Source organism: Roseivirga echinicomitans, from assembly GCF_001592935.1.
GTDB lineage: Bacteria > Bacteroidota > Bacteroidia > Cytophagales > Cyclobacteriaceae > Roseivirga > Roseivirga echinicomitans.
This window is the reverse complement of record NZ_LRDB01000005.1, coordinates 1-57,671: the sequence shown is the minus strand read 5'-3', so window position 1 is coordinate 57,671 and position 57,671 is coordinate 1. Positions and strand designations below refer to the sequence as shown.

Annotated in this window: 48 protein-coding genes and 1 tRNA gene (1 of these 49 running past the window's edge); 17 read left to right on the top strand and 32 right to left on the bottom strand. The window is 39.5% G+C overall.

Annotation, left to right across the window (positions count from 1 at the left end):
* A protein-coding gene (locus AWN68_RS07260; protein ID WP_245657982.1) for a DUF349 domain-containing protein crosses the window boundary here: on the bottom strand, positions 1-1,353 show its 5' portion. Its footprint begins 750 nt before the window's first position; 1,353 of the gene's 2,103 nt are visible here — the first part of the coding sequence; its start codon is at positions 1,351-1,353; its stop codon lies beyond the left edge, outside the window.
* A gap of 54 nt (positions 1,354-1,407) precedes the next feature.
* Positions 1,408-1,995, bottom strand: coding sequence for a YqgE/AlgH family protein (locus AWN68_RS07255; RefSeq protein WP_068413397.1), 588 nt, complete (start codon positions 1,993-1,995; stop codon positions 1,408-1,410).
* A 104-nt stretch (positions 1,996-2,099) separates the two neighbouring features.
* Between AWN68_RS07255 and pdxH the strand changes: the two genes are divergently transcribed.
* Entirely contained in the window at positions 2,100-2,741 is a 642-nt protein-coding gene (gene pdxH, locus AWN68_RS07250; RefSeq protein WP_068413394.1) for a pyridoxamine 5'-phosphate oxidase, read from the top strand.
* A 47-nt stretch (positions 2,742-2,788) separates the two neighbouring features.
* Here pdxH and bshB1 read toward each other — a convergent pair whose 3' ends face one another.
* From bshB1 to AWN68_RS07215, 7 genes are all read right to left on the bottom strand, one after another.
* The gene (bshB1, locus tag AWN68_RS07245) at positions 2,789-3,505 is read right to left on the bottom strand and encodes a bacillithiol biosynthesis deacetylase BshB1 (protein ID WP_068413391.1); all 717 of its coding nucleotides are present in this window, start codon (positions 3,503-3,505) and stop codon (positions 2,789-2,791) included.
* Positions 3,506-3,566: 61 nt separating this feature from the next.
* Positions 3,567-4,529, bottom strand: a complete 963-nt coding sequence (trxB, locus tag AWN68_RS07240; protein ID WP_068413388.1) for a thioredoxin-disulfide reductase — start codon at positions 4,527-4,529, stop codon at positions 3,567-3,569.
* 120 nt (positions 4,530-4,649) lie between these two features.
* Entirely contained in the window at positions 4,650-5,513 is an 864-nt protein-coding gene (locus AWN68_RS07235) for a sigma-70 family RNA polymerase sigma factor (RefSeq protein WP_053224442.1), read from the bottom strand.
* Between the two features lie 98 nt (positions 5,514-5,611).
* Positions 5,612-7,738, bottom strand: a complete 2,127-nt coding sequence (gene pnp, locus AWN68_RS07230; RefSeq protein ID WP_068413385.1) for a polyribonucleotide nucleotidyltransferase — start codon at positions 7,736-7,738, stop codon at positions 5,612-5,614.
* Positions 7,739-7,846: 108 nt separating this feature from the next.
* Complete coding sequence (rpsO, locus tag AWN68_RS07225) at positions 7,847-8,122, bottom strand: 30S ribosomal protein S15 (RefSeq protein ID WP_068413382.1); 276 nt, start codon at positions 8,120-8,122, stop codon at positions 7,847-7,849.
* 72 nt (positions 8,123-8,194) lie between these two features.
* Entirely contained in the window at positions 8,195-9,862 is a 1,668-nt protein-coding gene (locus tag AWN68_RS07220; RefSeq protein ID WP_068413380.1) for an LptF/LptG family permease, read from the bottom strand.
* A 78-nt stretch (positions 9,863-9,940) separates the two neighbouring features.
* The gene (locus AWN68_RS07215; RefSeq protein WP_068413377.1) at positions 9,941-10,336 is read right to left on the bottom strand and encodes an START-like domain-containing protein; all 396 of its coding nucleotides are present in this window, start codon (positions 10,334-10,336) and stop codon (positions 9,941-9,943) included.
* A 225-nt stretch (positions 10,337-10,561) separates the two neighbouring features.
* Between AWN68_RS07215 and AWN68_RS07210 the strand changes: the two genes are divergently transcribed.
* Positions 10,562-10,635 (top strand) — tRNA-Met (locus AWN68_RS07210).
* 150 nt (positions 10,636-10,785) lie between these two features.
* On the opposite strand, the gene rplT is transcribed toward AWN68_RS07210, so the two are convergent.
* The 10 genes from rplT to AWN68_RS07160 all read right to left on the bottom strand — a co-directional run bounded on the left by rplT (position 10,786) and on the right by AWN68_RS07160 (position 23,293).
* On the bottom strand, positions 10,786-11,130 hold the full coding sequence (rplT, locus tag AWN68_RS07205; protein ID WP_068413375.1) for a 50S ribosomal protein L20: 345 nt from the start codon (positions 11,128-11,130) through the stop codon (positions 10,786-10,788).
* Positions 11,131-11,217: 87 nt separating this feature from the next.
* On the bottom strand, positions 11,218-11,412 hold the full coding sequence (gene rpmI, locus AWN68_RS07200) for a 50S ribosomal protein L35 (RefSeq protein ID WP_053224448.1): 195 nt from the start codon (positions 11,410-11,412) through the stop codon (positions 11,218-11,220).
* Positions 11,413-11,439: 27 nt separating this feature from the next.
* A complete protein-coding gene (infC, locus tag AWN68_RS07195; RefSeq protein ID WP_068413372.1) occupies positions 11,440-11,985 on the bottom strand; it encodes a translation initiation factor IF-3 in 546 nt (181 codons plus the stop codon).
* Between the two features lie 93 nt (positions 11,986-12,078).
* Positions 12,079-14,034 carry a threonine--tRNA ligase gene (gene thrS, locus AWN68_RS07190; RefSeq protein WP_068413369.1) on the bottom strand — a complete coding sequence of 652 codons (1,956 nt, stop codon included), beginning with the start codon at positions 14,032-14,034 and terminating at the stop codon, positions 12,079-12,081.
* 146 nt (positions 14,035-14,180) lie between these two features.
* A complete protein-coding gene (locus AWN68_RS07185; RefSeq protein ID WP_245657980.1) occupies positions 14,181-16,670 on the bottom strand; it encodes a DUF5686 and carboxypeptidase-like regulatory domain-containing protein in 2,490 nt (829 codons plus the stop codon).
* A gap of 76 nt (positions 16,671-16,746) precedes the next feature.
* A complete protein-coding gene (locus tag AWN68_RS07180; RefSeq protein ID WP_068413363.1) occupies positions 16,747-17,430 on the bottom strand; it encodes a TrmH family RNA methyltransferase in 684 nt (227 codons plus the stop codon).
* Positions 17,431-17,587: 157 nt separating this feature from the next.
* Positions 17,588-20,293 carry a DNA gyrase/topoisomerase IV subunit A gene (locus tag AWN68_RS07175; protein ID WP_068413422.1) on the bottom strand — a complete coding sequence of 902 codons (2,706 nt, stop codon included), beginning with the start codon at positions 20,291-20,293 and terminating at the stop codon, positions 17,588-17,590.
* Positions 20,294-20,356: 63 nt separating this feature from the next.
* On the bottom strand, positions 20,357-20,740 hold the full coding sequence (locus AWN68_RS07170; protein WP_068413359.1) for a GxxExxY protein: 384 nt from the start codon (positions 20,738-20,740) through the stop codon (positions 20,357-20,359).
* Between the two features lie 40 nt (positions 20,741-20,780).
* On the bottom strand, positions 20,781-22,649 hold the full coding sequence (locus AWN68_RS07165) for a DNA topoisomerase IV subunit B (protein ID WP_068413356.1): 1,869 nt from the start codon (positions 22,647-22,649) through the stop codon (positions 20,781-20,783).
* A gap of 176 nt (positions 22,650-22,825) precedes the next feature.
* A complete protein-coding gene (locus AWN68_RS07160) occupies positions 22,826-23,293 on the bottom strand; it encodes a hypothetical protein (protein ID WP_157716120.1) in 468 nt (155 codons plus the stop codon).
* Between the two features lie 150 nt (positions 23,294-23,443).
* On the opposite strand from AWN68_RS07160, the gene AWN68_RS07155 reads away from it, so the two are divergent.
* Together AWN68_RS07155 and AWN68_RS07145 are read left to right on the top strand one after the other, a co-directional pair.
* On the top strand, positions 23,444-24,460 hold the full coding sequence (locus AWN68_RS07155; protein WP_221405712.1) for a pirin family protein: 1,017 nt from the start codon (positions 23,444-23,446) through the stop codon (positions 24,458-24,460).
* 240 nt (positions 24,461-24,700) lie between these two features.
* Complete coding sequence (locus AWN68_RS07145) at positions 24,701-25,618, top strand: bile acid:sodium symporter family protein (RefSeq protein ID WP_068413348.1); 918 nt, start codon at positions 24,701-24,703, stop codon at positions 25,616-25,618.
* 43 nt (positions 25,619-25,661) lie between these two features.
* On the opposite strand, the gene AWN68_RS07140 is transcribed toward AWN68_RS07145, so the two are convergent.
* The gene (locus AWN68_RS07140; protein WP_157716119.1) at positions 25,662-26,216 is read right to left on the bottom strand and encodes a DUF922 domain-containing protein; all 555 of its coding nucleotides are present in this window, start codon (positions 26,214-26,216) and stop codon (positions 25,662-25,664) included.
* Positions 26,217-26,382: 166 nt separating this feature from the next.
* On the opposite strand from AWN68_RS07140, the gene AWN68_RS07135 reads away from it, so the two are divergent.
* From AWN68_RS07135 to AWN68_RS07115, 5 genes are all read left to right on the top strand, one after another.
* Positions 26,383-26,889, top strand: a complete 507-nt coding sequence (locus AWN68_RS07135) for a GNAT family N-acetyltransferase (protein WP_068413342.1) — start codon at positions 26,383-26,385, stop codon at positions 26,887-26,889.
* A 152-nt stretch (positions 26,890-27,041) separates the two neighbouring features.
* Positions 27,042-28,040, top strand: coding sequence for a hypothetical protein (locus AWN68_RS07130; RefSeq protein ID WP_157716118.1), 999 nt, complete (start codon positions 27,042-27,044; stop codon positions 28,038-28,040).
* A 4-nt stretch (positions 28,041-28,044) separates the two neighbouring features.
* Positions 28,045-28,518 (top strand): GNAT family N-acetyltransferase, encoded by a 474-nt coding sequence (locus tag AWN68_RS07125; RefSeq protein ID WP_068413335.1) that lies wholly within the window; start codon positions 28,045-28,047, stop codon positions 28,516-28,518.
* A gap of 36 nt (positions 28,519-28,554) precedes the next feature.
* The gene (locus AWN68_RS07120) at positions 28,555-29,136 is read left to right on the top strand and encodes a YdeI/OmpD-associated family protein (protein WP_068413332.1); all 582 of its coding nucleotides are present in this window, start codon (positions 28,555-28,557) and stop codon (positions 29,134-29,136) included.
* A gap of 27 nt (positions 29,137-29,163) precedes the next feature.
* Positions 29,164-29,787: a YdeI/OmpD-associated family protein gene (locus AWN68_RS07115; RefSeq protein ID WP_172796046.1), complete on the top strand. Its 624-nt coding sequence runs from the start codon at positions 29,164-29,166 to the stop codon at positions 29,785-29,787.
* 46 nt (positions 29,788-29,833) lie between these two features.
* On the opposite strand, the gene lpxB is transcribed toward AWN68_RS07115, so the two are convergent.
* The 8 genes from lpxB to AWN68_RS07075 all read right to left on the bottom strand — a co-directional run bounded on the left by lpxB (position 29,834) and on the right by AWN68_RS07075 (position 44,251).
* Positions 29,834-30,961 carry a lipid-A-disaccharide synthase gene (gene lpxB / locus AWN68_RS07110; protein ID WP_068413328.1) on the bottom strand — a complete coding sequence of 376 codons (1,128 nt, stop codon included), beginning with the start codon at positions 30,959-30,961 and terminating at the stop codon, positions 29,834-29,836.
* Between the two features lie 150 nt (positions 30,962-31,111).
* Positions 31,112-33,961 carry a M16 family metallopeptidase gene (locus AWN68_RS07105; protein WP_068413325.1) on the bottom strand — a complete coding sequence of 950 codons (2,850 nt, stop codon included), beginning with the start codon at positions 33,959-33,961 and terminating at the stop codon, positions 31,112-31,114.
* Between the two features lie 324 nt (positions 33,962-34,285).
* Positions 34,286-37,441, bottom strand: coding sequence for a WD40/YVTN/BNR-like repeat-containing protein (locus AWN68_RS07100; protein ID WP_068413323.1), 3,156 nt, complete (start codon positions 37,439-37,441; stop codon positions 34,286-34,288).
* 173 nt (positions 37,442-37,614) lie between these two features.
* Positions 37,615-37,953 (bottom strand): hypothetical protein, encoded by a 339-nt coding sequence (locus tag AWN68_RS07095; protein ID WP_068413320.1) that lies wholly within the window; start codon positions 37,951-37,953, stop codon positions 37,615-37,617.
* Positions 37,954-38,140: 187 nt separating this feature from the next.
* Complete coding sequence (locus AWN68_RS07090) at positions 38,141-38,536, bottom strand: hypothetical protein (RefSeq protein WP_157716117.1); 396 nt, start codon at positions 38,534-38,536, stop codon at positions 38,141-38,143.
* A 273-nt stretch (positions 38,537-38,809) separates the two neighbouring features.
* On the bottom strand, positions 38,810-39,967 hold the full coding sequence (locus AWN68_RS07085; RefSeq protein WP_068413314.1) for a cystathionine gamma-synthase: 1,158 nt from the start codon (positions 39,965-39,967) through the stop codon (positions 38,810-38,812).
* Positions 39,945-41,576, bottom strand: a complete 1,632-nt coding sequence (locus AWN68_RS07080) for a mechanosensitive ion channel family protein (RefSeq protein WP_068413311.1) — start codon at positions 41,574-41,576, stop codon at positions 39,945-39,947. Before AWN68_RS07080 ends, AWN68_RS07085 begins: the two co-directional genes overlap by 23 nt.
* Positions 41,577-41,587: 11 nt before the next feature.
* Positions 41,588-44,251 (bottom strand): NHL repeat-containing protein, encoded by a 2,664-nt coding sequence (locus tag AWN68_RS07075; protein WP_157716116.1) that lies wholly within the window; start codon positions 44,249-44,251, stop codon positions 41,588-41,590.
* A 330-nt stretch (positions 44,252-44,581) separates the two neighbouring features.
* Between AWN68_RS07075 and AWN68_RS07070 the strand changes: the two genes are divergently transcribed.
* From AWN68_RS07070 to AWN68_RS07060, 3 genes are all read left to right on the top strand, one after another.
* Positions 44,582-46,033, top strand: coding sequence for a Gfo/Idh/MocA family protein (locus tag AWN68_RS07070; RefSeq protein WP_068413305.1), 1,452 nt, complete (start codon positions 44,582-44,584; stop codon positions 46,031-46,033).
* Positions 46,034-46,128: 95 nt separating this feature from the next.
* Positions 46,129-46,830, top strand: a complete 702-nt coding sequence (locus AWN68_RS07065) for an HAD family hydrolase (protein WP_068413302.1) — start codon at positions 46,129-46,131, stop codon at positions 46,828-46,830.
* Positions 46,831-46,922: 92 nt separating this feature from the next.
* Positions 46,923-47,825, top strand: a complete 903-nt coding sequence (locus AWN68_RS07060) for a DMT family transporter (protein ID WP_068413299.1) — start codon at positions 46,923-46,925, stop codon at positions 47,823-47,825.
* Positions 47,826-47,840: 15 nt separating this feature from the next.
* Here AWN68_RS07060 and AWN68_RS07055 read toward each other — a convergent pair whose 3' ends face one another.
* Together AWN68_RS07055 and AWN68_RS07050 are read right to left on the bottom strand one after the other, a co-directional pair.
* Positions 47,841-48,218 carry a RidA family protein gene (locus tag AWN68_RS07055; RefSeq protein ID WP_068413296.1) on the bottom strand — a complete coding sequence of 126 codons (378 nt, stop codon included), beginning with the start codon at positions 48,216-48,218 and terminating at the stop codon, positions 47,841-47,843.
* Positions 48,219-48,234: 16 nt separating this feature from the next.
* Complete coding sequence (locus AWN68_RS07050; RefSeq protein WP_068413293.1) at positions 48,235-48,846, bottom strand: trimeric intracellular cation channel family protein; 612 nt, start codon at positions 48,844-48,846, stop codon at positions 48,235-48,237.
* Between the two features lie 128 nt (positions 48,847-48,974).
* Here AWN68_RS07050 and AWN68_RS07045 point away from each other — a divergent pair, with 128 nt between their 5' ends.
* Together AWN68_RS07045 and AWN68_RS07040 are read left to right on the top strand one after the other, a co-directional pair.
* Complete coding sequence (locus AWN68_RS07045; RefSeq protein ID WP_068413290.1) at positions 48,975-49,556, top strand: uracil-DNA glycosylase family protein; 582 nt, start codon at positions 48,975-48,977, stop codon at positions 49,554-49,556.
* A gap of 125 nt (positions 49,557-49,681) precedes the next feature.
* Positions 49,682-50,626, top strand: coding sequence for a 3-oxoacyl-ACP synthase III family protein (locus AWN68_RS07040; RefSeq protein ID WP_068413287.1), 945 nt, complete (start codon positions 49,682-49,684; stop codon positions 50,624-50,626).
* A gap of 45 nt (positions 50,627-50,671) precedes the next feature.
* Here AWN68_RS07040 and AWN68_RS07035 read toward each other — a convergent pair whose 3' ends face one another.
* Positions 50,672-52,201: a peptide MFS transporter gene (locus AWN68_RS07035; RefSeq protein ID WP_068413285.1), complete on the bottom strand. Its 1,530-nt coding sequence runs from the start codon at positions 52,199-52,201 to the stop codon at positions 50,672-50,674.
* Positions 52,202-52,423: 222 nt separating this feature from the next.
* Here AWN68_RS07035 and pckA point away from each other — a divergent pair, with 222 nt between their 5' ends.
* Positions 52,424-54,037: a phosphoenolpyruvate carboxykinase (ATP) gene (pckA, locus tag AWN68_RS07030; protein WP_068413282.1), complete on the top strand. Its 1,614-nt coding sequence runs from the start codon at positions 52,424-52,426 to the stop codon at positions 54,035-54,037.
* A gap of 119 nt (positions 54,038-54,156) precedes the next feature.
* Here pckA and AWN68_RS07025 read toward each other — a convergent pair whose 3' ends face one another.
* Positions 54,157-54,774, bottom strand: a complete 618-nt coding sequence (locus AWN68_RS07025) for a hypothetical protein (RefSeq protein WP_068413279.1) — start codon at positions 54,772-54,774, stop codon at positions 54,157-54,159.
* A 270-nt stretch (positions 54,775-55,044) separates the two neighbouring features.
* On the opposite strand from AWN68_RS07025, the gene AWN68_RS07020 reads away from it, so the two are divergent.
* Positions 55,045-55,503, top strand: a complete 459-nt coding sequence (locus tag AWN68_RS07020) for a (2Fe-2S)-binding protein (RefSeq protein ID WP_068413276.1) — start codon at positions 55,045-55,047, stop codon at positions 55,501-55,503.
* A gap of 18 nt (positions 55,504-55,521) precedes the next feature.
* Entirely contained in the window at positions 55,522-57,642 is a 2,121-nt protein-coding gene (locus tag AWN68_RS07015) for a xanthine dehydrogenase family protein molybdopterin-binding subunit (protein WP_068413273.1), read from the top strand.
* The last annotated feature ends 29 nt before the right edge of the window (positions 57,643-57,671 follow it).

The window sequence follows — 57,671 nt, the reverse complement described above, 5'->3', positions numbered from 1 at the left end:
GAAGAATTTCTTGAAATCACCCCAGAAGATTTTATTCACTTCTTTGGCGTGCTCTCTTGGCAAGCCACCAATGGCATCCCATTTTTTCTGTAAGGCCAGAATTTCTTTGGTCTTGGCATTCCACTTATTAATCCGGTCCGAATCAAATTCAGTAAATTCTTTCAACTCAGCAGCCAGTACTTTTTTCTTCTCAAGGTTTTCGTTCAGTTCACCTTTCAAACTGTCCAAATACTCTTTGCGCTTATGATAAACTTTATCTGAAGCCGTTTTAAAACGCTGCCAAAGTTCTTCTTGCACCTCCTTTGGCACTGGGCCAATATTTTTATACTCCTCATGGAATTCATTCAGTTGAATGATCGCGTCCTTAAGGTTATCCATTTGATCAAGTGCCTCAGCCTTTACGCAAAGCTCAGTCTTGGCCTCCTGATTCTTCTTTCTATCAAGTTCTTTAAGTTCAAAAAGGATGTGGCGGTTATTGTAGAACCTGTCAATTAGTGCATTGTAATTGGCCCAAAGTGTTCGGTTGTACTGATTTGGTACCTGGCCCACTTTTTTCCATTCGTCCTGAATTTCCTTAATTGGGTTTAAGCTGGTAGTCGCCTCTTCGTCCACCAATTCTCTCAATTTATCCAGAAGCTCTGTTTTTCTTTGGTAATTTTTCTCTTTGTTTGCCTCGCGCTCTTTATAGTAAGAGTGCTTTTTGTCCTTGATCAGACGTAAAGAAGCATCAAAGCGGTTATACAATTTATCGTGACGGTACTCAAAGTCTGCTTCTTCACCACCATCGGCAATGAATTTATCTAAAGCTTCCTGACGAGCAGTATCTTCTGTTTCTTGAAATAATGGTTCAATTTGAGCAAGGATAGCATCTATCTTTTTGAAGTTGGTTTCAGAAGTTAATTCCTCAATTACTTCAGCAAGTTGTTCTCTAGTATGGTTTGAATAATCAATTACCTGATGATCTTCTTCGTCATCGTGGTCATGATCTTCTTCTGTATCAGCCTCTTCCGATTCTTCCGAAGTCGCAACTTCAGCTTCAGAATCAGCTTTAGGTCTAGAATCTTCCTCTACCTTCTCAGTAGGCGCTTCTTCAGCTGCTGGTTTTTCAACCTCTGCAGGTGCCTCTTCCTCTATTTCAACTACTGCTGGTTCTTCAACCGTAGTTTCTTGTGGAACATCCACCTCAGATTTAGCTTCTTCAACTGGTGCATCTACTACTTCCTCTACAGTTTCATTTTCAACTGTTTTGGGCACTGCTTCCGTTTGAGGAATTTCTAAATTTTCGGTACTCTTATCAGTATTCGAATTCTCGATATTCTGATCACCTGACTGCATACTCTTTTCTTCACTCATAAATTCTAATCGACCTCAGGGTCGCTCCGTAACAAACCAAAGTTAACAAAACTATTAATTCAAACGTGGGTCTGCGGGGTAATTTGAGAACACTTTATACTTTCCGCCCATTTCTTTCAGAATAGACTTCCAAAGTTCGTCTTCATTCAGGTCGAAAATTTGGCGGGCGGTAGCCCTAGGCTTCACAAACCAAGATTGGCTATCCAGCTCTTTTCTCAATTGCCCTTCAGACCAACCCGAATAGCCCAGAAAAAACTTAATTTCGTTTTCGGCTACCTGACCATTGGTGATCATGGATTTTATTTGCTCATAATCACCCGACCAATACAAGCCATCTCCTATTTCAATGGCTCCTTCCACCGGTGTTTTAATTCTGTGAATATAATGCAGTGTATTTTGTTCCACTGGCCCTCCAAGGTTCAAACGGCCATTAAAGCCATTCAAATGAAAGCTATCATTCATTACTTCATCTAAAAGTAGGTCTGTCATTTTATTGACCACCAAGCCAAAAGTACCTTCTTCCCCATTTTCGCAAACCAAAATAACCGTGCGATCAAAGTTGGGGTCATGTAAAAAAGGCTCGGAGATAAGGAGGTCTCCGTTTTGTGGGTCTGGAATATTTTTGTCGTATTCTAATCTCATGGCTGTGAGTTTTGAATTTATAGAACGTATTTTGGAATGCCTAATTTAGAAAACAAAGATTCGCCTTTAGGCTGTTATATTTGTACTGACAAGAAGCTTTCTCTATGACTAACATTGCTGATTTAAGACAAGACTACACCAAAGCCAGTTTGGATTTAGACACCATTGCCGCTTCCCCGTTTACTCAATTTAGAAAGTGGTTTGACGAGGCGATTAAAAGTGAGGTTTTAGAACCTAATGCCTTTGTATTGAGCACTGTAGCGGAAGGTGGAAAGCCATTTCAGCGCACCGTTTTAATGAAGGCTTTGGACGATAAGGGGGTTGTTTTTTACACCAATTATAAAAGCAGAAAGGCGCAGCAAATTGAAGAAAACCCAAATGTTTCCATTCTTTTCCCTTGGTATGCACTGGAAAGACAAGTAGCGATTACGGGAAGAATTGAAAAAGTAACCAAAATGGAATCTTTGGCTTATTTCACTTCACGCCCGCATGGCAGCCAGTTAGGGGCATGGGTATCCCACCAAAGTCAAGTGATTAAATCGAGGAGTATTTTAGAAATGAAGCTTCAGGAAATGAAAGCCAAGTTTATGGAAGGAAAAGTGCCTTTACCCGATTTTTGGGGTGGTTATCGTATTGTTCCAGAAACTTTCGAGTTCTGGCAAGGACGCCAAAGCAGGCTGCACGATAGAATTATGTACCAGAAATTGGAAAACGAAGACTGGTCTACTTTTAGAATGGCGCCTTGATTAAGCCTCTCTATTAATCACTTAAGCCAAAATGGATGACATAGAGATTAGATCAAATCAAAAACATCTCCTGCTCCTGTCATTCGCTCTACATTAAAGCCCTCACCGTATTGCACTCCTATTTCATGACCATAATGAATAGCCCTGGCTTCTACCATTTTCATAAATTCTGGAGAAGAAATGTATGTATTTGCTTCATCGCTATTCGGATCGAAAAACTGAGAAGCAAAGGCTCTGATTGACGCTATTTTCTGCTCCCAAACTTCGGACACATCGACTACAAAATCTGGCTGCGTTGGGATGCTTTGTATGTAATGATAGACTACTTTTGGTCGCCAAGCAGCTTGTTCAACGCCATCGATTTCTGTTTTAACATTCTTTAAGCCTGAAAGAAAACATGCTTCTTTAGATAACTGGGATGCTCTTCCATGATCTGAATGACGATCGTCATAAGCATTGGCCAAAACAATTTCCGGCTGATACTTCCTTATCATTTTAATTACTTCCAGCTGATGTGTTTCATCGTTTTTGAAGAAGCCATCTCGAAAGCCTAAATTCTCTCTTGCGCTTACGCCTAAAATCTCTGCCGACTTAGTTGCTTCTTGCTGTCTGATTTCTGGTGTTCCGCGTGTACCCAATTCGCCTCGGGTAAAGTCTACAATACCCGCTTTTTTTCCATTCAAAATGGCTTTGAGTAATGTGCCAGAACACGAAAGTTCTACATCATCGGGGTGGGCAGCAAGTGCAAGAATATCTAATTTCATAGTCTTAAAATAAGAAGAGGGCTTTTATTGATCTAAAAGCCCTCTTTATCAATTCATTTTTTTAGCCTTTAGCCTCTTCTAATTCTTCTTCCTTGGCGGTCAAGAATCGCTCAGCATCTAAAGCTCCCATACAGCCTGTACCAGCAGCAGTTACGGCCTGTCTGTACACTCTGTCGGCAGCATCGCCAGTAGCAAATACACCTTCAATATTGGTTTTAGAAGTGCCAGGAATCACTTTTAAGTAGCCAGTTTCATCCATATCGAGGAAGCCTTTAAAAATATCGGTATTTGGTTTATGACCGATGGCCACAAAGAAACCTTTGATATAAATCTCTTTCTTCTCTCCTGTTTTATTGTTCACAACTCTTACGCCTGTAACACCAGTGGCATCACCTGTCACTTCTTCAGTTTCAGTATTCCAATGCACTTCAATATTCTTAGTATTCAATACACGCTTTTGCATGATTTTAGACGCTCTCATTTCGTCTCTTCTAACGAAAAGGTGGACTTTCGGACAAATATTTGCCAAGTAAGTAGCTTCTTCAGCAGCAGTATCGCCTGCTCCAACAACAGCTACATCCATTCCTTTATAGAAGAAACCATCGCAAACTGCGCAAGCAGACACACCCTTATTGGCATAAGTCTTTTCTGATTCTAAGCCCAAGTATTTAGCGGTAGCACCTGTGGCGATGATTACAGCATCGGCAGTAATCAAATGCTTTCCATCGTCAATCCATACTTTATGTGGGTAGCCAGAAAAATCAACTTTAGTGGCCATTCCATAACGGACGTCAGTATTGAATCTTTCCGCTTGTTTTTGAAAATCAACCATCATTTGGGGGCCGTTCACTCCTTCTGGGTAACCAGGGTAGTTTTCTACATCGTTTGTAGTAGTAAGTTGGCCGCCCGGCTCACCTCCAGTATATAAAACTGGGTTTAAACCTGCTCTAGAAGCATAAATGGCTGCAGTATAACCCGCAGGACCCGAACCAATGATCAATACTTTTACTTTTTCTTCAGTCATTTTTTTATTCCTTGATTTTCAAAACTAAACGATTAACAGCACTTGAGCAATCCTTGTTCCCTTAGCGCAAATAAAAAAGGTCTCCTTCTCAAGAGACCTTTAAAATAATGTATGTTTTACTTAACCTAAATAAGGTTTCAAAGCTTTGCTTCGTGATGTATGTCTCAATCTTCTGATTGCTTTTTCTTTGATCTGACGAACTCTTTCTCTGGTCAAATTGAATTTCTCACCAATTTCCTCAAGGGTCATTGAGTGCTCACCATTCAAACCAAAGTATAAAGAAATCACATCAGCTTCTCTTTGAGTAAGTGTTGAAAGTGCTCTTTGAACTTCTCTTCTCAATGAATCATTCATCAAACCAGTATCTGGCTTTTCATCCATGTCATTTTCGAGAACGTCCAAAAGGCTGTTTTCTTCACCTTGAACAAATGGAGCATCCATTGATACGTGACGACCAGAAATTTTCATGGTGTCAACGATTTCATTGGTAGTTACTTCCAATACTTCCGCAAGTTCATCCGGAGATGGCTCACGTTCGAATTTTTGTTCTAACTCAGAAAAAGTTTTTGAGATTTTGTTCAATGAACCTACTCTGTTCAATGGCAACCTTACAATTCTAGATTGTTCGGCAAGTGCCTGAAGAATAGATTGACGAATCCACCAAACAGCATAAGAAATAAACTTAAAACCTCTAGTTTCATCAAATCTCTGTGCTGCTTTAATCAAACCAAGGTTACCCTCGTTAATTAAATCGCCCAAAGAAAGTCCTTGGTTCTGATATTGTTTAGCTACCGAAACCACAAACCTCAAGTTTGCTTTAGTAAGCTTCTCCAACGCCAATTGATCCCCTTCACGTATTCTCTGAGCAAGCGTTACTTCCTCATCGGGAGTCAAAAGATCTACCTTACCGATTTCCTGTAAGTATTTATCTAGAGATTGAGACTCTCTATTCGTTATCTGCTTACTAATCTTAAGCTGTCTCATTCAATTAATTGTGATTTAAAACTGTGACAAGGAACTAAACATCACGGAATCTATGAAAAGTTCCTCTATTAATAACGCCTTTACTCTGCTTTAGTTAATTAATCTTTTGCAGGTTTTGGAAGAAGTGCCTTTCTAGACAATCTGTATTTCCCTGTTTTCTTATCAACCTCAACAAGTTTAACGGTAATCTCTTCTCCTACTTCCATTAAACCGTCCATCTTCTCAACGCGTTCCCATTTAATTTCAGAAATATGAAGTAAACCATCTTTTCCAGGCATAAACTCAACAAACGCACCAAAAGGCATGATTGATTTCACTTTACCTTCGTAAGTTTCACCTACTTCAGGAATAGCAACAATCGCTCTAATTCTAGCCAAAGCAGCGTTCATAACTTCTTTACTGTCAGCAAAAACTGTTACAACTCCGTTGTTAGCTTCTTCTTCAATGATAACAGTCGCTCCTGTTTCTTTTTGAATTTCTTGAACAACTTTTCCACCGGGCCCGATTATCGCTCCGATTTGATCTTTACCAATGATTACTTTCTCACTTCTTGGAACATGAGGTTTGTAATCTTCTCTTGGTTCAGTCATGGTTTTCTTCATTTCATTAAGAATATGAAGTCTACCTTCTCTTGCTTGATTTAAAGCTTTTTCAAGTACTTCGTAAGAAAGACCATCTACTTTAATGTCCATTTGACAAGCAGTGATTCCTTTTTCAGTACCCGTTACCTTAAAGTCCATATCTCCCAAGTGATCTTCATCACCCAAGATATCTGAAAGAATAGCATATTTACCTGTTTCAGCGTCCGAGATCATCCCCATTGCAATACCTGAAACTGGACCAGAAATTTTAACACCTGTATCCATTAATGATAATGAACCTGCACAAACAGTGGCCATTGAAGACGAACCATTTGATTCAAGGATGTCAGACACTAAACGAATAGTGTATGGGTTCTTGTCAGAAGAAGGCAATACTTTTTTCAATGCACGCATTGCTAAGTTACCATGACCTACTTCTCTTCTACCCGGCCCTCTATTTGGTCTTACTTCACCAGTTGAGAAACCAGGGAAGTTGTAGTGGAGAATGAATTTGTTTGTACCGTGCATTGTAGCACCGTCAATCATTTGCTCATCAAGCTTAGTACCTAAAGTACAAGAAGTCAACGATTGAGTTTCACCTCTAGTGAACACAGCAGAACCATGAGCAGAAGGCAAATAATCAACTTCAGACCAAATTTGTCTGATTTCGCTGAATTCTCTACCGTCAAGTCTTTTGCTTGAATCTAAAACAAAGTTTCTAGCAGCAGCCTTATGTATTTTTTTGAAGTATTGGCCGATTAGGAATGAATCGTGTTCATGATCCTCAGGAAGTGCGTCCACCCATTCTGTTTTGATGGCTTTCACATCACTACTTCTAATTGATTTATCAGCAGTTTGTTTTGAAACTGAAGCGTATAGTTTGTCATACATTTCAGACTTCATTTTCTCATAAAGTGCCTCGTCCTTATTTTCATGAGAATACTCACGTTTTTGAGTCTTACCAGCTTCAACCGCTAATTCGATTTGTGCTTGGCATTGAACTTTGATGGCATCATGTGCAACCTTCATTGCCTCAAGCATGTCGGCTTCAGAGACTTCGCTCATTTCACCTTCTACCATCATAATGTTGTTGATATCAGCAGCAACGATAATCTCGAGCTCTGATGCCTCGGCAACTTCCTTACTTGGGTTTAGTTTGAACTGACCTTCGTGCTTTACTACTCTAATTTCTGAAATAGGTCCGTTGAAAGGGATGTCAGAAACAGATAGTGCAGCGGAAGCAGCAAGCGCAGCAAGTGCATCTGGCTGAACATCTTTATCATAAGAGATCATTGAGATCATTACCTGCGTATCGGCATGGTAATCATCTGGAAAAAGAGGACGAAGGGCTCTATCCACCAAACGGCAAATGAGTATTTCATGATCAGAAAGTCTACCTTCTCTTTTCAAAAATCCTCCAGGAATTTTTCCTGCAGAAGCAAATTTTTCTTGATAATCGACAGAGAGAGGAAGAAAGTCGACATTATCTTTAGCGTCTTGAGAAGACACTACTGTGGCGAGTAACATGGTGTCACCCATTCTTACTACAGCCGAACCATCGGCTTGTTTCGCTAGCTTACCCGTTTCAATCGTTATGATTTGACCATCAGGCATTTTGATGGTTTTAGTTATTACATTCAGCATAAAATATTTTTTGTGTAGTACAGCGCGGGGAGATCAAAAACAACCAGCAGTATGCGAATAAGTAAAGAAGGGAATCCACATTGAACTCCCTTCTTTAAAATAGTTGTATTACTTACGTAAGTTCAATTCAGCGATGATTGCTCTATATCTCTCAATATCAATCTTGATAAGATAATCCAACAATCTTCTTCTTTTACCTACTAATTTAAGTAGTCCAGTTCTTGAAGAGTGATCTTTTCTGTTACTCTTCAAATGGTCTGTAAGGTGATTGATACGGTAGGTAAAAAGTGCAATTTGAGACTCAGGAGACCCTGTGTCTTTTTTTGCCTTTAACCGACCATGATTCTCAAACAACTCAACTTTCTTTTCGCTTGATAAATACATGCTTAGCTAAAATTTGATAATTAAAATTTAAAAACAGCCGCAAAGATAATTTATACCCGACTAGTAAACAAGTTAGGCTGTTTTTAATTGCTTTTTCTTTGTAAAGTACTTCTTTATTTTCTCTAACCACACTGCGTAGAAATCAGCTTCGAACAAACGGGCATCTTTACTGGCTTGGCGTAAAAAGAAAAGACCGAATGGCAACAATAACAAGTTAGCCATCCACATGGCAAATAGTGGATCAACGACCCCTTGTTTACCCCATTTATCACCCAATGTATTTAGAGTATAGTAGATCAAAAAGAAGATCACCGATATTATAACTGGCAAGCCCAGTCCTCCTTTTTTGATAATAGCCCCAATTGGCGCCCCTATTAAAAACATAACCAAGCAAGCAAATGATCTTGAAATCTGCTGAGCTCTAGTTACTCTAAACTTATTTTGATCTCTCTGAACAGTATCCAAGGTGCTAATATTAGCTTTAATGGTCGCGTTACTAGCCCTAGCGCTATTAAGTGCAGTTGCATACACATTCATGTTTTTTGCTCGAGTATTATAAAATGCATCAACTTCCTTAATCAATTCATCATCGGTCATCACCCTACCTTTGTTTTCTGTTTCATTCAATGCGCCAAGAGGGGGTGAAGGGGCCTTCATAAAAGCAACCTCTGGGAGGTCGTCCACTGGAGTATCTCTTGAGACCAAACTCTCTTCTTTCAAAACTTGTCCTGCAAGGTCTCTCTGCTCAATTTTCGGCTTTTTCCTTGAAGTCCGTAGCGAGTCATAAAAACTAAGCTCTTGTTCAATTTGGTCTGGAATTTCCACATCTCTCAACATATGAAAAGTGAATTTCGCCCCAATTTGCCTAAAGAGTGTTTTCTTACTCCTTAAAATATCTAAACTCATTGAGTCTACTCCCATCTGTAAATCTCCTCTTGTCTGCACTAATCGGCTTCTACTAAATGCATTCTGATCCGTTTCTCCCATATCAAAAGATGAAAGATCGAACCTTATAACACTTTTACTGAATCTGTTTCTTACAAACTGCCCACCATCAAGCTTTTGATCATATTTATCATTACTTCCTTCATCATATTTAATCCCATTATAAAGCTCCAAAGCCAAATAACGCTGATTCATAAAAGTATACATACGGCCAGAATCTGCCAGAATCACTTCTTTATTACCTCTTTTACTACGATTAGTATGGTCATATATTATGATGTCGAGCAGTCGCTCATCATCAATTTTCTTATTCACTTTAATACTGTAACCAGGGATTCCGGTGTAAAAAACACCTTCTCTAATATCAAGAGCCGGCTTTTTTGACCTCATGTCCCAAAGCAAGCTATAGGTCTTGAGATTGGTTTTAGGCACCAACTCAGTATTGAAGTAGTAGGTAAAGCCCGTGAGAAAAAGTACAAAAACAAAAATCGGGGTTAAAGATCGAACTAATGATATACCAGCACTTTTGACCGCGGTGAGTTCCGAATGTTCTCCCAAATTACCAAAAGTCATAATTGCGCTGAGAAGAACAGCCAAAGGGAAAGCATCAGGGGAAGCTGATATCGAAAAATAGGTAATCAGTTCAGCAAAGACAGAAAATTCAAGCCCCTTGCCCATAATTTTATCAAAGTACTTGAGCAAAGTAACTAAAAGCAGTATAAAATCTACAACGATTAGGGTAAGTAAAAATGGCCCAATGAAAGAGCCAAACACCAATTTATCAATCTTCTTCATTCCTCACAATCTCAGGCCTTGTTCACAAAGATCATGCCTTGCAGGACTAAAAACAAATATCGAAACAACCCTAGTGGATTAACCACCTATAATCTCTTTCAAGTTATGGACAGTATTCTCCCAAAGATCTTGCTGTTCTTCTGGGTCGTCAAGATCGGAATAGTCGGTTATTTGAATAAATACAGACTGGGTCAACTCCCCTATCATTAATCTTATTTCGATATAAGAAGGGTCCTCTTCGTCTTCTTCTGTTTCTGGAACAAATTCGAATTTCACAAAATGGTTCGTTTTTTGAGAAGCCTTGGTAGCCTTATGTTCCTCACCATCCCATAGAAAGCTGTAGACTTTATCTTCATTGATATTCACATCTTCAGCAAACCATTGCGCCAACCCACTTGCAGTACTCAAATACGGAAAAAGTATTTTTTGAGATGCATTCACTTCGAACTCTGTAACAAACTTATTCTTTGACATATTGAAAAACTTATTTCGATAATATAGAACTAATATGGGAATACCACAAACTAAAAAGTCTACAAAGGAAATTAAGCTGGTTGAGCATTAATTGACCTTACTTTTTGATAGTTAAAATACGTGTTTTCAAGGGTTCAAAAACCTTTGAATAAAGTTGTGCAAAATTCTTCAATTCCTATTGCATTTTCTTTACTCTAATTCGTATGTTTGCACTCCAATTTTGAAGGCGAGGTAGCTCAGTTGGTTAGAGCGCAGGATTCATAACCCTGAGGTCACGGGTTCAACTCCCGTCCTCGCTACGAAAAAGCCCAGTTCATTAATGAACTGGGCTTTATTTTTACCCATAGCTCTGAAAAGCCATGCGATCAAATCCCTATTAAAAACTGGCCAATAAAAAACCCCAGCCAAGGCTGGGGTCTTCCACTCTATATATTATTATGGAGCTTTTCTTACTTCACTTTATCCACAACCGCTTTGAACGCTTCTGGGTGATTCATTGCCAAATCGGCTAAAACCTTACGGTTAAGTTCAATGCCTGACTTACCCATAGCTCCCATGAACTGAGAGTATGACATTCCGTGCAATCTTGCACCTGCATTGATTCTTTGAATCCAAAGTTTTCTGAACTCTCTTTTCTTTGCTTTTCTATCTCTGTAGGCGAACTGAAGACCTTTTTCAATTTGGTTCTTCGCTACTGTCCATACATTCTTTTTTCTACCAAAATAGCCCTTGGCCATTTTAAGTATTCTCTTCCTTTTTGCTCTTGACGCTACCGCGTTTACTGATCTTGGCATAATTTTAATTTTTTTGATCTTTGGCGCCTCATTTTACTGAGTTCTTAAAACCAAATATCTGGTGAAACAATAACCTTTAATGGGTCCTTAAATGTTGAGCATTGCTTTAACGTTATTCTCATCCGACTTGTGAACAAGTCCCGTACCGGTAAGATTACGTTTCTGCTTCGTTTCTTTCTTGGTTAGGATGTGGCTTTTGAAAGCGTGCTTTCTTTTAATCTTGCCTGATCCTGTCAATTTGAAACGCTTTTTAGCTCCTGATTTAGTTTTTGCTTTAGGCATTTTAAATTTATTTAATAAATATTGGTTCTACTTTTTTATCGCCTTAGGGGTAAGGTAAAGAAACATTCTTTTCCCCTCCAACTTAGGCATTTGCTCCACCTTAGCATATTCTTCTAAAGCTTGGGCAAACTTCAATAATAAAATCTCTCCTCTTTCTTTATACACAATAGTTCTTCCTCTAAAGTGAACGTAGGCTTTAACCTTCGAACCGTCTTTCAAGAAACCTATTGCATGATTAAGCTTAAAGTTGAAATCGTGATCATCCGTGTTCGGACCGAATCTGATTTCCTTAATCACAGTTTTTGAAGCTTTGGCTTTTATTTCCTTTTGCTTCTTCTTCTGATCGTACTTAAACTTAGAGTAGTCAACAATCTTACAAACAGGCGGATCTGCCTTGGGAGAAATCTCTACCAGATCAAGTCCTTGATCCCTAGCCATTTGAAGCGCTTTATCTATATCATAGACGTCTACTTCAACGTTCTCGCCAACGACCCGCACCTTAGATGCAAGAATCTTAAGATTGACTTTGTATGGCTCTTCTACCCTGCCTCTCGGGGGGTATTTTCTCCTCATTTTTGCGATGTTAACCTCCTTCTTTTGTTAAAATGACTGCAAATATCGGTATAATTTTCTAATTATCAATACTCCGATATCAAGCAGATAAAATTATTGAATATTTAGGGATTTGGCTTTCTCTTTAGCAAAAAAATCAACAAACGATTCTATGCTCATAGTACCTACATCTCCTTGGCCGTGTCTTCTAACAGCCACTTCATTATTATCTCTTTCCTTTTCGCCAACGATTAGCATCAAAGGTATCTTTTTCACTTCAGCATCACGGATTTTTCTTCCAATCTTTTCATCTCGGTGATCTACAAAACCTGTGATATCTTCAGCCTGAAGCATTTTATACAATTCCTGAGCGTAATCAGCATATTTTTCAGAGATTGGCAGAATTGCTACTTGATCTGGCGTTAACCAAAGTGGGAATTCTCCAGCACAATGCTCAATCAATACCGCTACAAATCTTTCTAAAGAACCAAAAGGCGCCCTGTGAATCATCACTGGCCTGTGCTTTTGGTTGTCAGCACCTGTATACTCTAGTTCGAAACGCTCAGGAAGGTTATAATCTACCTGAATTGTTCCCAATTGCCACTTTCTACCCAAAGCATCTTTCACCATGAAATCAAGCTTAGGACCATAAAATGCCGCTTCACCCAATTCCGTTACAGTGGTCAGGTTTTTCTCTGCTGCAGCTTCAATAATGGCCGACTCTGCTTTATGCCAAGCCTCATCGGTTCCAATATATTTCTGCTTATTCTCAGGGTCTCTTAATGAAATTTGAGCCGTAAAGTTTTCAAAACCGAGTGATTCAAAAACATAAAGCACCAAATCAATCACCTTAATAAACTCTTCTTTTACCTGATCTTCGGTACAGAAAATATGGGCATCGTCTTGCGTAAAACCTCTTACACGGGTCAAACCATGCAACTCACCACTTTGTTCATAACGATACACTGTTCCGAATTCGGCCAAGCGTACTGGAAGCTCTTTGTATGAGCGTGGTTTTGATTTATATATCTCACAATGGTGAGGACAGTTCATTGGTTTTAACAAGAACTCCTCTCCTTCATTAGGCGTTTTTATGGCTTGGAATGAATCCGCCCCGTATTTCTCGTAGTGACCAGAAGTCACATATAGATTTTTATGGCCAATATGAGGAGTAATTACAGGGTCGTAACCCGCTTTTACCTGAGCCTTACGCATAAAAGTTTCTAACCTTTCGCGAAGCTTAGCTCCTTTTGGCAACCAAAGCGGCAGCCCCATTCCTACTTTTTGCGAAAAAGTAAATAACTCCAATTCCTGACCAAGCTTTCTATGGTCACGTTTTTTCGCTTCCTCCAACATGTGAAGGTATTCCGTTAATTCCTTTTGCTTAGGAAAGGTAATTCCATAAAGACGAGTAAGCTGTTTGTTATTCTCATCACCTCTCCAATAAGCTCCGGCAATGCTCAATACTTTGGCGGCCTTAATAAAGCCGGTATTGGGGATGTGTGGCCCACGACATAAATCAGTGAAGTTTCCTTGCTGATAAAATGTAATAGAACCGTCTTCTAAACCTTCTAAAAGGTCTAGTTTATACTCATCATCTTTCTCCTTAAAGTAAGCTATGGCATCTGTCTTACTTACTTCTGATCTTTTGTATTCGTTCTTTTGACGGGCCAACTCTAACATTTTGGCCTCAATTTTTTCTAAATGAGAATGGTCGAACTCTTGATTTTCACCAAAATCAACATCGTAATAAAAACCATGCTCAATTGATGGCCCGATTCCGAACTTCGTACCTGGATAAAGCGCTTCAAGCGCTTCTGCCATTAAGTGAGCAGACGAATGCCAAAAAGTAGCCTTTCCTTCATCATTGGTCCAGGTCAATAGCTTAAGAGCCGCATCGGCTTCTATAGGTCTATTGGCATCTCTTAGTTCACCGTTTACTTCGGCCGCCAATACATTTCTGGCTAGGCCTTCACTAATGCTCAAGGCAACGTCCATTGCTGAACTTCCTTTTGCAAATTCTTTTACTGTTCCGTCTGGAAGGGTGATTTTTATACTTTCTGCACTCATAATTTATTTCACCAAATGCTACAAACCATTTGGATTTGATTCATGATTCTTTCGAATCGCAAATATGCAATATTATTTAGGTTAATCCTTTGTGAAAAGCGGCAAATCTTAATCAATTCTCAGTATAAGAGCCTGAAAGGTTCTGTTTAAAGCGAAAGGTTAAAACTCACCTTTAGTTGTCTTTTCTTTATGTCTGGATTATCGAGGTAAGTGAGTCGCTGGAAAAAATCAACTCTAAAGAATTTAAAGATATTTTCGACTCCAAACCCCACCTCTGAATACGGTTTATTCGGATCGAGGCTTAAGAAATCCACAGTAGGTTGTGCTGCCAAGGTGCTCTCACTGATGTCACCATAAAGCACATTTCCACTGGCCACCAATCTCCATTTTAACTTTTTCAAGAGCGGAATTCTGTTCAGAATAAAACCTTCGAAGAAATGCTGATAGCGCATCGATACATACTGCTGACTCACAAACTCGTAGAAATTCATTGTATTGAATGCAAAACTGGCATAAACAGGTTGTTCGTTACCAATATGAGCTGTTAACAAAGGATAAGGCACATCGTCAAAAACACGGCTGGCGGTAATCTGATAATGTGAAATTCCCCATAAACCCATTTTCAATCGCTGAGATATTCCAAAGTCAATTTTATTGTAATCAAAATCTCCACCCAAAGGCCCTTTAAAACCATGGGTATATCCCAAAATAAATGTTGGCCAACGCAAAGTCCCTAAACTGATTCTGCTATTATCATTAATGATAAAGGTCTCGTCTTTGGCATACTTCAACTTTAATGTAGCCTCAGTTGTTGTGAATTCGGTACCTGTTGGGGAGTTAATATCACTTGGTTCTGTGTAATAACTAAAACCGTCATATAGTGGGGTGAAGTCTTGATTCTTTAACCTTAAACTGAATGAAAACGGTTTGGATAATTGACTGGTCAGATCTACCTGAATGCTTTCGTAGGCAAAAGGACGGATAAGATTCCCTAATTGGCTCAAGGCCACAAAGGCATTTGCATTGTCAAAATCAGTAATTCCATCAGATTGTAAACCCAATTGGTCTATATCATTTCTATAGTTGGCCGAAATAGTTGTCCATTTCTTTCTCGAAATAAAGTGAGTAGCTCCCAAGCCGTATTTGAAATTCCTGTCTTTAAAACCGTAAGCTAAATAGCCATTAAACTGCCATTTCAGACTAAAGTGTTCATTGGTTCTTCCACCAATTCGGGTTCTAAACCCTTCAACATCGTTTGAGGAAATTAACACAGGCCAAGGCCCTAAATCCAGCTGTCCAACTTCTACATAGCCTCTAGCAAATGTTTTGAGCAACTCTGTCCATGTTTTGACTATTGGAATTTCCTTCAAAGAGTCAATCATTGCAATTACACTAATCTCTGTTGTTGTGAGCGAGTCATGTCGATTTTCAACCCAAAACTGATCATCATAAACCTGAGCATCTTCTTCCAATTCGATTGTCCGTTCAAAGAACTTATTTGGTTTAGGCGCTGTCAGTGTAAGGTTTTTATTGGAAGAGTAGAACTTGGCTAAAAAGCCAGCAGATTTCTTTGTAATTTCTGATACATCGATTAAAATTCTTGATTTTACAGGTAGCCATGCCCCACCTTCCATGCGCTCAAGTTCTTGCTGTATTTTAATTTTCTCTATAAAATTCAGGTTAGCGTTGGGCTGCATAGTGGCATCCATTCGCTTAAGGCCAAAATCCTCCTTGGCAATCCACATAGTACCTACGAAGGCCAATTCCTGATTGTTCTTTGGTTTAAAATCTAGCACATAACAAAATTCGCCATCTACATCCACACTATCCATTAGCTCATAATTGTATACCAAACGCCACCCATCCCCTATAGGAGAAGCAAACTCCTTTTCTACTATGTTCATCCTATTTTGATAGAAATTATACTCCTGAAACGAAGAGCCAATCACTTGAGAAATAAGCGAACCATCTTCAATTCCAATTCCAGTGATTTTGGTTTTAATGATTTGCTCTTTCTGAAGCCTTGGGTTAGACCTGAAATAAAATTTTGATAGGGATTCTGAAATGAAAAGTGGAAGAATAGGCTTACCGTCTTCTCCTGCTATTATATCAATACTATCCAGTACAGAAGTCACTTTTTGCATGTACTTCTTCTTCCGGAATTCTTCGGTAATATTATCTATATCAATTTCTATCTTGTTGTAAGAATCGTATTCGTAAGCATCAAGTCTCCGTTTGTCGTTCTTATTTTTGTTATCAATCACACTACGCATAATTGCGAAAGCTGGGTTTTCAGCCCTATCGGATAACACCACAAAGTCAGCCAAACTAGTAGCCTTAGGCTGCAATTGAACATTGATTACTTGTGTAATTCCCTTCTCGTAGAATTTCTTTCGGGTTTCGTATCCCACATAGGAAAAAAGTACCGTATCTGATTCCGCCTGCCCTTTCAGCTCATAGTTACCATCAAAGTCGGTGGCAATCCCCACCATACTACCCTGAATTACCACAGTAGCAAATGGCACAGGATCACCAGATTCGGCATCCGTTACTTTACCTCTAATTATGGTTTGCTGCGCGAATACCAAACTTGTGGCAAATAGAAGCACCAGTGTAAAAATGTGTTTTGATTTCAAACTCTTGTTTTCTGAGGTTATGAGTGCTAAACGATAATCATTCTAAAAAGTATACTGACCTATTCATATTCCGTTGTCAACCTTTATTCTGAATAGATTGTTCCTTCATATAGTTTTTAATATGAAGATCTGATCTTTTCACTATCCGTTGGTACCACTCGAATTTAAGGTCGTTCTTTTCTTGTTCTGTCAATCGCCATTCTACATCGCTTTGACGAAGTCTTCTTACTAAATCTTGTAAAACCATAGCCGCGCTTACAGACATGTTAAATGATTCGGTGAAGCCATACATTGGGATATGAACCAATTCGTCTACTTCGTTTTTAGTGTTGTCAGAAATCCCCTCCAATTCAGTTCCAAAAATGATGGCTGTTTTTTCAGTTATATCTAACTCATGTATAGATGTAGAATTCTGATCTGGGGTTGTACCGACTAGTCGATATTTTTTTTCTCTTAAATCATTCAAGCAGTGCGAGCTACTTTGTTCTCCCCTATCGTATTTATGTAATGTGACCCAATTGGATGCACCTCGGACAATATTTGGATTAATGTGGTAGTCATGCAGCTTTTGGCTGATATGTAAATCTTGTACCCCAAAGCAATCGCATGTCCTGAGTACCGCACTGGCGTTATGAGAATGATATACATCCTCTAATACCACTGTTAAATGCCTCGTTCGTTCCGAAAGCACCTTATTGATAAGGTTAACCTTATTGTCGGTTACGAATTCTTCAAGAATTTTTATGAGTTCTGCCTGCAAAGCTCTTTTTGAATTAGGACGCAAAAGTAATTAAAAACAAAAGCTACCAGCCTTTACTGGTAGCTTTTAATTCGAACAAACAATATCCTTCAACCTTTGGCCTTATTAGACATGGCCTCAGGTAAGAAACAGTTGTTCAATACATTACCCTTATTCTTTAGAACAAGTCTATGGTTTCCCCTACATTAAAACCGCCCCCCTCTTTACCTTTAGGTTTATCATCCTTAGTCTCTTCGGGCTTTGGCGGTGTTGGCTTTGGAGTTTCAGTTTTCATCTCTTTTTGTTCTTCTGACTTTGGAGCAGCACTTTCCTCAGGAGTCTCTATTGGTGCTTTAACTTCTGCCTTGTCTGGTTTCGACTTATCCTTACTATTCAGCAAAGTCACCTTTTTCACTGAATGCTGAGAAATTTTATTTCCCATGGCCTTCCAGCCTTTAACATCGATAACCATATCGAGATCAACCGTCATAGTTTGACGCTCCTTAGATCCTTTGGTTGTATATGCTACTTCAACCTGTGGTTGAGGCACAGTGGTAACCAACATGAGTTTCGCTCCTTTGTCTTCACTGATAAAGCCAAACTTCTTGTCCATGGTGCTGGTCTCAATTTGGAACCTTTTCACCAATGAATACTGTGAGTCTGGATCGTAATGTATGGCAGAAATAATGCCTTTTGGATCAAGCTTCTCAATCAGCATGATTTTACCTGCTTCATAACGATTGGTCAACTCGAAAGAGCTCAATTCATATTCGCCAGAATCGTAAATCACCAAAATCTTATCTTCGCTTTGGAAGTTACCTAAGTATACACCGCGCTCATCACGATTAATTCTTCCGATTGAATCGTCATACCAAATATCTACACCGCCCAAAGTAGATTTACCTTCCATCTTGAGCTGAATTTTACGCACAGGATACCTGGTAGCGATATTTCCTCCTGCGCCTCTTCCCTTAATCTCCACTTCCGCAAAGTCAAAATCGAATACTTTTACCCTGGCTTTGCAACCTGAGGTTAAATAAATGGTCACCAATTCAGCTTCCCCATTCGGGTTGGCAGTGAAATAGATCACTTTAGAGCCACGTTCACCTTTGGTAAGGTCATATTCCTTGTCGCGGGTGACGCCTAAAACCTGAAAACGCTTGACCATGCTGCGGCCAGTTTTCCCATCCAGATAAATCATATTGTACACCATGCGTTCGTCATTCTTATTGAAGACGCCCACATGGAGAATATCTTTCCCCACAAAAATCTTATCCGAAATTCGAACCACTTGGAATTTTCCATCCTTGCGGAATACGATGACATCATCAATATCTGAGCAATCGCAAACAAACTCATCCTTCTTCATGCCGTAACCAATAAATCCTTCTTCTCGGTTAACATAAAGTTTGGCATTGTTGGCCGCCACTACAGTGGCCGCAATACTCTCAAAAGACTTAATTTCTGTTTTACGTTCTCTTCCTTTTCCAAATCTTTCAAGTAGCTTCTCGTGATAAGAAATGGCATATTCTACTAAGTTGGCCAAATTGTGTTCAACCTCTGCCAATTCATCTTGAAGACGTTTCATCAATTCATCCGCTTTGAAAGCATCGAATCGAGAAATTCTCTTGATCTTAATTTCAGTTAACCTTACAATGTCTTCTTCAGTAATCTCACGATAGAACTCTGGTTTAAATGGATCTAAACCCCTATCGATTGTAGCAATTACATCCTCCCACGTTTCACATTCTTCTATATCGCGATAGATTCTATTTTCAATGAAAATCTTCTCTAAAGAAGAGAAAAGAAGCTTTTCGAGCAGTTCACTTTTCCTGATTTCAAGTTCGCGCTTTAATAAATCTACGGTTTGGCTCGTACAGGTTTGAAGTACTTGCGTTACCCCAATAAAATGCGGTTTGTCTTGAATAATTACGCAGCAATTGGGAGAAATACTGACTTCGCAATCGGTAAAAGCGTAAAGTGCATCAATGGTAATATTTGGCGACTGACCTGGGGCCAATTCGATGTAAATTTCTACATCTTCGGCAGTGTTGTCCACCACCTTTTTAATCTTGATTTTCCCTTTATCGTTGGCTTTGATAATTGAGTCAATCACGCTTGTCGTGGTCGTTCCGAAAGGGATATCCTTGATGATTAGGCTCTTTTTGTCTTCTTCATGAATTTTGGCGCGAACCTTAATTTTGCCGCCTCTTAAACCGTCATTGTACTCTGAAAAATCAGCCATACCACCGGTAGGGAAATCAGGATAGAGCTTTACGCTTTTACCTTGCAATACCTTAATAGTCGCTTGAATCAGCTCAATAAAGTTGTGCGGCAGGATTTTGGTTGAAAGGCCTACTGCGATTCCTTCTACCCCTTGGGCAAGTAGCATCGGAAACTTAACAGGCAATGTAACCGGTTCCTTTTTACGACCGTCATAAGAAAGTTGCCAATTGGTGGTTTGAGGATTGAAAACTACCTCTAAGGCAAATTTTGAGAGCCTGGCCTCAATATACCTGGCCGCGGCTGCACTATCTCCTGTACGGATATCACCCCAGTTTCCTTGAGTTTCAATTAGTAAATCCTTCTGACCTATATTTACAATAGCATCACCAATAGAAGCATCACCATGCGGGTGATACTGCATGGTTTGTCCGATTACGTTGGCCACTTTATTGAAACGGCCATCGTCCATTTCCTTCATTGCATGGAGAATCCTGCGTTGCACAGGCTTATAACCATCCTCAATAGCCGGAACAGCTCTTTCTAAAATTACATACGAAGCATAATCGAGAAACCAGTCTTCGTACATACCAGAAACTGGCCTTACTTCCTGTAGCCCTCTATCCTCTCCGTTGTTCAATTCTTCAGTATCCTCAGTCATATTCATCTTTGATCAGAATTATTCAGAATCTGAGAATTCTCAAGATTCGTAGCTACCCAAAAGCTATTTCTGATCTTGGTATTTTGGGTTAAACAATAATTTGTATTCAAGGCTCTTACCGCCAAAGTTTATCAGTAGTCCTTTAGGAAAATCATAAGCCACAGTGTAATTCTTTGCTTGTGCCAAATGAGCATCTTCTAGTCTCACCAAAGCTTTCAGTTCAACCACCACTTGGTCCTCCACAATAAAATCTGCTCTGCGAAGCCCCACTTCAATTCCATCATAAAAAACTACCTGCTCTTGTTCTCTTTTATAGCCAATACCTGCCCTTTCCAATTCAATGGCCAAACATCGTTGATAAATGACTTCTTGAAAGCCAGGACCTAAAGTGTTATGAACTTTCATAGCGCAACCGATAACTGCATATGTAAGCTCATCCTTCTCCATTCAGCCATTTTATAATTCTGTTAATCCTGATCTAGACATATTATCCTGTCGTTTCGGCAACCAAGTCTTTTTCTACTTTTAGTCGGTCAATGATGAAGTTTTGGCGGTCTGGTGTGTTTTTTCCCATGTAGAATTTCAGTAATTCTTCAATACTGGTATCTTTTCTCAGAATGATAGGCTCTAAACGCATTTGAGCATTGATAAAGCCTTTGAATTCTTCTGGGGAAATTTCACCCAAACCTTTGAATCGTGTAATCTCAGGTTTGTTGCCAAGTTTGGCCACAGCCGTTTGCTTTTCTTCCTCGCTATAGCAATAGATCGTTTCTTTTTTATTTCGAACCCTAAACAATGGCGTTTCAAGAATATAGACATGGCCTCTTCTTACCAGATCAGGGAAAAATTGAAGGAAGTAAGTCAAGAGGAGTAGACGAATGTGCATTCCGTCTACATCGGCATCCGTAGCAATTACGATTTTGTCGTAGCGCAAGCCTTCCAATCCATCTTCAATATTTAGGGCATGCTGAAGCAGGTTAAACTCTTCGTTTTCATACACCACCTTTTTAGAATAACCATAGCAGTTCAAAGGCTTCCCTCTCAAACTAAAAACAGCCTGGGTTTGTACATTTCTCGATTTAGTAATCGAACCACTGGCAGAGTCTCCTTCGGTAATAAAAAGCGTTGAGGCATTTCTCAAGTCATCATCACCTTTTTTGTCGTCTAAATGAATACGGCAGTCTCTTAATTTCTTATTGTGAAGATTGGCTTTCTTCGCCCTTTCGTTGGCCAATTTCTTAATACCCGCAATCTCTTTTCTTTCACGTTCCGACTGAAGGATTCGTTTTAAAAGTAGATTGGCAGTTTCTGAATCCTTATGTAAGTAATCATCAAGTGCCTTTTTAACAAAGTCGTTTACGAAGGTTCGCATGGTTGGCCCATCAGGCGCTACATTTTGCGAACCCAGTTTAGTTTTCGTTTGAGATTCGAAAACTGGCTCTTGTACCCTTACGGCAATGGCTCCCACAATCGAAGCACGAACATCAGTGGCTTCAAAATTCTTATTGTAGAACTCTCTAATCGTTTTCACAACAGCTTCTCTAAATGCAGCTTGATGCGTTCCGCCTTGAGTGGTGTACTGCCCATTCACAAACGAATAGTAATCCTCACCATACTGATTACTGTGCGACATGGCAATTTCAATATCCTCGCCCTTTAAGTGAATGATTGGGTACCTTAAAGTATCTGCATTGGTTTTCCTAAGCAAAAGGTCATAAAGACCTTTTTCAGAATGATATTTTGTTCCATTGAAATTAATGGTGAGACCTGCATTCAGGAAACTGTAGTTCCACATCAGGTCGTCAAGATATTCGGGAATGAAATGGTAATTCTTGAAAATGGTATCATCGGGTCTGAAAACAATAAGCGTTCCGTTACGGCCACTGCTGGCCGCTTCTGCTTCATCATTTCTGATTTCACCCCTTTCAAATTCAGCTACTTTGGTTCGGCCTTCGCGGTAAGACTGCACCTTAAAAAAGCTAGAAAGTGCGTTCACCGCCTTGGTACCTACTCCGTTTAGTCCTACAGACTTTTGGAAAGCTCCGCTGTCGTATTTACCTCCTGTGTTAATCTTAGAAACGCAATCGACCACTTTACCCAAAGGAATTCCACGACCGTAATCGCGAACTTCTACCTTAAGTTCAGAGACTTTCACATCGATGGTCTTACCAAAGCCCATCATGTGTTCGTCAATACTGTTGTCCATTACTTCCTTTACGAGGACGTAAATACCATCGTCTTGGGCCGTACCGTCACCCAATTTACCGATGTACATTCCTGGTCTAAGTCTGATATGTTCTTTCCAATCGAGGGACCGAATACTATCCTCGGTGTAGTTTGCTACTTCATTCGCCATTCAAAAACTCCAATAAGATTCAAGTAGAAATTTCGTGCTGTTCCGCACAAATTAAGGCGGAAGTTAAAATATAAAAACTAAAAAGTCACTATTGACTTTTCCCAATAAAAACCTTAAAAAGGCTTAACAAATTGAAAGTCAATGAAAGAGAGAAATACGACTGTTAGTTTTTTGTTTTAGGCCCTGCGTACCGAAAGTATTTTCACTAGGTAGAAAAACCAAAAGATCAATAAAACTGGTCCGATATAAATATAAACACTCAAGACATCGAGCTTCAATTCATTCATATTCATATAACCGATGAAGAATACGATAGTGGTAAACATGATATTCAGAATTCCAGCAAAACCCTTTACCCAAGTAATCACATCTGACTTTAATCCCTTATTTCGAATCCCAGCCCCTTCTTCAGAAGACTTGATTTTCTTGAGTACTTTAAGAAAGGACACACAAATGATGTTGGCTACTAAAAAGATAATTACACTGGCGAAAAAGAAAGTATTCTTATCCACAATCTCCATCGCGGTACCGTCACCATCGAACTTATAAGATACTTGCCCCGCCAAAGACGCATAAGCCCAGATAAGGGCGGCCAAAAAAGTGAGATAACTTAACGTTCTTATAAACCCAACTAACTTGTCCATTCGATTATAATTTGGCGCGAAGATAACAATTGTAATCATTTAAGACATGGATATCAATGTATATTGACTCCATTCACCTCGAATTTAATTTCAAAAACGAAAAAAGGAAACCATCCGAATTATTTATATGTTGGTACATTCAAATATAAAATTATGAACAATTCAATTTTATCAATACAGCCCCTTTCTTTTCCATGGCAAACGAGTGATCCATTTCTCTTTTGTGCCTTTCACCATGACAATTACCCTAAAGGGAACGGTCAAATGGGCCCCACAGCTTCGCTTTCGGGCCGAAACTTAGGTTCTGACTTTGCAGGGAAAGACGGTTGGAGTATGTACCACGGACAAACCGTACCAGGTTTTCCTGCACACCCGCATCGTGGGTTTGAAACTGTTACCATTGCAGAAAAAGGCTTGGTAGACCATTCCGATTCGTTAGGTGCCGCAGGTAGATTCGGCAATGGTGATGTGCAATGGATGACGGCTGGCAAAGGCGTTCAGCATGCTGAAATGTTTCCATTGCTCAATGAAGCTGAGGACAATCCTTTAGTGCTTTTTCAAATATGGTTGAACTTACCCAAAGCCAATAAAATGGTTAAACCGCATTTCGCTATGCTTTGGCATGAAGATATTCCTGTTTTCACGCATACAGATGAGCAAGGAAACCGAACAAAAGTAAATGTCATCAATGGTAAGGTTGGAGATTCTACGTCCCCCGCTCCTGCTCCAGATTCTTGGGCAGCCAATCCCGAAAACGAAGTTGCTATTTGGACAATGGTATTGTCACCAAATGCGGAATGGCAATTACCGACTGCTTCGGCAGGAGTAAATAGGAGTTTGTATTTCTATGCTGGTGAGGACATGGAAATAGACGGAAGCACCGTGAAAAAAGGAAATGTGATTAAAGTGGACGCCACTAAAGCAACAACACTTAAAAATGGCAGCGGAGAATCGAAGTTATTAATGTTGCAAGGGAAACCGATTGGTGAACTTGTGGCACAATACGGCCCGTTTGTAATGAATGATAATGCGGAAATTCAGCAGGCCATGAATGAATACCAAAACACTCAGTTTGGTGGCTGGCCTTGGCCTAAACACGACCATACCCATGAAAAAAGTAGAGGGCGCTTTGCCTTGCACGCAGATGGTAGAGAGGAAGTAAAGTAGAGAAAGAGGTTTTCTTTAAACCTCCCAATCTTTTTTATGGTTGCTTACTTTTTTGTTAGGCAAAAGTTTTGGTGCTAGAATAGCAAATACAAAAAGGAGCAATACGAAACCGTAGATCAACATATCATTTAAATTTGATGCGAAATTGGCGAATTCTTCTTTATAAGTAAAGTAGAAACCAAGATTATTAAGCACAAAAGTCAAATTTGTTATGATCGGGTTCTTCTTTAGATTTGACGAATGTCTACACTCGAACAAGTCAGGATCAATTTCACCAGTGATAGCGTTGGTTTGCTTAATTTTTGTCTGGGGTTTATCATGTTTGGCGTTGCCCTTAATCTTAAAAAGGACAATTTCATCAGCCTGATCAACAACAAGAAAGCCGTTTTCACTGGCCTAACCAGCCAGTTTCTTCTGCTCCCAGCTTTTACATTTTTACTGATTTTTCTGATAAAACCTCATCCGGGCTTAGCTCTAGGAATGATCTTAGTAGCAGCCTGCCCTGGCGGAAATGTCTCTAATTTCTATTCTATGGTGGGCAAAGGGAATGTGGCACTTTCGGTTACGCTCACGGCAATCGCTACGGTAGTTGCTGCCTTTGCCACTCCTTTCAACTTTAGTTTTTGGGGCAGCTTATCGCCAGAAACGTCAGAAATAATTCAAAGCATTGGATTGAGTTTTACCGACATGTTTAAAACGGTTTTTCTGATTTTGGTATTCCCCCTACTCTTAGGATTAGTAGTGAGTAGTAAAATACCAAAATTCGCCAGTATAATAGAAAAGCCTATCAAGGTGATTTCTTTCCTTATTCTAATCGCTTTTATCGTGGTGGCCACAATCGATAATCTGGATGTCTTTAAAAACTACATTCATTATGTGGTGGCATTGGTATTGCTACATAATCTAATGGCCTTGGCGCTTGGTTATTTCACAGGTAAACTCTTCAAAAATAACGAACAGGATTGCAGAACGATTTCTATTGAGACTGGAATTCAAAATGGAGGCCTTGCACTTGTACTCATCTTTAATTTCTTTGACGGAAATGGACCGATGGCCCTTATTGCGGCATGGTGGGGTGTTTGGGATATCTTCTCTGGTTATATTATCGCCTCGCTTTTCGCCTATCGTTCAAAGTGGTCTGTAGTGAAAATAGTATAAAATAAAAATTAAACATATTTACATAATTTAATATGTTATTATCTTAATTAGAATGAAGCTCTTTTAGCCCCATCTCTACTTCTTTCTTCCATCTTGCTTGTTCGGGTCTACTCTTCCCATGGTCGCTTTCTCGATCATACCTTCTTGAGTAGACATTAAATTCAGCCAAAACACGCTTTATCTCTTCTCTATACACAGCGGCCTTCCTCTCCTTTTTCTTCTGAAGTTTGATAATTTCTTGCTCTATTTTTCTTCTGTACAATTCAGCAATATCAAAATGCAACTGCTCATGCCCTAGTAAATCCAAACTCGTGGTGTCCGATGTCCATGAATTGGGCCTTCTAAAAAGCACTTTGATCTCAAACTCTGGTAACCCGTTTCTTAAGTACCCTTTTACGGAATGCTTGACCATGGTCAAAGCCATACTCCCCTTTAGCCTGATGCGTCTGTAGGTGTAGTCTTTCCATTCCAATGGCCGCGACTCACTCCATTCAATCATGGTCTCGGCTTCAATTGATTCCCCCATCTGCCCAAAGGTGGGTGTTGCAAATGCAATCAAGCAAATCATCCAACACAACTTCGACAGGTTCTTATTCATATCGAAAACTACTTTAACCATTTAACATCTCCAATTCATTAACGGACGTTCAATGGTATTTTAAATTTTAACAGGTTTGAAAAGAGAACAAAGAATAGCTAAAGAGACATTTCAACAATCATTTTTAGAAATATATCCGTTATCTTAAAACGACATTGCTGCAACCATGATTGTTTTAGAAACCGAACGCTTACGCTTAGAAAAAAGCACCCTTGATGACCAAGTATTCATTTTCACATTGCTGAACAGCCCCAATTGGATTGAGTTTATTGGCGATCGTGGGATTGAGTCTCTTACGGATGCTGAAAACTACATTAAGAATGCATTGATAAAAAGTTACAATGACCATGGTTTTGGACTATACAAAGTTGTGCTTAAGGTCGACAACTCTCCTATTGGTCTTTGTGGCTTTTTACAGCGTGATTATCTAGATCATCCTGATATTGGCTATGCTATTTTGCCAAAATTTGAAGGCTATGGATATATTTCTGAAGCAGCCAAAGCTATGCTTCATTATGGAAATACTCAACTGGGCTTTAACACCATTTTAGCCATTACAGGCTCTAAAAACAGCACTTCTCAACATTTGTTACAGAAAATCGGACTGGAAAGACAGTACCATGAAAAGTACACGAAAGAAAGTGACGAACTCTTATATAGTATTGATTACTGATGAATTATAAAAACCTATTCTTATCCTTTACTTTAATAATCATCCTATGTGGCTGTCAGGATTCAAACAAAGCTGGGAAAATTAATTTTCGCGAAATAACTGACATAGACACATTATTTGTTAATAAGAGTGAGGAATTCACCTATTCCCTGATGCCTAAATGGCAAACAAAAGTATTAAATGACACTTCTTACTTAATTATATCAGCGACAAATGGGGAGGGCTTACAACTCCTTATAATTGATAACTACACTTTTGATTATAGAGATGTTATCAACATACCCCAATATGGGCCAAACGGATTTAAAACCAACTCACCCAGTTTCTACTGGCATAATTCAGATTCCGTTTTTGTATTTCCAACATCTTTGAATAAAGCCTTCCTATATAATCGAAACTCAGAACTGACACAGGTTTATGAATATGAGTCCGAGGCGACAATGAGTTTTGATGCAAATGAACAACAACAGGGCGGAGAGTTACTTAATTCTATCCTTTATATCAACACTGTTCCCCACTCGAATCCCAACAATCTCCAATTCACTAGCAACACATATGTTACCCACACACTTAATCTGAAGAGTAATGAATTTAGGGTGTGGTCTGGTTACCCAAGAAAGTATGAGAACAGAATTCTCCCAACATCATTTTTAGGTGGTCAGATCATTAGAGCTTTTGACAGCTTACTCTTAATCAATAACTATCACTCTGATTCTATTGAATTTTTCAATATTAATTCAAGGAGCTTTGGAAAAATAAGTACCGGAATGACTGGACTTAATCATTTAGAGGGACTCAAGAAACCCATTGATAACAGAGGGCTGAATAGCCTTATTATGCAGTTGAAATACCCTAATTACTACAAAACATTATTCAACCCTTATAGTAATTTTGTTTACCGATTTTCCAGACATCTAAATCCCATCTATGACAATTACTCCGATGGAGAAATATTAAATGAATTAGAAAATAATAACTCAAAATTGCTACAAAACACACTAATCGTGATTGGACCAAAGATGGATAAACGGTATTATCAATTGCCCTTCGACATAGAGTTTGCCTTCCCAAGTAAAGATGGATTGATAGTCCAAATTTCATCTCTTGAGTTAGAGGACAAAGATGTTTACTTGAAGTTAAGTCTTAACTAGTAGCATGAACTCTGCTCACATATTTAAAGCCCAAATCGAAGATATTGACACACTCAATCGCATTTCTTTTCATTCCAAACAACATTGGGGCTATCCTGACGAGTTGATGGAGTTATGGAAAGAGGATCTGCTACTCACTAAGATTGAATTTGAAATACAGCACATTTACAAACTGGTATTGGAAGAAAAAATTATTGGTTTTTGTGCCATTCAGGAATTAAATGAGGCTTATGATGTCACAAACCTTTGGATCGCACCAGCACATATTGGTCATGGCTTTGGTAAACTGCTCCTCTCCTTCTGTATTAAAAAAGTAGTGGTCAGCAACAAACCAATCATAGTAGAAGCCGACCCGAATGCCGAAGCATTTTATGCAAACCAAGGCTTTGTCACTTATGCCCAAAAGGAAAGCTTGCCTAAAGGCCGGTTTTTACCTTTGATGAGAAGGGATTCAAATCATAATAAAGCCGGTAATTGAAAGAAGTATTTTTCTTAAAATCACTATTTTTAAAGTATGAACCCTAAAGTGGATTGGTTTTTTGAGAAAGACACTAAGTGGCAGGCGGAGTATAAGCATTTGAGAACCATTGTACTCGATTGCGGCCTGACGGAAGAGTTGAAGTGGGGGTGCCCTTGTTACACCTTTAAGGGAACGAATATTGTTTTGATTCATGGATTTAAAGAGTACTGTGCCTATTTATTTCACAAAGGTGTGTTACTAAAGGACACTGACAACATTCTCATTCAACAAACGGAGAACGTGCAGTCCGCCCGTCAGATTCGTTTCACCAATATTCAAGAAATAACAGAAATGGAAACTGTCTTGAAAACCTATATCTATGAAGCCATCGAAGTAGAAAAAGCTGGAATCAAAGTGGAACTAAAAAAGACAGCTGAGTTTAATATGCCCGAGGAGTTTGAAAAGGCATTATATGAAAACCCTGACTTGAAAACTGCCTTTGACGCCTTAACACCAGGGAGACAAAGAGGATATCTACTCCATTTTTTTCAGCCCAAGCAATCAAAAACCCGCGAGGCAAGAATAGAGAAATGTACGCCAATGATATTCGAAGGAAAGGGCTTAAATGACCGGTAAATTCCAATGATTGAATAGATGAAAAATATGACCACCGATGTCGATTTATATTTTACCGAGGGTTGTGGACGCTGCCCACTAGGTGGCACTCCCGACTGTAAAGTCAATCGTTGGCCGCAAGAATTAAAGCAATTGAGAAGGATTGTTCTCGACTGTGGCTTAACGGAAGAATCGAAATGGGGAGTTCCCTGCTATACATTTCAGGGCAACAACATTGGGGTTGTAAGTGCATTTAAAGAATATGCTTCGCTTAGTTTTTTCAAAGGGGCATTGCTTGAAGATACGAATGGCATTTTAGACAAACCCGGAGAAAACACCCAAGCCGCTCGTTTGATAAAGTTTACTGATGTTAAGCAAGTCATGGAAATGGAGCCAATCTTAAAGGCCTTTATCTATGAGGCGATCGAAGTAGAAAAAGCGGGATTGAAAGTTGAGTTAAAGAAGACTTCAGAATTTAATATGTCAGAAGAGTTTAAAAAGGCGTTGGACGAACACCCCGATCTAAAAACTGCATTTGAAACCTTAACTCCAGGCCGACAGAGAGGATACCTACTCCATTTTTCTCAACCCAAGCAATCCAAAACCCGTGAGGCAAGAATAGAGAAATGTACGCCAATGATATTTGAAGGGAAAGGGTTACATGATAGGTAAGTGAATTCTGTTATTCTCTGGATAAATTAATTGCAGAAAGCCCTAATCAATTGACTTCAGTCATATCCTCCCACATCAATTCAGCAGTTCGAGCTGAAGCGCCTGGGCCACCCATTTTGACTTCCAGTTCATCATAGTCATTCAACATTTGAGCCCGCTTCTCCCCTTCTAAAATCAGGTTCAGTTCTTTGACCAAGCGCTTTTCGTTGAGATCATCTTCAATTAATTCCTCCACTGCCATTCGATCTAAAATCAAATTGACCATACAGATAAACTTGATCTTTACAATTCGCTTGAGCAGGTGATAAGTAACATAACCGGGCTTGTAGCATACCACTTGCGGCACACGGAATAAAGCCGTTTCCAATGTGGCAGTTCCAGAAGTCACCAAAGCGCCAGTAGCGTTATTTAAGATGTCATAGGTGCGGTCAAAAATGATTTTCACATCAGTATCCATATACTTTTTGTAAAAACTCAAATCGATCGTTTCGGATCCCGCAATTACGAACTGGTATTCTGGAAAATGCTTGACTACCTTAAGCATGGTAGGCAGCTTTGTTTTTATCTCTTGTTTTCTGCTACCGGGCAGAAGCGCTATGATGGGTTTTTCTGAAAGACTAAATTCCTTCCTTAGTGCTTCCGAACCTATCAAACTTGGTTTTCGCTGCGCTAGAGCATCCAAAATTGGGTGACCTACATAGTCTACATCGTAGCCATATGATCTATAAAAGTCCTTTTCGAAAGGAAGTATGGCAAAAACTCTGTGGCACCATTGGTGAATGGTGTGTACACGTTTTTGTTTCCACGCCCAAGCCTGTGGCAGAATGTAATAGTAAATCCTAGTCGGGAGTTTTGATAGTCGAACGTACTTGGCAATACGTAAGTTAAAACCCGAATTATCAATCAAAATCAACACATCTGGCTTAAAAGCCATAATATCATTTTCGCAAAGGGTGAAGTTTTTCTTGATGCTTCTGATGTTCCAAAGCACATTGAAAATTCCCATAAAGGAAGAATCCTTAAAATGGCGCACCATTTCATTGGCTTCGGCCTGCATTTTATCTCCACCCCAAACCCTGAAAAAAGCATCGGAATCGCGCATTTTTAGCTGCTTCATTAAGTTGGCAGCATGCATATCGCCCGAGGCCTCTCCTGCTATGATATAGTATTTCATATTTCGGTTCGAAGTTCTATGTTCTTAGGCAATTATCAAATGTTATTTGCGAGAAGGAGAAGTAAATCATTTTTGGTTATTGAAATTACTACAACAAAAAGGGCTCCCAAAATCAATTTAGGAGCCCTTTTTTATCAAGTTATAAGAAGCTTATTTCTTCTTAATTTCTAATTTTTCATCTTTTGGATTTACTACAATTGGCTTTCCTAAACCTGTATTGTTCAGAAGATTCAACTGTGTTTTTCCATCCCCCACAACTACATAGATGAGTTCATCAGGGTTCATGTATTCACCAATAATCTGTCGTGCATCTTCAGAAGTCATCGATTTCAGTTTCGCTTCATCCTTCTTAATGTAGTCCATTGGAAGGTTATAAGTAGAGATGTTTTGAAGAATACCTACCAAACCTCCAAGGGTTTCGTAAGACTGCGTATTGCTTCTCAAAATTGAAGTCCTGGTGTTTGCCATATCTTCTGGAGAGAAATCTTTTCCGTAGTTATCTAAAATCTGTTTGAAAAGGTCAACTGATTCTCTTGTTACATTACTTCTAACGCTTGAAGAAGCAGTAAACGGAGCACCATTCATATTTCGGCTAAAGCCAGAATAAGCACCGTAAGTATATCCTTTTTCAAGTCTCAATTGCTTGAATAGCATAGAGCCTGAACCAGATCCTAAACGATAATTCGCTACTTCAGCTGCAGCGAAATCTTCGTTATCACCATTCATGCTGATTGATCCAATGCTAAGCACCGACTGTTTAGCGTCTGGGTAATCAACAAAATAGATTCTAGAACCTTCATCGGCTGTTTTGATTTCATATTCCGGGAATACCACATCTTTCGCTTCCCATTTATCGAATCTCTTTAGAGAAGCCATTACGGTTGGCTCATCCAATGCACCCACAAAATGGAAAGAAGCCAATGATGGAGAGAAGTTCTTGTTATAATAGTCTTTCAAGTCATCTAAGGTTATGTTGTTCACCGTTTCTGTAGTTCCAGAAGTTGGATAAGCGAAAATATGGCCCTTACCATAAAGCACCTTATTGAAAACATTAGAGGCAATGGCATTAGGGTTTACTGCACTCTGCTGAATTGAGTTCAAAGCTGACTTTTTCACTCTATCAAACTCTCCTTCATCCCATCTAGGTTGGAAGAGGATTTCCTCAACTAAATCCAACACCTTATCATAGTTTTTCGCTAAAGAGTTTCCACTAATTGTAATATACTCTTTAGAAGCAAAAACACTGATTCTAGCCCCAAGTTGACCAATGGCTTCTTGTAATTCTAGAGGAGTTTTGTTGGCTGTCCCTTCCATCAGCATGTTATCTAGCAAAGCTGCAGTTCCTATTTTGCTAGGATCATCTAAGAACATTCCACCTTTAATTCTAAGGCTGAACTGAACCATTGGCAACTCATCTTGGTAAATGTGGAATACTTTCATTCCGTTGGCCAATTGATCATTGTTAATCGCAGGAGGATCAAAGCTAAGTGTACCTTTTAATGGAGGTGCTACGCTACGATCAATTCTTGAGGCTGTTTTCTCGAATGTCACCCCTTGGTCATAAGGGTTCTTTTCAGCTCCTTGAACGATGGCTTCTTCTACTACTGAAGCTTTTTCTGAACCTTCCAAAACCAATTCAATCTGTCCTACTGGCACAAAGCTGGTGGCCAAGTAATTTTGGCCTTTAATGTACTTATTATACACTCGCATGATGTCCTCACGAGTCACGTTTTGAGATTTCTTTAAATCTTCAACAATGAACCCCGGGTCTCCAGCAAAAGTATTGTATTGCGCCAAAGACGATGCTTTACCAAATACACTGGACATTCCATTATAGAACCCCGTTTCTTGACCTATTTTGATTCTTGCTAAATCAGCATCAGAAAAACCTTCTGATTCAAATCTTTGCAAGCCTTCAAAAATGGCAGCTCTCAAGTCGTTTAGATTTACACCATCAAAAGCTCTAGACCCTATTGCAAATGTTCCAGCAATTTCAGCTGAGGAGTTATAGGCAAATACGTTAGGTGCCAATTTCTTTTCTTCTACAATTACTTTGTATAAAGCAGATTTCTTTCCGTCAGTTAATACTTGTCCCAGCATATCCAATGCCCATGAGTCAGGATTGTATTGTTCTACCGTTGGCCATGTCATTTCTAAATCTGGTAGGTTCGCAAATTTATCTTCGTGATAAAATAACTTAGTTTGATCAAGAACAGCAGGTTGTGGTTCTATTGTTTCTATTTCTGCTCTTGGCTCAAATTCACCAAAGTATTTTTCGACCAAAGTTTTAACCTCAGCCTCATCAACATCGCCAGCAATTACTAAAGTAGCATTGTTTGGCCCATACCATTTATTGTAAAATTCTTTCACATCGGCAACGGTGGCATTCTGCAAATCTTCTAAACTCCCAATCACATCCCAGCTATATGGGTGACCTTTAGGGTAAAGGTTTGTAAGCTTCACATATTCTTTATGACCATACGGTCTGTTGTCAACGCCCTGTCTTTTTTCATTTTTAACTACTTGCTTTTCATTTTCAAGCCCCCAGTCAGAAATGGTGTTAATGAAGAAACCCATCCTGTCAGATTCCATCCAAAGCATTTGTTCCAGCGCATCACTTGGTACCGTTTCATAGTATATAGTTCCGTCAGTCCAAGTTCCCCCGTTAAAGGTTCCTCCTAAATCGTTTACGTTTTTAATGAAGTTTCCAGCCCCTACGTTTTCTGAATTTTGGAAAAGCATGTGCTCAAAAAAATGTGCAAAACCAGTTTTCCCAGGCTTCTCGCGGTTAGAACCTACGTGATAGAGTACTGCTACTGCTACCTTTGGGTCAGAAACATCTTTATGAACTACCACTTCTAAACCATTTTCTAGCGTGTATTTATCATAATCCAATTTAAATTCTACGCTCTGATTTTCTTCTCCACCGCCTGTACAGGAGGATAGAACGAATACGAGCGACAAGAATGCTACAAGTCGACTTTTAAATAATGTTTTCATAGAATGAGTTAATTTCAGAGGATAAAGCTACTAATTTAAAATACTCAAAATCAAGCAGTTTAGCTTTGATTGGTAATTTTTACTAAATATATATCTAAACGAACAAAAAAGACCAATCTTAAACTTGAACTTTAGATTGTATAAATATCAACAGGGATTATTATTATTAAGAAAAAACGTTTCAGGAACAGTATCAGCCCCTTGTTAATAAGAATCTTATGTTGAGCAAAACATCTATTCCAAAAAATAAAAGCCCGCTAATAATTAACGGGCTTTTATTTTTAATCCTGACAATCAAGTCAGAAAGAAGTATACTTATTTTCCTTACTTCTTTTTAATTACAATAGCGTCAACAGACTTCTGTTTCACCAACTCATTGAAGGCAGGAAGATCATTTTGCATAATCGTTCTCAGCTTTGCCAACTCCGCATCAATTTGCTTGGTCAATTCAATACGTACAGTTTCAGCCTGCGCAGTTGGGGCATATTGACCACTCCCTACTACCCCATTCAGGGCTGCGAGTTTATTGTTCAATCGGATTGGGAAGTTCAATGGATCTTGTCCTGACTCGTTCTTAGTTTGATACAATGCTTCTTCAACCTTAGTCATTTTCTCCATCAAAACTTTGCTCGCATCAACTACGTCCTTGAAACGATCTTCACCCTTGATTTTCGACAATAAGTCATTCACTTGAGACCTGGCTTCTCTGATGTCTTTGATGGCTTGATGTGTCTCAGTCAGTTTGTCTCTTACTGTAATCAAGAAATCGAACTGCCTAACCAATTCAGCATCAGTTGAACCATAGCGAGGATCAGCCAATAGTTTGAAGCTTTGCTCTTGAGTATCGTCACCAACAATAAGTTTGGCTATATACTCACCCGGAGGTGCCATTGGGCCACGCAATGATCCTGACCACATGATATTCCCTTCAAAGGTCTCAGCATTATCAAACATCATATTCCAATTGTAGGAATTTAACCCAACCTCTGGTCTAAGCGTAGCCGTCTCAATTTTTTCACCGTTACGGTAAATTTCCATAGTCGCTTTTATGCCTTTGGCTGGTGCTTCTTTCACGTTGTAATAAATTACTGCTCCGCCTGGTTTGTTTTCACCAGAAAGCAAACTGTTATCACCACCTGTTGCTCCGCCTCTTCTACGGAAACTTGCAGCAATTCTGTAAGCGTCCATTGGCTTGAACATGTGTACTGCTTTTGAAGCTACTTCATCAGAAAGCTGATGAATGATAGTCAAATCATCGATCATCCAGAAAGCTCTGCCTTGAGTAGCGGCAATAAGATTATCGTCCTTAATGGTAAGATCAGTAATAGGAACAATTGGCAGGTTCATCTGGAAAGGTTTCCAAGAAGCGCCATCATCAAACGAAACAAACATACCACGCTCTGTCCCCGCATAAAGTAATCCTGCACGTTTAGGATCAGCTCTGACTACTCTTGTAAAATAATCATTTGGAATACCTGTAGTGATCTTTGTCCATGTTTTACCGTAATCTTTTGTTTTGTATAAGTAAGGCTCATAATCGCCAAGTTTATACTGAGTTCCGGCCACATATGCCCCGCCTTTCACAAAAGGATCGGCATCGATGCTATTGATCATTAAGTATTTCGGCATGTCTGGAGAGGTTACATTCTCCCAGTTTTTACCTCCATCTCTGGTGACATGAATCAAGCCATCATCGGAACCAGTCCAAATCAAATCATTTTCATAAGGTGATTCCGTTACCGCAAAAATGGTAGCGTAATACTCTACAGAAGTATCGTCATAAGTGATTGGCCCACCTGATTTACCTAATTTATCTGGCTCTGCTCTAGTCAAATCTGGACTGATCAACTCCCAACTTTGCCCTTCATTGGTCGTAGCGTGCAAGTGGTTAGATGCCGTATAAAGCTTGTTGGGGTTATTTGGAGAGAATACAATCGGGAAGTTCCACTGAAAACGATATTTGTAATCTTCAGCACCATGCCCCATTGGATTATCTGGCCAAGCGTTAATGTTTCTACTAATTCCGTTGGTGTGGTCTTGACGGATCAACAACCCACCATAACTACCTCCATATACAATTTCGGGATTTTTCGGATCTGGTGCCAAATGTGCACTTTCACCTCCTGCTGTACCTTCCCAATCATTGTCGGTAATTGTTCCTCCGAAAGATCTGTGGTTAATTCTTACCGTTGAGTTGTCTTGCTGTGCACCATAAATTCTGTATGGAAAATGATTATCGGTAGTCACTCTATAAAATTGAGCAGTCGGCTGATTATTATCTGTAGACCAATCATCTCCACCATTAAAAGAAACTTGTGCTCCACCATCATCAGCAATGGCAAGTCTTTGATTATCCTCTGGGGCAATCCACAAATCATGGTGATCACCATGAGGTGCATTTCTTCCTCTAAAAGTTCTTCCTCCATCGGTAGAAGTATGGTATGCTACGTTCAATACATACAATTTATCTACATCCTTAGTATCCGCATAAATTCTTGTATAATACCAAGCTCTCTGGCGTAAACCTCTATCTGAGTTTACTTTCCTCCAAGTCTCACCTGAATCATCAGAGCGATAAACTCCACCATCATTGGCTTCAATCATAGCATAAACACGACTAGGATCTACTGGAGATATAGCAACACCACTAATCCCGATAGGACCTTTTGGCATTCCTTGGTTCTCAATAATGTTAGTCCAGGTTTCTCCACCATCCGTTGATTTAAAAATGGCTGAACCCTCGCCACCTGAGGTTAGGCTGTAAGGAGTTCTTCTTACTCTCCAAGTACTAGCCATCATAAAATCAGGATTATTCGGGTCAACACTGATATCTACTGCACCAGCATCCTTATTAGTAAATAAAACACGTTTCCAGTTTTTACCGCCATCAGTAGTCTTATACACACCTCTGGTTTCAGAAGACTTGAATAGATCACCCATAACGGCCACCCAAACAATATCAGAATTTTCTGGGTGAATTTTAATTCGCCCAACATGCATTCCATCCTTCAACCCTATGTTCTGCCATGTTTTTCCAGCATCTGTAGATTTCCAGATACCTTCAAACCCAGAAGACACATTACCTCGAACGGTTTCTTCTCCTTGACCTACATAAATAACTTTATGATCGGAATCACTTACGGCCACAGCTCCAATTGAGCCACCAAAGTAGCCATCGGAAATATTCGCCCAAGTTTCGCCTCCATTCTCTGTTTTCCATACTCCGCCACCAGTGGCTCCCATGTAATAAAGGTTAGGCATACCTGGCACACCAGTAACTGCCGATGCCCTACCTCCACGAAAGGGCCCAATGGAACGCCATTGTATATCGTTAAAAATATTAGCCTGCAGGTCTTGCTTAGGCGGGGGTGGCGGGCTGTTCTTTCGGTTTCTCTGCGCTTGAGTATCAAAGGCAAAAAACACCAAACCGATCAGAACCAACAAGCCAAAATGGTTGATAGTAGTTTTTATTCTGTTCATAGTTGTGGTTTTTGGTCTCCGTCATAAATTATTGACGGTTTGCTCATGAGCAAAAGATAAAAACAACAAATGAAAAACAGGGGTGTCAATTCACATTTTATATGAATGGGGACTTTAGAACAGCCCAATAACTCCCATTATATAACCCTACAAAGAAAAAATTAAATCAAGCCTTATTCGCTCAGTTTATAGATATTGAGGTTATTGAATTTAGAGAGAAAATCAGCTTGCCTATAAAGCTTAAGTGTTTCATCACTCACAGGTTCACCTGCTATAAATTCGGCTATTAGGGCATCTTGTGCATCAAAAATTTTGACTCGCTCTACATGCTTTGTTACCGCATCAAGCGAATCATCAATTGAAAACTGAATGATGTTTTTAGATTTAAGATTTGTATCCTCAGACTTAGCCTTTGTTGGACTATTAAAATTTTCAAGTACAAAGGCCATTAGAGCGGTGGCTCCCACGATCGCGAATGCGGACAGTACTTTGTTATAGTTTCGTGCTTTCATGACATCAATTTTTAGGTTTAAAAATTAAAAAGGATAATTACCTCAGTCACACACTACTCGGGGCTATTGTAACTACGTAAAAACAAGTCGTATTGTTTTTGTAACACGCATAAACCACTCGTTAGGGCACAAAAAAAGCTGACCGAAATGGTCAGCTTTTAACTATGCTCAAATAAACTACTAATTTTTATTCCGAAATTCTATATATAGACGTGTTACCGTAACTTGAAAGGAACTCTGAACGGTTAACAAGCACTTGTATATCCTTGTCTTCTATAACTTGATTACCTTTTAACGATACTTGACCTACAAGTTTATTTTCAGCATTGAATACTTTAATATTCTTTACATCTTCGATATGCAAGTTGAAAGTTTCGTCCATATCAAAAGTGTACATGTCCTTTTTGATTTCGGCCACCGCCTCTGCCAAAAGCTCCATATCAATTCTAGCGTCTATGTCTGAAATGTCTTCGTGAGAAGGGACTCCAAATGAATTTGAAGCTGCGAAAAGCGTAATCACTGCTGCTAAACCAAATGCCACAAGGGCGGACAGCGTTTTTTGTTTTTTCAATTCTTGTCTCATGACCTGTTTTGTTGTTTTTCTGTTTTTTCGTTCACTTTTCTATTCTTTATTGAATAGCTGTTTATAAGTAAGAAATATCTGTTTGTTTGTTAAATTTCTCCTACTCCCTTTAAGACGACAAAGGTCAACAAAAGTTTATGATTTGGTGAAAAAAAAGTATAATATTTTTATTACCCACACATTAACAATCATCAACAGAATAATATTCTGAATCAAGTCCTAACAACAAAAAAGCCCACATGAGGTGGGCTTATAAAGAGATATAATATTTGGCTAAGCCAACGCTTGCTCTAAATCTTCTATCAAATCTTCTATGTCTTCAATTCCGACACTAATTCTAATAAGTGAATCCAAGAGCCCAATTTTCATTCTTTCCTCTCTTGGAACAGCACCGTGAGTCATTGTAGCTGGATGGTTAGATAAAGACTCTACCCCTCCTAAAGACTCCGCCAAGGCAAATAGTTTTAATTTCTCCATTACTCTGAAAGCCTGTCGTTGATCATCTTCCTTAAACACAAAGGAAATCATGCTTCCAAAACCTCTCATCTGAGATTTAGCAATTCTATGGTTTGGATGACCTTCGAAACCAGGCCAATACACTTTTCCAACCTTTGGGTGATTAGCTAAATACTTCGCCACCTTCTCTCCATTCTCGCAATGTCTTTGCATTCGCAAATGCAAAGTTTTAATCCCCCTTAATACCAAGAAGGCGTCTTGAGGGCCACATATCGCTCCACATGACTTCTGGATAAATGCTAAATCTTCAGCTAACTTATCATCGTTCATGGCCAAAGCTCCCATTACAACGTCTGAATGACCCGACAAATACTTGGTCACAGAATGCATTACAAGGTCAGCCCCTAGGTCTAATGGATTTTGAAGGTACGGTGTGGCAAAGGTGTTATCCACTCCTAGCATTACCTTATGTTTCTTAGCGATAGCAGCCGCTCCTTTAATATCAATGATATTCATCATTGGATTAGTAGGCGTTTCTATCCAAATCAATTTTGTTTGCGAGGTAATGTGTTTTTCGATATTCGACACATCTTCCAAAGAGATAAAATTGAACTTGATTCCGTATTTCGCAAATATTTTGGTAAAAATTCTATAAGTCCCGCCATAAAGATCATCACCTGTAATTACTTCGTCACCAGGCTCTAGAAGCTTAATTACAGCATCGATTGCTGCCAAACCTGAACCAAAACACAAACCATATCTTGCATTCTCTAGCGCGGCAATGCTACTCTGTAAAGCAGAACGTGTCGGATTCTGAGTTCTAGAATACTCAAAACCCTTGTGGTCACCAGGTGATCGCTGTACATAGGTAGAAGTTTGATAAATAGGGGTCATGATTGCCCCAGTAGTTGGATCGGGGTTTACTCCAGCATGAACTGCCTTGGTACCAAATTTAGTACTTAAGTTCTTTCCCATCACTATTTCTGTTTTTGGCAATGAAGGCTTCCATTTCCTTATTCATTTCTTCTTTGCTCTGATTGTAATTAGGTGTTAAAGACAACTTGCCAGGAAATTGTTCAACCATTAAAGTTTGTGTTGGGAAGGCGAACCTCACTCCTAATTTCTCAGCCAAGCGATTTACACTCAACATGATTTCTTGTCGACATCTCAATTCTTCATTCCAAGTGGGCACTTTGAAGAAGATATAAAGCATTACATCTAGTGAAGAAGCGCCATATTCATTCAAAAAGATATTATATGAGTCTTTTCGGGTATCAGGATGGTTTAGAACGATTTTCTCGACTCCTTTTACAAACACTTCAATTAAATCGGTTGGTGTGTCATATGTAATCGCCAGTTTAGTGAAATACCTTCTGTACTGTCGCTTACCGTGGTTATCCACTGTCCTATTGGAAATTACGCTATTCGGCACATACATTAAAGAGTCTCGGAAAGTTCTGATTCGGGTAGAACGGAAACCTACTTCTTCCACTGTCCCGTCAACATCGTCAGAAGTGATCCAATCTCCAATTTGAAAGGGACGGTCCACGAAGATCATTACGGAACCAAAGAAGTTCTTGAGGGTGTCTTGAGCGGCCAATGCCACGGCCAACCCCCCAATAGACAGACCTGTTATCAATGGCCATATGTCGAATTTAAGACCATCGAGAATGGCCATAATTCCGACCAAAATCACAAAAGTTTTTAAAATTTTGCGCACCAAAGGCACCAACTGATCATCTAGTGTATTCTGGGTTCTTTCAGCAACTTTTTTCATATAAGCTCCCAAAACGTCCACCATTTTATAGAAGAACATGGTAGCAAATAGAGGAAGTAATGCACCGACCCCTAGAATAAGGTATTTAGAAATCGCAATTGGTAATTGAAGTGTAGGGATCAAGATACTTACGAACGCAAACACAATCACCAAACTAAAAGGCCTAGCCACAGGCAATATCAGGTTATTTGCCAAATCGACTTTGCCGTATTTATGAAGCAACCTAAAAATGACGACCCTTAGAAGAAGCGTCAGAATTAAATGGAGCACGTAGGCAAAGGTTATAATGATTAGCCCACCAATTAATTGCCACATGTGAAGCCCAACATATTTCTTTGAGCCCAGCTTTGGCAAGAGGTTCAGAAGACGATCCGTTCCGAAAGGGTATACTGATTTGTGAATAAGATTAATACTCTGAACAGATTTACCGGAGTAATACCAGCCATCAGCCTCCTTCTGAACATATATTTCTGGAAACTCACTAAAGAGCACATACCGTTTTTTCATAGTAGTGCTATCCGTATGGTCTGGGCTTTTAGGCACTTCATCCAGATAAATATAATTACCAGACCCGTCAAATATTTGTTTCAGTTCAATGGCTAAGTTTTCAATTTCTTCTTGAGATAAATCACCTTTGCGTAATGATTTCGCTGCTTGAGTTGGGTCATAACTATCCTCCTGTAGATAGGTAAGGTGATTTAGTATTGCCTCGTATGGCGAATTGAAACGATCAGGTAAACTGTCATTTTGAGCCTTGGCAAAACCTAAACTGGTAACGAATAAAAAAATAGAAAAAACTAATTTCATAGTATTTTGACCTATTTGGTAAATGTATAAATAGCCATTTGATTATCGAAATTTACAAAGAGTTCGTATTCCCTTTTATTCTGATAATAAAGAATACCAATTGGATTTATGGAAAAGGCCTCTTGAGAGAATTTCTCTCTCCCTTGATCATCTAGAATTACCAAATCACCGGTGGTTAAGTTTTGAGCTACATATAATTCACTGTCATTTCTGAAATTGTAATACTCAAAAGCCCAATCTCCCTGCCCTTTAAAATCATATCCGAATTTGCGCTGACCCTTTTCATCAAAGACCGTAAACTGATTACTATCTTTCCTAACAGTTAAAAGACCAGTATTAAGCTTATCTCTCACTGCTATAAAACGACTAGACACCGATGGTTTCACCAATTGATTCCGTCCTTTGACACTCCCGTTGAAATCAAGTGAGAGCAACTCTCCGTCTTCACTCAAAACCTTGATATAGGATTCGTTAAACGATGGCCCTTGTTGAATAAAGTAATCTCCTGAAATTTGCTTGTCCGTTTTGTATGGAAAGCCAGGGTACTCTTCCCCCTTCCTGTTCAAAAGGTGAATATTACCATTGGCCTCTACAATAACAAAGCAATCTCTACCTCTGATTCTAATATGTTCAGGCACCCCTCGTAATGCAGACCCCATCACCTTTGGTGACCAACCTTCAAGCATTTCACCTTCTTTACTCAACAAATAGACATTCCCTCTTCTATCTGTAGTGGCGTATCTGTAGTTTTTACTATTGTCATAATCAACAACGGAGTATTGAGTAATAGGAAGCTCTGTTGCAAAGGCCATTGGAAAACCTTCTACGTCATCGCCATTCCTATCAATTAAATAAACAGCAGAATCCGTAAACATTAGGTATTGGAGTTTACGATTAGCGTAAAAATCTATTTGCTCAATCGCCCCATTTATCTTCCCCTCTAGTTCTTTCTTCCACAAAATATTACCCGTTCTATCCACCAAATAGAGTTGGTTCAGTTCATCTTGAAAGATAATTTCCTGAGCGTTATTATTATGATTCTTCACTACAAATGGTTTAGTGGTAAGCTTACCATTTCCATAAGCATTAGTTACTAAATTCAGTCCTATCTTCGGGTTAATTGGATCGGAATTACGATTGCTATCTCTAACTAAAGGCCTTTTTACTGATTCGTTAAAAGTAAGCTCAGCGCTCACAATGAGTCGGCTTGATGCTTCATTAATTTGAAAGTTGAAGTTATCGAATGATGAAAATAATTGGATATGATCTTTAAAAAAGGCCTTCCATTTCGGGTTAAAAGAATTAACAAGTGGGTCTAAATAAAATTCAAAATTATTGAGTTGAGTGATATTGGCTTCTCTAACCAAGTTATCTAGATACCTTCTTTTTTCAGGTATTCTCCCCCAAGTATTCTCGGCATCATAATCTACCAAAACCGTTTTTAGCGCATCAATATTATCGCTAATCAGCATAACATTATTAAAGAACGCGTAATAAGGTTTGCCAGATTTCTGGTATCGATCTCCATATGTCTTCACCAAAAACTGCTCCTCGTTCACGAACCTTATTTCATTATTAATAAAGCTTTCTGTAAATAAGGTATCTCCTTCGGCCCTACTGGCTTTAGAAATCTCTTCAAGCATTTTTGATATTTTCGACACATCAGAAACTTCGGACAAAAGAACTTGAGACATGGTATTTGCCCCAAGTACAATGTTCACTTCACATATTTCAGAGTTCTGAAGCGTTTGAAACAATGAAATATCAAAACCGCTAAGTGATGCATTCTGAGATTCATCAATTCCGAACCAACGTACAAAACTTGCTGAGCTTGGGATAAAATTTTCTACGTTGATCAACGCATTTGATGGCAAATCTTGATTAATCTCCTGGTTCAAAAGGCTAATTCCATTAAAAGTCAAACCAGCACTTGATGGCTCTATCTTTATATTTATAAGGCCCTTAAGTTGATTTGGGGAGGATTCATTATTACCTGTAAACACATTCCTAAGCCTTCCAACTCTATCTGTATTCAAGAGCAAACTCACCCCCTTCTGGTTTTCATCCATCTTGAGCTCCGACTTCATCAATCGGCTAGACTCATCTTCTTCAGCACGAATTACATCTTCTAATAAGACAGAATTGGTAGAGATAACGAGGTAACTACCCAAGCTTATGAAGCCCCATGTTGACTCTTGTACATTAGCCTCGTAGATGAGTTTTTCATTAAACACCCTACTTTCGAAAAACAGATCTTTGTTGAACCATAGGTTGGCCAACTTTTTAATATTTGTTGGCAACCATTCAAACCCATCTGATCCAATAAAAAAGAGCGGGTCTATACTATTGTTAGATGTTAAATGGAAAGAAACATATACAGGATTCTCATTGATCTTTGATTGCAGTACTCCTGACTTTACCAATGAGTCTATTTTACCATTAGCCTCTGTTAATCGACTAATAAAAGGTAAGGAATTGGCCTCGTCCCACCATGGATAACTTGAGTAGTCTTTAATGGCTTCTGAAACATTATTTACAGTAATTAGCCCAAGACTATTGGCCGGGATAAGCCTCTGTATTTCAACACCTTTATCTTTCTTAAAAAAATAGACATAACTAAGCCCTGAGGCCATAACCAAAAAGAGAAGGGTAACAAGTAAAGTTTTAGTTTTCAAGAAGAGTATTGTTTGAATTTCAGAAATCAGGCGAAAATACACATTTCTAGTATCACTCAAGTCTAAGCGGAAAAGAGAATAAGAAATTTCAGATGATTCACCTCATTATTCTAACTGTTTTCCAAAGATTTCATTTTAATTATTGTTTAGTAATTCTTGATAGATTGAGTTTTGGAGTCGCTTTTATTATTTTAATGATTCAAAACACCTCCTGATCTGAAACTCAAAATTAACCTCATTAAGACATTGTTTCAAAATGATCTAGTCAATTTGAAATCGATTTCATAAATTCAAGGGATTCAAATTTACTTTTTAGATATAAACCAGATTATGTCAACCAACGAAGAGAATAAGACCCCATCAAGCTCAACTACCCGTAGAAATTTTATAAAAACTTTAGGTTTTGCTGGAGCAGCATTTACCATCGTTCCACGTCACGTGCTGGGTAACGGCTTTGTAGCCCCCTCCGACACACTATACATTGCTGGAATTGGAGCTGGAGGAAAAGGAACTAGTGATTTGGCTTCTTTTGCTACGAGTCCGAATGTAAAAATTGCCTACCTCTGCGATGTAGACGAAAGAAGTACTAAGGAGTCTGTAAAGAATTTCCCTGACGCTCCAATGTACAAAGACTACCGCAAGATGCTGGAAGAAAACAAAGACAGCATCGATGCTGTATCTGTCTCTACCCCAGACCACATGCATGCAGTGCAAGCCATGGCGGCTATGGAATTAGGTAAACATGTTTATGTTCAAAAACCCCTTACCCATGATATCGCAGAAGCTAGACAGTTGACGGAAGCAGCTCGAAAGTATCAGGTAGTTACCCAAATGGGAAATCAAGGAGCTTCGGGAGATGGGGTTCGGAAAATGAAAGAATATTATGATGCCGGATTAATTGGCGAAGTCCATACTGTACAATGCTGGACAAACCGAGCCATTTGGCCTATGGCGCTAGAAACCCCTACCAGAAAAGATAACATTCCGAAAGAATTAGATTGGGATTTATGGCTAGGTACTGCAGAAAAACGTGACTACAATGATGCATACTTGCCTTTTGACTGGAGAGGCTGGTCAGATTTTGGAACTGGTGCATTAGGAGATATGGCTTGCCACATTATGGATCCTGTCTATAGAATTCTACCCATCCTATATCCAGATCAGGTAGAATGCAGTGCAGCTGACGCTTTCAAGGCTAATTTTGAAACAGTCGATTACCCAAAGAGCTTCCCTACTGCGAGTAAAATTCATTTAAACTACCCAAGAACAGATGGCAAGGGAAATATAAAAGTTGCTTGGATGGATGGAGGCATAATGCCTGAAAGACCGGAGGAACTCGGTGACAATGAAGCATTTGGAAATTGGGATGGTGGAGTACTCTTTATAGGCACCAAAGGAAAGCTTTTAGCCGACTGCTATGGCGCTAACCCGAGATTACTTCCTTTATCATTAAATGAGCAGGTATCGGTAAAAGAAAGTATTGCTAGAGTTCCAGAAGGACACTATTTACAGTGGGTAAATGCCTGTATAGCGGGGTACGGAAAGGCTGAAACAAGTTCTTCCTTTGACTACGCTGGACCGTTTACAGAAAGTCTTCTCATAGGAAACCTTGCCTTAAAAGCATATTTTGAAGTAGATCCAAACGCAAAAAATCAAGGTTTCTGGGGTGGCACAAAATACCATGGTAGAAAGAGATTGCATTGGGATGCCAAAAACATGAGGGTCACTAACTTTGACGAAGCGAATCAGTACGTAAAACGAAATTATAGAACAGGCTGGTAAAACGAAATACCCAAATTAAAACTTGTCTCTATTGATTTGCATGTAGCTTTTCAATAGAGGCATTTTTCATTTCTACCTGAATTTGAATACAAATTATGAATCACATTAAAACCATCGCCTTTGATGCGGATGATACACTTTGGGTAAACGAACCAATTTTCACCAAGACCAGACTTCAGTTTGAAACTATCCTTTCTAAGTATTTTGAAACTGACGACAGTTTGGAGCGACAACTTTACGAAGTCGAGCTAAGAAATCTTAAGCTTTTCGGTTATGGAATAAAGGGTTTTATGCTCTCAATGATCGAGTCAGCCATTGAGCTAACGCAGCATAAAATAACAGGTACCGACATACAAAGTGTAATCAATTTGGGTAAAGAAATGCTAACCCACCCTGTTCAAGTCTTACCGGGGATTCAAGAGAATCTAGAGTGGCTCAAAGACAATTATCAGCTCATCGTAATTACCAAAGGTGACTTATGGGATCAAGAAACTAAGATCGCAAGATCAGGCTTGGCTGATTACTTTGAACACATTGAGATTGTAAGTGAAAAAAATGCACCCACTTACCAAAGCATTTTGGACCGTTATCAAATTAATGCCTCTGACTTCCTTATGATTGGAAATTCGCTGAAATCGGATATTCTTCCCATTTGCGAAATTGGTGGAAATGCCATTCACATTCCATTTCATGATACTTGGGTGCATGAAAAAATTGATAAACACACCATTGGCAATTACTCGTTTTATGAACTCGACAGCATTGCTGATTTAAAAGCTTATTTGAACAAAAAATAAGCGAGCTCCTTCCTCTCACCCACTTGAAAAAAAACTAATCATCCAGCAATTGAAAATTGAACCGTCTCGCTAAATTCGGGCTTTCAAATTTCATGAAGGAATCGAATAACTTTTTGCTCTTCGCCATACCAGCACTTATCTGGGGCTCTACTTGGTATGTCATCACTTTTCAACTTGGTAGTGTTGACCCAATAATGTCGGTAAGTTATCGATTTGCCTTGGCTGGCTTGCTGTTTTTGGGGTATTGCAAAATCAGGTCGAAGAACCTTTCCTTCTCATGGCAGATTCATTTAAGAATTGCTTTGCAAGGTGTACTTCTTCATGGTTTCAATTATTGGTTGGTATATCAGTCTGAGCAATACCTGACAAGCGGGCTAGTAGCGGTTGCTTTTACATTGATTATTTTCTTCAATATGGTTTTCGGTTCCATATTCTTAAAACAACCCATTATACCTAAAGTATTTATTGGCGCATTATTCGGGGTGCTTGGCACCATGGTTATTTTTAAACGTGAACTGATGGCATTCACTGCAGCGGACGAATCATTTACTGGTTTAATCCTCTGTATTGCTTCAGTAATGATCGCCAGTCTTGGCAATGTAACTTCAGGCTATAACTCAAAGTTGAAAATTCCTGTAATGCAATCCACAGCTTTCGCCATGTTGTATGGCGCCATAGCCATGCTTATTGTTGCAGTAACGCTCGGCAGGCCATTTACCATCGACTGGTCTGCACCCTATGTTTTATCACTCCTTTATCTAGTGGTTTTTGGTTCGATAATCGCATTCAATATGTACCTCACGCTGATCAGCAAAATCGGTGCAGGAAGAGCTGCCTATACCATAGTAGTGGTACCCGTTGTAGCGGTTATTATCTCCACGATTTTTGAAGACTTTATATTCACTGAATACACTATTATAGGAATGCTAATGCTTATTGTAGGTAATGCCTTCGCTTTGTACAAGAAAAAGCAACCTAAACTGACGACAGCCTAACAGTAACAGAAGGATCTATTTGATTTCGGCTATACACTCAATCTCTACGAGTGCATTTAAAGGAAGCCCTGCTACGGCAACGGTGGTTCTTGCAGGTGTATGACCTTCAAAGAAGTCGCCATACACAGCATTCATTGTTTCGAAGTACTGCATATCACTGAGGTAAACATTGCACTTCACAACATCCTTCACTCCTAGCCCCTCAGAGACTAAAACAGCTTTAAGGTTTGCCAATACTTGTCTAGTTTGCCCTTCAATAGTAGTCGACTCCACTTTATTGGTCGAGGGATCAATGCCGGTTTGCCCTGAGCAGAAAAGCAAATTTCCAGTTCGAATTGCGGAGCAATAGGGTCCTAAAGCTTTAGGTGCGTTTGGTGAATGAATAAGCTTCATGGTAAGTTTTGTTAAACTATTTAATTGCCGGAAGTGACCACTTATTCCTTACAGAAATAATTCTTAATCCAATAATATAGCAAACAGTCAGAATGATTTTAACATCAACATTAACATTGAAATAACCCAAAATCAAAAACAGAATACCGCCAGTTAAGCAGGCTGTTGCATAAATTTCTTCTCTAAAGATCAAAGGTACTTCATTGGCCAACGTATCACGTAACACTCCACCAAAAACAGCAGAGACTGTCCCCATCATTACCGCAATTACGGGGGTTAAACCAAAGGAAAGCGTTTTTTCAATTCCTAGAATAGTAAACAAGCCAATCCCGATGGAGTCAAACAGGAACATTGTTTTCCTTAATTTTTCCAAATAATGTTTGAACAAATAACCCAGTCCAATCCCCAAAGCAATCATTAGCAAATAGTTCTGATCTACCATCCACCCTACCGGCTGACTACCAATGAGTAAATCACGCAAGGTTCCACCTCCAACTGCCGTGATAAAGGCAATTACAGAAGCTCCAAAAGGGTCCATTTGCTTTTTAGAAGCTGCCAACCAACCACTAATTGCAAACACAAGGGTTCCACCTAAATCAATAAAGTAAACTAGTTCTTGGGTACTCATTCAATTAAACTTTGGGCGAAGATAATCGAATGCCATTAATTCAGCTTAGTAATCCAATTGTCATTTCAAATACAGTCTCTCCACCTCTTCTATTTCTCTATAGCATTTTTGTTTTAAATTGAAACCCTATGTCAAGCTTTGAAGACTTACTGCAGCAAATTAAAGCATGTACTGTATGTGCCAAACATTTACCACTTGGGCCACGACCTGTAGTCTCCATTGGACCAAACTCGAAAATATTGGTGATTGGCCAAGCACCAGGCACCAAAGTACATGACTCTGGTATTCCGTGGGACGATGCATCTGGCAAGAACCTTAGAAAATGGTTAGGTGTAACCAATGAAAAATTTTATAACACAGACCTGTTCGGCATTGTACCCATGGGTTTTTGCTATCCTGGCAAAGGTAAATCTGGCGATTTGCCGCCACGACCAGAATGTGCTCCATTATGGCATAGTCAAATTTTCGATCACCTTAAAGAAGTTAAACTGACACTTTTAATTGGTCAATATGCGCAAGGCTATTATTTGGGGAAAAAGAAGAAAAAGACACTCACAGAAACGGTTCAGAACTACGAAGCCTACTTACCTGAATTCTTCCCGCTAGTTCATCCTTCTCCTAGAAACGGGATTTGGATAAGAAAAAACCCATGGTTTGAAGAAGAAATTATCCCGAACCTTCAGAGGAAGGTGCAGGAGATTTTAACCTAAGCCCTGCTAGACCCGTTCAAATTTCAATAACCCTAATTACCATTCATTTTAAGAGATTCCCGAAATATGTACTAGTTTCGAAACTGAAACTCAAATATTAAAACAACCACCCGTAACAGGATTTCATGTACATTAATTTAGCATCCCATTATATTCCCTCGAATGTAATCCCCAATAGTTATTTCCTTGATAAAAATGGCATGGACGATGAAAGCATCATTCGTAAATCAGGAATCAAAAATCGCAGAAGAACTTCAGCAAATGAGAATGTAAACACAATGGCCATTTCGGCCATTGAAAATGGACTGGATAAGTTACCTTATGATATAACCGAAGTGGACCTGATTATAGGTGCTACCTACTCTCCTTATGATACGGTGGGTACGCTTGCCCATGTGGTTCAACAAAAGTATAATATCAATGGAGCGGTAGTGTTTTCCGTTTCTTCTGCCTGCAGCTCTTTTCTAAATGCAGTTGAGATTGCAGAAGGTTATTTCTCTATGGGTAAAGCTAAAAAAGCATTAATTGTAACCTCAGAACACAATTGGGCCTATTTAAATGAGTCAGACCCAGTCTCAGCTCACCTTTGGGGCGATGGAGCTTCTGCCGTATTTCTTTCAAAAGAAAGAGTTACCAAAAAAGACCATGAAGTTATTGGCGTAAATACCGAAGGCCACGCCACAATTGGTCGTGGGCCAAATGGCGTATGTTTAAAACCTTTTGATGGCGGCATTTCAATGCCCGATGGGAAGGACGTTTTCTACAATGCCATTAAATTCATGTCTGAAAAAACAATGGCAATCCTCAGACATGGGGGCTGTTCATTAGAGCAACTAGACTTCCTGATCCCGCATCAAGCCAACATGAGAATCATTAACAACGTGGCAGAAACCTTAAACTTCCCTATTGAAAAAGTAGTGATCAATATGGTAGAGTTTGGCAATACGGGTTCTGCAAGTTCTTCTATTGGTTATTCACAAATATTTGAGTCAATGCAAAAAGATCAATTGGCAGTAATCACCGTATTCGGTGGTGGCTATTCCAGTGGAGCTATGCTGGTAAGGGCATAAAAAAAGCCGCTCTAGAGCGGCTTTCAATTTCATTACAAAATATACTTAGTGTACATCCTGCATCCACCTTTTCAAGATTGGGCCGAGCAGGAACACAATGATGGCTGCACCAAATGCATACTTAGCAATTAGCTCAAATCCACCCATGTATATCCCTAGCGAATCAAAACCACCAACATTGGCATCGGCACTTTCAACAGCCAGTTGTTTGCCAATAAAACCAACAATTTGGAAGGCGTAAGCTGAAGAAAGGAACCAAACCCCCATCATAAAGGCTACAATTCTTTGTGGTGATAAGTCTGTAATTTTAGACAATCCAACAGGAGACATGAATAGCTCTCCAACTGAAATCAAGAAGTACATTACCATCAAGTAAAAGAAAGGCACCATACCTTCAGAATCTGCTGCATTTCCACTCAATGAAAGCACAAAGAAACTAACAGCCGCTAAGGATAAACCCAGCGCAAATTTATACGGAGTTCTCGGATTCAATTTCTTCTTAGCCAAGAAGCCCCAAAGTAATGATATTGGAATGGAGAGAATGATAATCCACATTGAGTTTAACGCATTGGTTTGCGCTGCATCGACCAACCAAAGGTTTACATTTCTACTCGCAAAAAGCGTAATCACAGATCCTGAGAGTTCATGGAAGCCCCAGAAAATACTCATAAAGACAGTGATCAATAAGGCCACTGCTAATTTCTTTCTTTCAGAAGCCGTTGCTTGATACATGATCACCGCCATATAGATTAGGATGGCTACACCCAACAACTTAAAAATAAGGGTAACCACGTTCTGATCTCCTAGAAAAGTAGCTCCACCACCAATAGCTCCATAAGAAGCCAACATTATTGCGATAACAGGTACAGCTAAGAGAGATAAGATCGGTACAAAAGTCTTCTTTTTGATCCCTAAAACCCTTGTCTCTAACCTCTCTTCACTTGGTGGCAATCCTTTGTCTAAGAATACTCCTTTCTTAATACCACTCCAGAAAACGATAAGACCTGCCAACATACCAATACCAGCAAGGCCAAAACCATAGTGCCAACCATATTCACGCCCTAACCAACCACACAAGAGTGGAGCAGCAAAACCGCCAATATTAATTCCCATATAGAAAATGGTGAATCCTGAATCTTTACGAGTATCGCCATCCTTATAGAGCGACCCAACAAAAGTTGAGATGTTTGGCTTAAAGAAACCATTGCCCACAACAATCAAAGCAAGTGCTAAATAAAAGGTATATTCGTTTTCAACAGCAAGAACAAAATGCCCTAGTGACATTAGAATACCACCAAGAATAATTGATTTCCTGAAGCCTAATAGCGTATCAGAAACTCTTCCTCCTACTACAGTGGAAGCATAGACCAAAGACCCATAAGAAGCATATACTGCGGCTGAGGCCAAATCTCGTGAGGTAAGGGCTTCAAAAATTTCGTTGACCATATATAGGGTCAACAATGCCCTCATTCCATAAAAGCTAAACCTTTCCCAAAGTTCAGCGAAAAAAAGATAGAACAGACCTTTGGGATGCCCCATCATCTGTGGACCTTCAATAGTTCCTTTATCCAGCATAGATTCCGATTTTGTTTAGTTCAATACCGATAAAACTACTACGGTAAAAGGGTATTTACAAATGTGTTTATATTAATGACCGCCAAACAGAGTTTTTCAACCACTTGTAAGAGTGTTTTTATTATTACTGCGTGGAATTCTAATCAAAACTTTTTTTCCTTATTTTTGCACCCCTAAATAGAATGCAATCGTTTGCAAAACAGAGTATTAAAAACTAAGAAAATGCAAGAAAACGGGCTTAAATCCAACGAAGCGAGTGTGAAAGAATTGGGCATCAAAGATGCCATAGTACATTGGAACCTATCGGCAGATGAACTGGCGAAAATTTCTGTGGAAAAAGGAATGGCGCAAGAAACCAGTACTGGTGCCATAAACGTGAACACAGGTGAATTCACCGGTCGTTCACCGAAAGACAGGTTTATTGTTAGAGATGAAATCACCGAAGATTCGGTATGGTGGGGAAACATTAACATTCCTTTTGAGCCAGCGAAGTTCGATGCACTTTATGACAGAGTAACGGAGTACCTTTCTGGAAAAGAAATTTATGCACGCGATTCTTATGTTTGTGCAGATCCAAAATACAGAACTAATGTAAGAGTTGTAACCGAGCTTCCTTGGTCTAATTTATTTACATTTAACATGTTTTTACGTCCTACTTTAGAAGAGTTCAAAAACTTTACTCCAGAGTGGACAGTAGTTTGTGCTCCAGGTTTTATGGCCGTTCCTGATAGAGACGGAACGAGACAGCACAACTTTGCAATACTCAATTTCAAAAGAAAAATCGCTTTAATTGGTGGAACTGGTTATACTGGTGAAATGAAAAAAGGCATTTTCTCTGCCTTGAACTTCATTCTTCCTCACCAAAAAGACACCCTAGCCATGCATTGCTCTGCTAACGTAGGTGAAGATGGTGATACTGCAATTTTCTTTGGGCTTTCAGGAACAGGTAAAACTACCCTTTCTGCCGACCCAAACAGAAAGCTTATTGGTGATGATGAGCACGGTTGGACCAGCGAAAATACTGTTTTCAACTTTGAAGGCGGTTGTTATGCCAAAGTAATTGACCTTTCTGAAGAAAAAGAACCAGACATTTGGAATGCAATTAAGCCAGGTGCTCTATTAGAGAATATTACTTTCAAAGAAGGTACCAACGAGCCTGATTACACTAGCGGTAAAATCACTGAAAACACAAGAGTTTCTTACCCTATTTACCATATCAATAACATTCAGGAATCTTCTGTTGGTGCTAATCCAAAGAATATTTTCTTCCTTACTTGTGATGCTTCAGGTGTTTTACCTCCAATCTCCAAGTTGACTCCTGGTCAAGCAATGTTCCACTTTATTTCTGGCTATACTGCAAAAGTGGCTGGTACTGAAGCAGGTATTACTGAGCCAGTTTCGGCTTTCTCTGCTTGTTTCGGAGCTCCATTTATGCCTTTGCACCCAACTAAGTATGCTGAAATGCTTGGTCAAAAAATGGAAGCTGCTGGCGTAAACGTTTGGTTGGTGAACACAGGTTGGTCTGGTGGTGCTTATGGTACCGGTAGCCGAATGAAACTGAAGTTTACAAGAGCGATGATTACTGCAGCACTTGAAGGCAAACTTGAGAATGTAGCATATACAACTCACAATGTTTTCGGTTTGGCCATGCCAAATGAGTGTCCTAACGTACCTACTGAAATATTGAGTCCTAAAAACACTTGGGCAGATAAAGCAGCTTACGATGTGGAAGCAAACAAATTGGCAGTTAAATTCAATGAGAATTTCGCGAAATTCAAAGAATACGCTAGCGATGAAATCCTAGCCGGTGCCCCTAAAGTGAGCGCACAAGCTTAACCGAGTTATAGAAACTACTAAAACAGAAAGGCTGTCTCGTATGAGACAGCCTTTCTTATTTTTAAACGAGAGTTTTCTTGAGGTATATAAAAATTGACAGTGATGGTTCTTCTGTCGAATTATCTGTTCAATTCTAATTTGTTCAAGGCAGTCTGGAGTTCACGTTTTATCTTAATCTGATTCTCCTTTGCCTCAAATTGATGTGCTCTAAAGTCTTCACTCACTTGTGTAAAGGAAGCCTTAATGCGTTTGGCTGATTGAACCACCTTTTTCATACGAGCAAACATGACTATTATTACTACCACTAAAAGGACAACAATCGACCATACAATAATACTATAGGCCGCCTTACTTAAGAGAATGCCAAAGAATGACATATTATCATTCAGCTTTTCACTGGCTTCCAATTCTGATCTCACCGATTCTAACTCTGATTTTAAAGCGCTGGTTTCAAGTTCAATCTTATTCTTCTCAGCCTTTAGGCTTTCTATACTATTGGTATAACTGGTCAAACTATCCCCTAACACATTTCTGTACTCGCTTAAGCTAGTGATCCTGATGATTTTCTTATCCAAATACGTTTCTGAAGACTGAATCAATTCCGCCCATTGACTTCTCAAATCATTTTTAGGTACCTCTACTTGTTCTTGTCCCTGCTCTTGTCCTATAGATTGAGGTGAAGTGGTTATTATTAGTGCAACCACTAGCACTAACATGGTTAAAATTCTGTGTTTCATTATTTTGTAATTATTGGTGGAAACGCTCTAAAAATGTAACGGCACAAATCGGATAATCGCATTTGTGAGTCACATATTTCGGAACATTTAATTTCGTTACAAAACTAACCCCTATTCTGTATAAAAAGTCATTATCAATAGTAAGTACAATGAAAAAGTGGAATCGAATCAATTTCCATAAACCAGAAGCTAACCTTCACCAATTTTAACTATGATTTTGAACTCATAAATCATATATTCATCAATTCAAAACACTCAAATTCATCCGTTATGGCTACTTACCAACTTACAATTAATGGCAAGCAACAATCCGTTGAGGCTGATGCAGACACCCCAATGCTATGGGTTTTGCGAGACCACCTAGACCTTAAGGGTACTAAGTTCGGCTGTGGAATTGCTCAATGTGGCGCCTGCACTATCCATATGGATGGCAATGCCGTTCGTTCATGCTCAATTCCAGTTTCTGCCGTTTCAAACGCAAAAATTACCACCATTGAAGGCCTTTCCGAAAAAGCTGACCACGTGTTACAAAAAGCTTGGGTAGAACACGATGTTCCTCAGTGTGGCTATTGCCAAGCAGGTCAAATTATGAATGCAGCCGCTTTGCTTCAACGCAACAACTCTCCGTCTATGGATGAAATTGAAACGGCTATGAACGGAAACCTTTGCCGTTGTGGTACATACAATAAAATTAAAGCCGCTATTTCTACAGCAGCCACCAATCTATAACCTCCAAACCAAGAAAAAATGACAGTTATAAAAACAAAAGTAGACAGGAGATCATTCCTAAAAACTTCTGCTCTTGCTGGAGGAGGATTAATGATCGGTTTCAATTGGGCTTGTTCGCCTTCGGCAGAAGTGAAAGATCCGGCCTCGGCTTGGTTCGATATCAATGCTTATCTGACCATTGCCGACAACGGTGAAATTACCATCATGTCACCAAATCCAGAAATCGGCCAGAATGTGAAGACATCGATGCCAATGCTTGTGGCCGAAGAGCTAGATGTGGACTGGAAAGATGTAATCGTAAAACAAGCTCCGCTTGACAATGCATTTCCTCGTCAGGTAGCGGGTGGAAGTCAGTCGATTAGAAGCAGCTGGAAAAGCATGCGAATGGCCGGAGCCACAGCCCGAAGATTGATGATCGAAACTGCCGCCAAAGAATGGGCAGTTGACGCCAATAGCCTTACCACCAAAGGTGGTTACGTGCTAAACGGAAGAAAAAAATTGAGTTATGGCGAATTGGCCTCAAAAGCTGTGGGCATAGAAATCCCTGAAGAGGTTACTTTAAAAGACCCTAAAGACTTCACCATCATTGGTAAGAGTCAAAAGAATGTTGATTTGAATGAAATCATTACTGGCAAGCCAGTATTCGGGATTGACTACAAGCAAGCGGGAATGCAGTATGCGGTTGTACTTAGGCCTCCAGCCTTTGGTGCCAAACTAAAATCCTTCGATGACACAGAAGCCAGAAAAGTAAGTGGTGTTAATGATGTAATTCAGTTCGGAGATAAGGTGGCTGTATTGGCCAACAATACTTGGGCGGCCATGAAAGGCAAAAAAGCCTTAGTTGCCGATTGGGACATGAGTGGACAGCTTGAAGATACGCCTTATCATGACAATGAAATGAACAAGCTATTGAACAAAAGGTCAGAAAGACCAAGTCGTAGCGATGGTGATGCCTTAAAAGCAATAGCTTCGGCAGACAGGGTGTTTGAGAAAACATATGAGGCTCCTTTCTTGCCACATAACACTATGGAACCGATGAATTTCTTTGCCGATGCGACAGGCGACAAAGTAAAATTGGTAGGGCCAATTCAAACACCAGCAGGAACGCGTGGGCAAATTGCTCGACTACTGGAAAAGAGTCCTGATGATATCACCCTAGAAATGACTCGGATGGGTGGTGGTTTTGGACGAAGACTTTACGGTGATTTTGCTTTAGAAGCTGCTGAAATTTCTCAGAAAGCCAACAAAGCCGTTCAAGTGATTTTCTCGAGAGAAGATGACATGACCGCTGGCACATACCGACCTGCATCTAAATATAAATTCAGAGCTGCCATTAAAGACGGAAAGCTTACGGGCTATCATTTGTCTGGCGCGGGAATGGGACGTAACAACTGGGTGCGTCCAGATTGGTTTCCAGCAGGCGGCATTGAAAACTACTTAATCGAATCAAGTTATGTAGACAGTAACATTACCACAGGCGCCTGGAGAGCTCCGATCACCAATTTCTTGGCCGTAGCAGAACAGTGTTTCTTTGACGAACTAGCTGCCGAAATGGGACAAGATGCGGTTCAGCTTAGACTAGACATTCTTGAACGAGCGAAAAACAACCCTGTTGGGGAAATTGATTACGAACCAGCTAAAATGATTGGAGTAATCAAACTCGCTGCGGAAAAAGGAAATTGGGGCAAAGCCGAAAGCGGTGTGAGCAAAGGCTTTAGTGCCTATTATTCACACAATACCTATGTAGCTGAAGTAGCAGATGTGATTATGAAGGATGGGAATCCGATCGTGAAAAATGTAACTGTTGCTGTCGATTGCGGAATCGTAGTCAATCCTGATGCTGCGATTAACCAAATCCAAGGAGGTGTAGTAGACGGAATGGGGCATGCACTTTATGGTGATTTCTCTTTCATCAATGGAACACCGCAAGCTTCCAACTTCAATAATTATCGCTTGATAAGAACCAAAGAAGCACCAACCGTAGACGTTCATTTTGTAGAAAGCTTAAATGACCCTACAGGTTTAGGAGAACCATCGCTACCACCAGCAGGAGGAGCATTGGCCAACGCCATGGCTAAAGCTACTGGAAATAGGCTTTACAAAATTCCTTTTGTAAAAGATCAAATGGTTTTTGGATAGAAATTAGAAACAGAAAAATAAAAGCCCAA

Bases quoted from the DNA above. Each gene is read 5' to 3' on its own strand.
- AWN68_RS07035 (WP_068413285.1), bottom strand. From the start codon at position 52,201: ATGCTGGATAAAGGAACTATTGAAGGTCCACAGATGATGGGGCATCCC.
- AWN68_RS07145 (WP_068413348.1), top strand. From the start codon at position 24,701: ATGTCTACACTCGAACAAGTCAGGATCAATTTCACCAGTGATAGCGTT.
- AWN68_RS07215 (WP_068413377.1), bottom strand. From the start codon at position 10,336: ATGTCAAAGAATAAGTTTGTTACAGAGTTCGAAGTGAATGCATCTCAA.
- rpsO (WP_068413382.1), bottom strand. From the start codon at position 8,122: ATGTATTTATCAAGCGAAAAGAAAGTTGAGTTGTTTGAGAATCATGGT.
- lpxB (WP_068413328.1), bottom strand. From the start codon at position 30,961: ATGAAATACTATATCATAGCAGGAGAGGCCTCGGGCGATATGCATGCT.
- rplT (WP_068413375.1), bottom strand. From the start codon at position 11,130: ATGCCAAGATCAGTAAACGCGGTAGCGTCAAGAGCAAAAAGGAAGAGA.
- AWN68_RS07050 (WP_068413293.1), bottom strand. From the start codon at position 48,846: ATGAGTACCCAAGAACTAGTTTACTTTATTGATTTAGGTGGAACCCTT.
- rpmI (WP_053224448.1), bottom strand. From the start codon at position 11,412: ATGCCTAAAGCAAAAACTAAATCAGGAGCTAAAAAGCGTTTCAAATTG.
- AWN68_RS07140 (WP_157716119.1), bottom strand. From the start codon at position 26,216: ATGAATAAGAACCTGTCGAAGTTGTGTTGGATGATTTGCTTGATTGCA.
- AWN68_RS07220 (WP_068413380.1), bottom strand. From the start codon at position 9,862: ATGAAGAAGATTGATAAATTGGTGTTTGGCTCTTTCATTGGGCCATTT.
- AWN68_RS07055 (WP_068413296.1), bottom strand. From the start codon at position 48,218: ATGAAGCTTATTCATTCACCAAACGCACCTAAAGCTTTAGGACCCTAT.
- AWN68_RS07025 (WP_068413279.1), bottom strand. From the start codon at position 54,774: ATGAAACACAGAATTTTAACCATGTTAGTGCTAGTGGTTGCACTAATA.
- AWN68_RS07065 (WP_068413302.1), top strand. From the start codon at position 46,129: ATGAATCACATTAAAACCATCGCCTTTGATGCGGATGATACACTTTGG.
- AWN68_RS07165 (WP_068413356.1), bottom strand. From the start codon at position 22,649: ATGGCGAATGAAGTAGCAAACTACACCGAGGATAGTATTCGGTCCCTC.
- AWN68_RS07020 (WP_068413276.1), top strand. From the start codon at position 55,045: ATGGCTACTTACCAACTTACAATTAATGGCAAGCAACAATCCGTTGAG.
- AWN68_RS07095 (WP_068413320.1), bottom strand. From the start codon at position 37,953: ATGAAAGCACGAAACTATAACAAAGTACTGTCCGCATTCGCGATCGTG.
- AWN68_RS07085 (WP_068413314.1), bottom strand. From the start codon at position 39,967: ATGGGAAAGAACTTAAGTACTAAATTTGGTACCAAGGCAGTTCATGCT.
- AWN68_RS07255 (WP_068413397.1), bottom strand. From the start codon at position 1,995: ATGAGATTAGAATACGACAAAAATATTCCAGACCCACAAAACGGAGAC.
- AWN68_RS07235 (WP_053224442.1), bottom strand. From the start codon at position 5,513: ATGAGACAGCTTAAGATTAGTAAGCAGATAACGAATAGAGAGTCTCAA.
- AWN68_RS07120 (WP_068413332.1), top strand. From the start codon at position 28,555: ATGAACCCTAAAGTGGATTGGTTTTTTGAGAAAGACACTAAGTGGCAG.
- AWN68_RS07070 (WP_068413305.1), top strand. From the start codon at position 44,582: ATGTCAACCAACGAAGAGAATAAGACCCCATCAAGCTCAACTACCCGT.
- AWN68_RS07060 (WP_068413299.1), top strand. From the start codon at position 46,923: ATGAAGGAATCGAATAACTTTTTGCTCTTCGCCATACCAGCACTTATC.
- AWN68_RS07080 (WP_068413311.1), bottom strand. From the start codon at position 41,576: ATGAAATTAGTTTTTTCTATTTTTTTATTCGTTACCAGTTTAGGTTTT.
- pnp (WP_068413385.1), bottom strand. From the start codon at position 7,738: ATGCTGAATGTAATAACTAAAACCATCAAAATGCCTGATGGTCAAATC.
- AWN68_RS07115 (WP_172796046.1), top strand. From the start codon at position 29,164: ATGACCACCGATGTCGATTTATATTTTACCGAGGGTTGTGGACGCTGC.
- pdxH (WP_068413394.1), top strand. From the start codon at position 2,100: ATGACTAACATTGCTGATTTAAGACAAGACTACACCAAAGCCAGTTTG.
- AWN68_RS07160 (WP_157716120.1), bottom strand. From the start codon at position 23,293: ATGGACAAGTTAGTTGGGTTTATAAGAACGTTAAGTTATCTCACTTTT.
- AWN68_RS07170 (WP_068413359.1), bottom strand. From the start codon at position 20,740: ATGGAGAAGGATGAGCTTACATATGCAGTTATCGGTTGCGCTATGAAA.
- thrS (WP_068413369.1), bottom strand. From the start codon at position 14,034: ATGAGTGCAGAAAGTATAAAAATCACCCTTCCAGACGGAACAGTAAAA.
- AWN68_RS07100 (WP_068413323.1), bottom strand. From the start codon at position 37,441: ATGAACAGAATAAAAACTACTATCAACCATTTTGGCTTGTTGGTTCTG.
- AWN68_RS07045 (WP_068413290.1), top strand. From the start codon at position 48,975: ATGTCAAGCTTTGAAGACTTACTGCAGCAAATTAAAGCATGTACTGTA.
- AWN68_RS07015 (WP_068413273.1), top strand. From the start codon at position 55,522: ATGACAGTTATAAAAACAAAAGTAGACAGGAGATCATTCCTAAAAACT.
- AWN68_RS07175 (WP_068413422.1), bottom strand. From the start codon at position 20,293: ATGACTGAGGATACTGAAGAATTGAACAACGGAGAGGATAGAGGGCTA.
- bshB1 (WP_068413391.1), bottom strand. From the start codon at position 3,505: ATGAAATTAGATATTCTTGCACTTGCTGCCCACCCCGATGATGTAGAA.
- AWN68_RS07130 (WP_157716118.1), top strand. From the start codon at position 27,042: ATGCCTAAATGGCAAACAAAAGTATTAAATGACACTTCTTACTTAATT.
- AWN68_RS07105 (WP_068413325.1), bottom strand. From the start codon at position 33,961: ATGAAAACATTATTTAAAAGTCGACTTGTAGCATTCTTGTCGCTCGTA.
- pckA (WP_068413282.1), top strand. From the start codon at position 52,424: ATGCAAGAAAACGGGCTTAAATCCAACGAAGCGAGTGTGAAAGAATTG.
- AWN68_RS07125 (WP_068413335.1), top strand. From the start codon at position 28,045: ATGAACTCTGCTCACATATTTAAAGCCCAAATCGAAGATATTGACACA.
- AWN68_RS07135 (WP_068413342.1), top strand. From the start codon at position 26,383: ATGATTGTTTTAGAAACCGAACGCTTACGCTTAGAAAAAAGCACCCTT.
- infC (WP_068413372.1), bottom strand. From the start codon at position 11,985: ATGAGGAGAAAATACCCCCCGAGAGGCAGGGTAGAAGAGCCATACAAA.
- AWN68_RS07090 (WP_157716117.1), bottom strand. From the start codon at position 38,536: ATGAGACAAGAATTGAAAAAACAAAAAACGCTGTCCGCCCTTGTGGCA.
- trxB (WP_068413388.1), bottom strand. From the start codon at position 4,529: ATGACTGAAGAAAAAGTAAAAGTATTGATCATTGGTTCGGGTCCTGCG.
- AWN68_RS07040 (WP_068413287.1), top strand. From the start codon at position 49,682: ATGTACATTAATTTAGCATCCCATTATATTCCCTCGAATGTAATCCCC.